Origin of the sequence: Ideonella margarita (assembly GCF_038066635.1) — a bacterium.
Classification (GTDB): Bacteria; Pseudomonadota; Gammaproteobacteria; order Burkholderiales; family Burkholderiaceae_C; genus Ideonella; species Ideonella margarita.
In genome coordinates this window covers 1-56799 of record NZ_JBBUTI010000005.1, presented here as the reverse complement: position 1 = coordinate 56799, position 56799 = coordinate 1, and the positions used below count along the sequence as shown (strand labels likewise).

Annotated in this window: 52 protein-coding genes (1 of these 52 only partly in view); 33 read left to right on the top strand and 19 right to left on the bottom strand. The window is 67.8% G+C overall.

Going from position 1 to position 56799, the window contains the following annotated elements:
* The 6 genes from AACH00_RS07775 to AACH00_RS07750 form a co-directional block, all read right to left on the bottom strand.
* Positions 1-54 carry the start of an efflux RND transporter permease subunit gene (locus tag AACH00_RS07775; protein ID WP_341398524.1) on the bottom strand. 3066 nt of this gene lie to the left of the window's left edge, so the window shows 54 of its 3120 coding nt (coding positions 1-54); the start codon lies at positions 52-54; its stop codon lies off the left edge, out of view.
* A 1-nt stretch (position 55) separates the two neighbouring features.
* Positions 56-1189 carry an efflux RND transporter periplasmic adaptor subunit gene (locus AACH00_RS07770; RefSeq protein WP_341398523.1) on the bottom strand — a complete coding sequence of 378 codons (1134 nt, stop codon included), beginning with the start codon at positions 1187-1189 and terminating at the stop codon, positions 56-58.
* Positions 1186-1797, bottom strand: coding sequence for a hypothetical protein (locus tag AACH00_RS07765; RefSeq protein WP_341398522.1), 612 nt, complete (start codon positions 1795-1797; stop codon positions 1186-1188). Before AACH00_RS07765 ends, AACH00_RS07770 begins: the two co-directional genes overlap by 4 nt.
* Positions 1798-1865: 68 nt before the next feature.
* Positions 1866-3161 carry a TolC family protein gene (locus AACH00_RS07760; protein WP_341398521.1) on the bottom strand — a complete coding sequence of 432 codons (1296 nt, stop codon included), beginning with the start codon at positions 3159-3161 and terminating at the stop codon, positions 1866-1868.
* A 197-nt stretch (positions 3162-3358) separates the two neighbouring features.
* Complete coding sequence (gene czcI, locus AACH00_RS07755) at positions 3359-3733, bottom strand: cation efflux protein, CzcI family (protein ID WP_341398520.1); 375 nt, start codon at positions 3731-3733, stop codon at positions 3359-3361.
* Positions 3734-3833: 100 nt separating this feature from the next.
* Positions 3834-4742 carry a LysR family transcriptional regulator gene (locus AACH00_RS07750; RefSeq protein WP_341398519.1) on the bottom strand — a complete coding sequence of 303 codons (909 nt, stop codon included), beginning with the start codon at positions 4740-4742 and terminating at the stop codon, positions 3834-3836.
* 165 nt (positions 4743-4907) lie between these two features.
* On the opposite strand from AACH00_RS07750, the gene AACH00_RS07745 reads away from it, so the two are divergent.
* From AACH00_RS07745 to AACH00_RS07710, 8 genes are all read left to right on the top strand, one after another.
* Positions 4908-5468 carry a flavodoxin family protein gene (locus AACH00_RS07745; RefSeq protein ID WP_341398518.1) on the top strand — a complete coding sequence of 187 codons (561 nt, stop codon included), beginning with the start codon at positions 4908-4910 and terminating at the stop codon, positions 5466-5468.
* A gap of 46 nt (positions 5469-5514) precedes the next feature.
* The gene (locus tag AACH00_RS07740) at positions 5515-5808 is read left to right on the top strand and encodes a superoxide dismutase (RefSeq protein ID WP_341398517.1); all 294 of its coding nucleotides are present in this window, start codon (positions 5515-5517) and stop codon (positions 5806-5808) included.
* A gap of 90 nt (positions 5809-5898) precedes the next feature.
* A complete protein-coding gene (locus tag AACH00_RS07735) occupies positions 5899-6849 on the top strand; it encodes an aldo/keto reductase (RefSeq protein WP_341398516.1) in 951 nt (316 codons plus the stop codon).
* Positions 6850-6869: 20 nt separating this feature from the next.
* Positions 6870-7892, top strand: a complete 1023-nt coding sequence (locus AACH00_RS07730; protein WP_341398515.1) for an XdhC family protein — start codon at positions 6870-6872, stop codon at positions 7890-7892.
* A complete protein-coding gene (locus tag AACH00_RS07725; RefSeq protein WP_341398514.1) occupies positions 7889-8359 on the top strand; it encodes a (2Fe-2S)-binding protein in 471 nt (156 codons plus the stop codon). The genes AACH00_RS07730 and AACH00_RS07725 overlap by 4 nt, the downstream gene beginning before the upstream one ends.
* Positions 8356-10647: a xanthine dehydrogenase family protein molybdopterin-binding subunit gene (locus tag AACH00_RS07720; protein WP_341398513.1), complete on the top strand. Its 2292-nt coding sequence runs from the start codon at positions 8356-8358 to the stop codon at positions 10645-10647. The genes AACH00_RS07725 and AACH00_RS07720 overlap by 4 nt, the downstream gene beginning before the upstream one ends.
* Entirely contained in the window at positions 10644-11894 is a 1251-nt protein-coding gene (locus AACH00_RS07715; RefSeq protein ID WP_341398512.1) for a low temperature requirement protein A, read from the top strand. Before AACH00_RS07720 ends, AACH00_RS07715 begins: the two co-directional genes overlap by 4 nt.
* Positions 11895-12071: 177 nt before the next feature.
* Positions 12072-13703: a family 43 glycosylhydrolase gene (locus tag AACH00_RS07710; RefSeq protein WP_341398511.1), complete on the top strand. Its 1632-nt coding sequence runs from the start codon at positions 12072-12074 to the stop codon at positions 13701-13703.
* Between the two features lie 72 nt (positions 13704-13775).
* Here AACH00_RS07710 and AACH00_RS07705 read toward each other — a convergent pair whose 3' ends face one another.
* From AACH00_RS07705 to AACH00_RS07695, 3 genes are all read right to left on the bottom strand, one after another.
* Positions 13776-16733: an ImpA family metalloprotease gene (locus tag AACH00_RS07705; RefSeq protein ID WP_341398510.1), complete on the bottom strand. Its 2958-nt coding sequence runs from the start codon at positions 16731-16733 to the stop codon at positions 13776-13778.
* A gap of 330 nt (positions 16734-17063) precedes the next feature.
* Complete coding sequence (locus AACH00_RS07700) at positions 17064-17657, bottom strand: DsbA family protein (RefSeq protein ID WP_341398509.1); 594 nt, start codon at positions 17655-17657, stop codon at positions 17064-17066.
* 217 nt (positions 17658-17874) lie between these two features.
* Complete coding sequence (locus AACH00_RS07695) at positions 17875-18855, bottom strand: LysR family transcriptional regulator (protein ID WP_341398508.1); 981 nt, start codon at positions 18853-18855, stop codon at positions 17875-17877.
* Positions 18856-19103: 248 nt separating this feature from the next.
* Between AACH00_RS07695 and AACH00_RS07690 the strand changes: the two genes are divergently transcribed.
* Both AACH00_RS07690 and AACH00_RS07685 read left to right on the top strand, forming a co-directional pair.
* Positions 19104-20672, top strand: coding sequence for a methyl-accepting chemotaxis protein (locus AACH00_RS07690; protein ID WP_341398507.1), 1569 nt, complete (start codon positions 19104-19106; stop codon positions 20670-20672).
* 32 nt (positions 20673-20704) lie between these two features.
* Positions 20705-21202 (top strand): type II secretion system protein, encoded by a 498-nt coding sequence (locus AACH00_RS07685; protein ID WP_341398506.1) that lies wholly within the window; start codon positions 20705-20707, stop codon positions 21200-21202.
* Between the two features lie 19 nt (positions 21203-21221).
* Here the strand turns inward: AACH00_RS07685 and AACH00_RS07680 are convergent, their stop codons facing one another.
* Positions 21222-21512, bottom strand: a complete 291-nt coding sequence (locus tag AACH00_RS07680; RefSeq protein ID WP_423221913.1) for a hypothetical protein — start codon at positions 21510-21512, stop codon at positions 21222-21224.
* Positions 21509-22219: a DsbA family protein gene (locus AACH00_RS07675; RefSeq protein WP_341398505.1), complete on the bottom strand. Its 711-nt coding sequence runs from the start codon at positions 22217-22219 to the stop codon at positions 21509-21511. The genes AACH00_RS07680 and AACH00_RS07675 overlap by 4 nt, the downstream gene beginning before the upstream one ends.
* A gap of 207 nt (positions 22220-22426) precedes the next feature.
* Between AACH00_RS07675 and AACH00_RS07670 the strand changes: the two genes are divergently transcribed.
* The 12 genes from AACH00_RS07670 (at position 22427) to AACH00_RS07615 (ending at position 35137) form a co-directional block, all read left to right on the top strand.
* Positions 22427-23398 (top strand): helix-turn-helix transcriptional regulator, encoded by a 972-nt coding sequence (locus tag AACH00_RS07670; RefSeq protein ID WP_341398504.1) that lies wholly within the window; start codon positions 22427-22429, stop codon positions 23396-23398.
* Between the two features lie 100 nt (positions 23399-23498).
* Positions 23499-25451, top strand: coding sequence for an amidohydrolase (locus AACH00_RS07665; protein WP_341398503.1), 1953 nt, complete (start codon positions 23499-23501; stop codon positions 25449-25451).
* A gap of 36 nt (positions 25452-25487) precedes the next feature.
* A complete protein-coding gene (locus tag AACH00_RS07660; RefSeq protein ID WP_341398502.1) occupies positions 25488-26249 on the top strand; it encodes an SDR family NAD(P)-dependent oxidoreductase in 762 nt (253 codons plus the stop codon).
* Between the two features lie 138 nt (positions 26250-26387).
* Positions 26388-27263, top strand: coding sequence for an MBL fold metallo-hydrolase (locus AACH00_RS07655; RefSeq protein ID WP_341398501.1), 876 nt, complete (start codon positions 26388-26390; stop codon positions 27261-27263).
* Between the two features lie 154 nt (positions 27264-27417).
* Positions 27418-29049 (top strand): DUF3500 domain-containing protein, encoded by a 1632-nt coding sequence (locus AACH00_RS07650; protein WP_341398500.1) that lies wholly within the window; start codon positions 27418-27420, stop codon positions 29047-29049.
* A gap of 28 nt (positions 29050-29077) precedes the next feature.
* Positions 29078-30250, top strand: coding sequence for a HupE/UreJ family protein (locus tag AACH00_RS07645; RefSeq protein ID WP_341398499.1), 1173 nt, complete (start codon positions 29078-29080; stop codon positions 30248-30250).
* A 158-nt stretch (positions 30251-30408) separates the two neighbouring features.
* Positions 30409-31791 (top strand): glycoside hydrolase family 5 protein, encoded by a 1383-nt coding sequence (locus AACH00_RS07640; RefSeq protein ID WP_341398498.1) that lies wholly within the window; start codon positions 30409-30411, stop codon positions 31789-31791.
* A 107-nt stretch (positions 31792-31898) separates the two neighbouring features.
* Positions 31899-33161, top strand: a complete 1263-nt coding sequence (locus AACH00_RS07635) for a glycoside hydrolase family 5 protein (protein ID WP_341398497.1) — start codon at positions 31899-31901, stop codon at positions 33159-33161.
* Positions 33162-33262: 101 nt separating this feature from the next.
* Positions 33263-33973 carry a YebC/PmpR family DNA-binding transcriptional regulator gene (locus tag AACH00_RS07630; protein ID WP_341398496.1) on the top strand — a complete coding sequence of 237 codons (711 nt, stop codon included), beginning with the start codon at positions 33263-33265 and terminating at the stop codon, positions 33971-33973.
* 27 nt (positions 33974-34000) lie between these two features.
* On the top strand, positions 34001-34291 hold the full coding sequence (locus AACH00_RS07625) for a DUF3297 family protein (RefSeq protein ID WP_341398495.1): 291 nt from the start codon (positions 34001-34003) through the stop codon (positions 34289-34291).
* Positions 34292-34329: 38 nt separating this feature from the next.
* The gene (locus tag AACH00_RS07620) at positions 34330-34689 is read left to right on the top strand and encodes a hypothetical protein (protein ID WP_341398494.1); all 360 of its coding nucleotides are present in this window, start codon (positions 34330-34332) and stop codon (positions 34687-34689) included.
* A gap of 52 nt (positions 34690-34741) precedes the next feature.
* Positions 34742-35137, top strand: coding sequence for a PDZ domain-containing protein (locus AACH00_RS07615; RefSeq protein ID WP_341398493.1), 396 nt, complete (start codon positions 34742-34744; stop codon positions 35135-35137).
* A gap of 19 nt (positions 35138-35156) precedes the next feature.
* Here AACH00_RS07615 and AACH00_RS07610 read toward each other — a convergent pair whose 3' ends face one another.
* The 3 genes from AACH00_RS07610 to AACH00_RS07600 form a co-directional block, all read right to left on the bottom strand.
* Complete coding sequence (locus AACH00_RS07610; protein ID WP_341398492.1) at positions 35157-37475, bottom strand: S53 family peptidase; 2319 nt, start codon at positions 37473-37475, stop codon at positions 35157-35159.
* A gap of 342 nt (positions 37476-37817) precedes the next feature.
* Complete coding sequence (locus AACH00_RS07605; protein WP_341398491.1) at positions 37818-39065, bottom strand: saccharopine dehydrogenase family protein; 1248 nt, start codon at positions 39063-39065, stop codon at positions 37818-37820.
* Between the two features lie 44 nt (positions 39066-39109).
* Positions 39110-39637 carry a thioesterase family protein gene (locus AACH00_RS07600; protein WP_341398490.1) on the bottom strand — a complete coding sequence of 176 codons (528 nt, stop codon included), beginning with the start codon at positions 39635-39637 and terminating at the stop codon, positions 39110-39112.
* A 67-nt stretch (positions 39638-39704) separates the two neighbouring features.
* Between AACH00_RS07600 and AACH00_RS07595 the strand changes: the two genes are divergently transcribed.
* From AACH00_RS07595 to AACH00_RS07575, 5 genes are all read left to right on the top strand, one after another.
* Positions 39705-40211: a MarR family winged helix-turn-helix transcriptional regulator gene (locus AACH00_RS07595; RefSeq protein ID WP_341398489.1), complete on the top strand. Its 507-nt coding sequence runs from the start codon at positions 39705-39707 to the stop codon at positions 40209-40211.
* Between the two features lie 89 nt (positions 40212-40300).
* Positions 40301-40744 carry a YeeE/YedE family protein gene (locus AACH00_RS07590; RefSeq protein ID WP_341398488.1) on the top strand — a complete coding sequence of 148 codons (444 nt, stop codon included), beginning with the start codon at positions 40301-40303 and terminating at the stop codon, positions 40742-40744.
* Between the two features lie 10 nt (positions 40745-40754).
* Positions 40755-41192: a DUF6691 family protein gene (locus AACH00_RS07585; protein WP_341398487.1), complete on the top strand. Its 438-nt coding sequence runs from the start codon at positions 40755-40757 to the stop codon at positions 41190-41192.
* Positions 41193-41197: 5 nt separating this feature from the next.
* Positions 41198-42283 (top strand): MBL fold metallo-hydrolase, encoded by a 1086-nt coding sequence (locus tag AACH00_RS07580; protein ID WP_341398831.1) that lies wholly within the window; start codon positions 41198-41200, stop codon positions 42281-42283.
* 79 nt (positions 42284-42362) lie between these two features.
* A complete protein-coding gene (locus AACH00_RS07575; RefSeq protein WP_341398486.1) occupies positions 42363-43310 on the top strand; it encodes a M14 family metallopeptidase in 948 nt (315 codons plus the stop codon).
* Between the two features lie 45 nt (positions 43311-43355).
* On the opposite strand, the gene AACH00_RS07570 is transcribed toward AACH00_RS07575, so the two are convergent.
* Genes AACH00_RS07570 through AACH00_RS07555 form a run of 4 tightly spaced genes read right to left on the bottom strand, consistent with a single transcriptional unit; the run spans position 43356 to position 45887 of the window.
* A complete protein-coding gene (locus AACH00_RS07570; RefSeq protein WP_341398485.1) occupies positions 43356-43811 on the bottom strand; it encodes a PACE efflux transporter in 456 nt (151 codons plus the stop codon).
* 10 nt (positions 43812-43821) lie between these two features.
* A complete protein-coding gene (locus AACH00_RS07565; RefSeq protein ID WP_341398484.1) occupies positions 43822-44250 on the bottom strand; it encodes a GFA family protein in 429 nt (142 codons plus the stop codon).
* 51 nt (positions 44251-44301) lie between these two features.
* Positions 44302-45078, bottom strand: a complete 777-nt coding sequence (locus AACH00_RS07560) for a hypothetical protein (protein ID WP_341398483.1) — start codon at positions 45076-45078, stop codon at positions 44302-44304.
* On the bottom strand, positions 45075-45887 hold the full coding sequence (locus tag AACH00_RS07555) for a hypothetical protein (RefSeq protein ID WP_341398482.1): 813 nt from the start codon (positions 45885-45887) through the stop codon (positions 45075-45077). Before AACH00_RS07555 ends, AACH00_RS07560 begins: the two co-directional genes overlap by 4 nt.
* A gap of 307 nt (positions 45888-46194) precedes the next feature.
* On the opposite strand from AACH00_RS07555, the gene AACH00_RS07550 reads away from it, so the two are divergent.
* The 6 genes from AACH00_RS07550 (at position 46195) to AACH00_RS07525 (ending at position 55588) form a co-directional block, all read left to right on the top strand.
* On the top strand, positions 46195-46983 hold the full coding sequence (locus tag AACH00_RS07550; protein ID WP_341398481.1) for a TetR/AcrR family transcriptional regulator: 789 nt from the start codon (positions 46195-46197) through the stop codon (positions 46981-46983).
* A 5-nt stretch (positions 46984-46988) separates the two neighbouring features.
* A complete protein-coding gene (locus AACH00_RS07545; protein WP_341398480.1) occupies positions 46989-48518 on the top strand; it encodes an efflux transporter outer membrane subunit in 1530 nt (509 codons plus the stop codon).
* A 42-nt stretch (positions 48519-48560) separates the two neighbouring features.
* On the top strand, positions 48561-49763 hold the full coding sequence (locus AACH00_RS07540; RefSeq protein ID WP_341398479.1) for an efflux RND transporter periplasmic adaptor subunit: 1203 nt from the start codon (positions 48561-48563) through the stop codon (positions 49761-49763).
* A gap of 30 nt (positions 49764-49793) precedes the next feature.
* On the top strand, positions 49794-52874 hold the full coding sequence (locus tag AACH00_RS07535; RefSeq protein WP_341398478.1) for an efflux RND transporter permease subunit: 3081 nt from the start codon (positions 49794-49796) through the stop codon (positions 52872-52874).
* A complete protein-coding gene (locus tag AACH00_RS07530; RefSeq protein WP_341398477.1) occupies positions 52871-53902 on the top strand; it encodes an alpha/beta hydrolase family protein in 1032 nt (343 codons plus the stop codon). The genes AACH00_RS07535 and AACH00_RS07530 overlap by 4 nt, the downstream gene beginning before the upstream one ends.
* Positions 53903-54052: 150 nt before the next feature.
* Complete coding sequence (locus AACH00_RS07525) at positions 54053-55588, top strand: AraC family transcriptional regulator (RefSeq protein ID WP_341398476.1); 1536 nt, start codon at positions 54053-54055, stop codon at positions 55586-55588.
* 21 nt (positions 55589-55609) lie between these two features.
* Here AACH00_RS07525 and AACH00_RS07520 read toward each other — a convergent pair whose 3' ends face one another.
* On the bottom strand, positions 55610-56668 hold the full coding sequence (locus AACH00_RS07520) for an integron integrase (RefSeq protein ID WP_341398830.1): 1059 nt from the start codon (positions 56666-56668) through the stop codon (positions 55610-55612).
* Positions 56669-56799 lie beyond the last annotated feature (131 nt).

Here is a 56799-nt window from a genome sequence, read left to right as displayed (position 1 = left end):
GATGATGACGAGCAGGCGGTTGGCCAGGCTGTTGTCCAGCAAGAGTTTGAACATGTCAGCGCACCTGGTTGATCAGCGCGGCACCGGTGGTGGCTACGCGGTCACCGGCGGTGAGGCCGGCCGTCACGGCCACGCTCACGCCGTCCAGCGCTTCCGTTGACACCACCCGCGGCTCGAAGCGCTCGGCGGCTGTCTTGACCCAGACAATGGTCTGGTTCGCCGGGTTCTTCATCAAGGCGGCGGCTGGCACGGCGATGCCCTTCACGCGTTGCTTCGTCTGCACGAACACGCGCACGGGTTGGCCCACGGCCAGGCCTTGCAGCGCGGTTTGCACACCGGTACCTTGAACTGAAAACCCCATCGGCAGCGCTTGCTCACGCAGGCTGCGCGCCGCGCCGGTGAAGACCAGCGGCAAGCGCTGCTCACCCACGGCCAGGCTGGCGCTGGCCACGTTGGCGGCCAGGGCGGGGTCGAAGCTCAGCGCCTCGATGCGCAGGCGCGCGGGGTCGATCACCTCGAACAGCAACTCGCGGGCGTCAACCACCTGGCCGGCAACCACATGGGCCGAGGCGATCACGCCGGAGACGGGGGCCGTCAACGCTTCGCGGGCGGCCAGGCCACCGCTGATGGCGGCGATGCGCCCGCCCAGGCTGGCGGCCTCGCTCTCAGCCGCTTCGATGTCTTTGGCGGGCACCGTGTCGGCCAGCTCCTTCAGGCGCGCCAGCCGCTTGTCGGCGAGTGATCTGGCTGCGCGCAGTTCTGCCAGTTGCGCCGCCTGGCTGGCCAGCTCCACCGGCGCGGTGGCGGGCGCCACATAGGCCAGCACCTCGCCCTTCTGCACGCGCTGGCCCAGGGCCGGCAGCCCGCGTGGCCCAGCGGTGATGCGGCCGGTATTCATCGGCTGCACCTTGCCCCCGGCGTTGGGGTCCATCACCACGGTGCCGTTCAAGGCGACGGAGCGGGGGAGCTCGGCCTGCACCGCCAGGAGTGTGCGCACGCCCAGCTGGCGCTGCGCGGGCTTGGGCAGGAAGACGCTCCCATCTGGCTGGCGCTGCGGGCCGCTGGTGGATTGCACAGGCGGTGCTTCGCCGTGGTCATGGCCTTCGTCGGCGCGGGTTACGCCAGCGGACATCAGCAAGGCGCAGGCGAGGCTGGTGGCGGCGAGCTTGAAATTGAATGCGCGCTTCATGCTGCTTCTCCGGTGCGTGCCTGGTGGCTGGGCTGTGGGCTGGCTCGTCGATGGAGCCACCAGCGTCGGCCCGCCAGAGCCAGCAGACCCAGCACCACGGCGGCGCCCGCGCCCCAGGCGAGTTTGTTGGGCGCGTGCGATTCCTCGTGGTCGTGGCCATCACCCTCCCCATGGGCCTCTTCAGCACCGTGCAAATCCAGATCGCCCTTGAGCTCACTGGTCAGCGCGCCCACCGTCACCTTGGCGGTCACTGGCCATTCGCCGGCATTGGGCGCTTGGGCCAGCGTCACCTCATAGGTGTCCTCACCGTGCTTCTGTGCTTCCAGCTTCTCGCCGGCGAGAGAGAGTTCGATGCGGGCATCGCGCACCGGTTGGTTGTCTGCGAACCCGTCGAGGTAGAGCGTCACGTCCTTGCCGTTGATCACGCCGACCAGCTCGAACTGATCGGACGTGGCGGTGAAGCGCGGCAGGGCAGGGCCGCTGGCGGCTGCGGGGGCGTCGCCGTGGTCATGGCCCTCGCCGGCGACAGCTGGCAGTTGGGTGGCCAGCAAGCTGCTGCCCAGGGCGGTCGCCAAGGCGAGCTTGGTCAGGGTGGGTGTGAATGTCATGAATGGGAATCCTGAAAGGGATGTGTTCGCTGAGCCTGGCTGGATCAGCCGTGAGGTCCTGATCAAGGTCATGGCAGCAGCCCCAGCGCCTGGCGCCACGCCGAGATGGCGGCGGCCAGGTCGATGCGGGCGCGTGCGGCCTGCCGCTCTGCGTCGGCGGCGTCGGCCTCGATGCGCAGGCGGGTCGGCAGGTCGGTTTCACCCAGACGGAACGACTTTTCGAAGAAGCCGCGGGTTTCAACAGCCAGCTGTGCGCGCCGCTGGGCGGCTGCCAGCTGTGCACGTGCGGCCTCGGTGCGTGCTTGTGCGGCGGCGCGTTCAGTGCTCAAGCGCTGGCGCTCCAGCGCCACCAGGGCCTGCTGCTCCAGCGCGTCGGCGCGGGCGTTCGCTTGCCGGGCCGATTGGGCCGCGCTGCCGCCAAACGGCCAGCGCACGCCCAGCGTCCAGGTTTGCTGAGTGGGCTCGCCTGCGGCGCTTCGCGTGCGGGTGGTGGCCAGCTTCAGCTCCGGGCTGGCGCCTTGCTGTGTTGCGGCCAGCAGGGCGGCGGCTTCAGACGCGGCGGCGCTGTCTTGCAGGGCCTGCAGCGCTGCGTGCCCGGGCTCGCTCGTGTCTGCTGGGGGCGGCTCACCACCGGCATCACCAATGGCTTGGTGGGCGTCTATCAAGCGGCTGGTGTTCAGTCCAGTCAATGCGGCCAGCTGCTGCAAGGCACCAGCCTGTGCTGCACTGGCTTGGGCGACCAGGCCTTCAGCCGCTGCCACCGCGCTGTCTGCCTGATGCTGGTCGGCGCGGGCCAGCTCGCCGGCCTTCACCCGCTTGCCCGCATCGGTGGCCGTGGTGCGCGCGGTGCGCAGTTGCGCCTGGGCGGCGTCAAGCTCTGCAGCGGCGCGCTGCCAGGCCCACCAGGCTTCGCGCACGGCGCCGGCCAGCTTCAGCCGGGCGGCGGCGGTGCGGCTGTCGAGGGCGCGTTGCTGTGCCGCGGCCAGCGTCTGGCTGCGGTTGCGCTCACCCGGCAGCCACAGCGGCACGCTGACGCCGAGCTCCAGCTCCTGCATGCCGACGTTGCGGTTCAGGCGGTCGGTCTGGTTCGACAGCTCCACCGCTGCTGGCCAGGGTGTCCAGGCGTTGGCGGCTTGCTGCTCCGCGCTGGCGGCGGCCTGGCGGGTGGCCAGTGCCACCGCCTCGGGCTGCATTGCCCAGGCGGCGTCGAACACCTGGCGCAAGGGGCTCGTCTGTGCTTGTGCTGAAGCCACACACAGGTGACTGGCCGCTGCCGTGATGCAAGCCAACTTGAGCCAGCTTGGGCGGCGCGGGTGGTGGGTGCGCAACTGCGCACCCACAAGTGGAAATGGGGTTCGGGTCATCCGATGCTCCTGGATTGAAAAGACAAGCCACGGGAGATCGGCGAGGTGCGTCCGCTTGGGCACCGTCAGCGCAAGGCAGCGGCGCTGAAGACGCAGGCGTCAGTCAGCGCGCACCACGGCGCAACGGGCTTCGTGGAAGCGGAGTCGGGGGAGGAAAAACTGGAGAGAAAACTGGAGAAAAAGCCCCGCCTCGCCGATCAGGCGAGGGCGCGCCACTGAGGGCGTTCAGGGGGGCTTTGGGCGCGGGTGCGCAGCGCGTCTTGCGACGAGGCTACCCAAGGCGCAGCGCCTGCAGCGGGCACCATCGGCTCGGGCGGAACGGCCACGCTGGCGCAGGTGCCGTGGCAATGGCCGCAGTCGAAATCAAAGCCTGCGGTGCTGCCTGAATCGGCGGTCTTGCTGCTGCCTGCGTTTGCGCTGTTTGCGGCGTCGTCGCCTGCATGCTGGTGCTCATGGTGGCCCAGATGCTGCGCCGGCTTGTTGCCTTCATGCCCGCAATACGCAGCCACCGCCGCCCAGCTGAACTGGAGCGGCAGCAGGCAAAGCAGGAGGATGGCAAACCAACGGCGCATAGCAAAAGTCTAGCAGGCGTGTGAATGCCAATGCGCGGATCAGGCCTGCTTCGGCCGGCCATTGCGAGCCTTCAAGCCCGGCTTTGCGATGCTCTTGCAATCACTCGGGCACCATGGCCGGCAGCTCCGCCACCAGCGTGTCCACGGCCAGTCGCAGGCGCAGCGGCATCTGCTGATGGGCCGCCCACACGGCGCTGGTTTCCAGCGGCACGGCACGCTGGTCGGTCAGCAGGGGCACCAGGGCGCCGGTGGCCACATGTTCACGCACCAGCCAGCTCGGCACCCAGGCGACACCCATGCCAGCCACGGCGGCTTCAACGATCAGTGCCAGGTCGTCCATCCGGATGCGTCCCCTGGGTGCGATCTCGACGAGCCGGCCCGATTCGGCTTCGTACTGGATCGGATGCACGAAGTCGGCGCGTCGGTAGAGCAGGTGCTCGTGGCTGTCCAGGTCTGCGATCTGGGTGGGCGTGCCTCGCTGCGCCAGATAGGCCGGGGCGGCGCACAGCACCTTGCGCTGAGCGAGCAGGCGGCGCGCGCGCAGCGTGCCATCAGGCTTGAGCACGCCGTTGCGGATGGCCAGGTCATAACCTTCGGCGATCAGGTCCACCGGCCGGTCGGTCATGCTCAGCTCCAGTTCCAGCCCCGGGTGCAGGGTGGCCCATTTCAGCAGCACCGGCGCCACGCACAGGCGCCCGAACAGCACCGGCAACGTCACGCGCAGGCGGCCGGTCACCTCCTTCCGGCCGGATTCCAGCAGTGATTCGGCGGCCGCCAGTTCATCCAGCGCGCGCTGGCAGCTCTCGTAGTAGATGCGCCCGTCTTCGGTGAGCCCCAGGGCTCTTGTCGAACGATGGAACAGGCGCACCCGCAGCCGCTCTTCAAGCCGCGTGATGGCCTTGCCCACGGCGGACCGGGTGACGGACAGCCGCTCGGCCGCGCGGGCAAAGCTGCCGGCCTGCACGGTTTCGACGAAGACAAAAACCCCGTCCAGTTGATCTGGTGTCATGGCTGGATTGGTTCCGGCTGGGAACCGGTTGTGCAACTAAATGGATACATTGTATACGCCGGGTAAACCATAACATCTCTTCCCATCGGCACCAAGCCCTGGTGCACCGGTTTGAACAACAGGCGATGCACCCCACCGTGGTCGTCGCCCCTGCAGGAGAGATGCATGCTGGTTTCCATCGTTTACGACAGCGGCTACGGCCACACCGCCCGGCAGGCTGCCGCCGTTGCTGAGGGCGCTCGCCGCGTGGCGGGCGCTGACGTTCGCCTGGTGGCTGTGGCCGACGGCGACATTCCCTGGGAGACGCTGGCGCTCAGCGACGCCATCGTCTTTGGATCGGCCACCTACAACGGCACCATCAGCGCCCGCTTCAAGAAGTTCATGGAGGACTCGACCCGTCCTGCATGGATGCCGCAGGCCTGGCGCAACAAGGTCGCTGCCGGCTTCACCAACTCGGGCGCCATGCACGGCGACAAGCTGAACTCGCTCATCACCATGGCGCTGTTCGCTGCGCAACAGGGCATGGTCTGGGTCGGCCTCGATCTCTTCCCGGGCAAGACTGCCGCCGAGAAAAATCGCGTCGGCGGCTGGCTGGGCGCCATGGCGCAGTCCGATGACGCCGCACCGGACGTCACCCCGCCGACGAGTGATCTCGAAACCGCGGCCCACCTCGGCCAGCGCGTGGCTGAGCTTGCCGCACAACTGCGCGCCGGCCGTGCCGGCTGATGTTTCGCCGGACGCAGCACCCTGCCAACCTCGATCCTGATCCATCATGAAACTGCTTTGCCTCGACATTCCCCAGCCCGGCGCCACGCTGGAGCAATACGGCCCGCACATGCTCGATGAGGTGCGTCACGCCTGGGATCTCTACAAGACCGGCTTCGTCCGCGACATCTACTTCCGCCAGGACCGTCCCGGTGTGGCCATCGTGGCCGAAGCGGATTCGGTGGAAGCTGCGCGCGAGCAGCTCATGACCTACCCGCTCGCGAAGGCCGGCCTCATCGGCTGGGAGGTGATTCCGCTCGGGCCGATGCTGAACTGGGAGCTGCTGTTCGCGAAATCGTGATCCGTGACCCTGCACAGGCAGATCAGATTCCCTTTGACGAGATCGAGCGCTTCATCAAGCGCGCGATCGCTTGATGAAAAGACACCCCACATGAACGCACTTCCCCGCATCGCCCTCGGCACCTGGTCGTGGGGCAGCGGCTTCGCCGGCGGTGACCAGGTGTTCGGCAATCACCTGGGTGCGGCTGACCTGCAGCCGGTGTTCGAGGCGGCCGTGGCTGCCGGCCTCACGCTGTGGGACACCGCGGCCGTGTATGGCATGGGCAGCTCCGAGTCGATGCTCGGCGGTTTCGTGAAGGCTCTGCCGCCCGGCACGGTGCAGTTGTCGACCAAGTTCACACCGCAGATTGCCGACGCCGCGGCACCGAATCCGGTGGAGGCCATGCTGGCGCAGAGCCTCGGGCGGCTGGGCGCCGAGCACATCGACATCTACTGGATTCACAACCCCACCGACGTGAACCGCTGGACCGAGCACCTGGTGCCCTTGCTGCAATTCGGGCTGGTGAAGCGGGTGGGCGTGTCGAACCACAACCTGGAGCAGATCAAGCTGGTGAACGCCACGCTGGCGACGTTCGGCCACGCCATTTCGGCGGTGCAGAACCACTACAGCCTGCTCTATCGCTCGTCCGAGCAGGCGGGCATCCTCGACTACTGCAAGGCCAACGGCATCACCTTCTTCGCCTATCTGGTGCTGGAGCAGGGTGCGCTCACGGGCCGCTACAGCGTGGCGCACCCTTTGCCAGAAGGCAGCGGGCGTGCGGCGACCTACAACACGGTCCTGCCGCAGTTGCAGCAGCTGACGGATGCGATGCGCGAGATCGGCCAGCGCAGCGGCGCCAACGTGGCGCAGGTCGCCATTGCCTGGGCGATTGCCAAGGGCACGCTGCCCATCATCGGCGTGACGAAGGTGGCCCAGGTGCAAGACGCCGCAGCCGCTGTGAAGCTGGTGCTGAGCGAGCCCGACATGCAGCGCATCGAAGCGCTGGCAGCCCAGGCCGGGGTGGATACCCGCGGGGCCTGGGAACGCTCGATGCACGCCTGAGCGTGCCGGCCGACCATCCGATGAACCAGCTCGTTGCTCCCGACTTGACGGTGCTGCGCACGGCGCAGGCGTGGCTGGCCGCGGGCGATGCCGTGTGGCTGGCGACCGTGATCGACACCTACGGCTCCGCACCCCGCCCGGTGGGTGCGATGGCGGCCGTGAACCAGCGCGGCGAGGTCGTGGGCAGCGTTTCCGGCGGTTGCATCGAGGACGACATCACCGACTGGCTGCGCCGTGATGCCCTGGCCTGCAAGCTGGGCACCACACTGGTCTACGGTGTGAATGCCGACGAGCGCGCCCGCCTGCGCCTGCCGTGCAATGGCCATCTGATGCTCTGGCTGGAGCCTGCCGATGCGATGCAGCTGGCACAACTCCTGGGCCACATCGACGCCGGCCACTGCGCTCGCCGCACCCTGCAGCTGACAGACGGCACGGCGGTGGTCTCGGCTGCCGACCCGGGTGAACGGTGCCGCTTGATCGGGCAGACGTTCGTGCAGGTGCTCGGCCCCACCCACCGCCTGGTGCTGATTGGCGCCAGCGACGTGTCTCGCTACCTCGCGCCCATGGCCCTCGGCCTGGGCTTTGCCGTTCAGGTGGTCGACCCGCGGACCGAGTACCTCTCGACCTGGCCACATGCAGGTTGCGAGTTGCTGGCCGACATGCCCGACGACCTGCTGCTGCGGGAGCCTGCCGACGTGAACACGGCGGTGGTGGCGCTCTCGCATGACCCCAAGCTCGACGACCTTGCGCTGATGGAAGCGCTGCAGCAGCCGGCCTTCTACGTGGGCGCGATGGGCTCGCCGCGCACCACGCAGGCACGCAAGGCCCGACTGGCCCAGTTTGACCTCGACGCCGATGCACTGGCCCGCCTGCGCGGTCCGGTGGGTCTCGACATCGGCGCCCGCACACCACCGGAAATCGCCATCTCGGTGGCGGCTGATCTGGTGCGGGTGATGCGGCAGGGTGAATCTCGCTCGCCCGTTGCCGCCAGCCTGCCTTCCCGGCTTTCCAGCTCAACCTCCTCTCAACTCGTCACACCATGACCACACTCAAGATCAACGATCAGACGCGCAACACCAGCGCGCCGGATGAAACCCCGCTGCTGTGGGTGCTGCGCGACGAGCTCGGCATGACCGGCACCAAGTTCGGTTGTGGCATGGCGCTGTGCGGCGCCTGCACCGTGCATGTCAACGGCCAGCCCACACGGGCCTGCCTGACGCCGGTCAGCGCGACCGAGGGCCAGGCGGTGCACACCATCGAGCACATGCAGAACGACAAGGTCGGGCGCGTGGTGCAGCAGGCCTGGGTGGAGCTGAACGTGGCCCAGTGCGGTTACTGCCAGGCCGGCCAGATCATGACCGCCGTGGCGCTGTTGAAGACCACCCCCAAGCCCACCGAGCGTCAGATCGACGACGCCATGACCGGCAATATCTGCCGCTGTGGCACCTATCCGCGCATCCGCGCAGCCATCCAGCTGGCCTCGCGCCGCCTGAACGGAGACAAGGCATGAACACCGTCCAAGCCCAGATGCCGCGCCGTCGCTTCCTGCAGACCGCGGCTGCGCCTTTCGCCCTGGTCATCGGCCTCGAGGCGTCGGCTGAAGAAGCCCTGCCCCAGAAGTTTGGTGCTGATTCCATGCCCGGCGCCACGGTCGACAACCCGCTCGTGTTCGTGTCCATCGCCGCCGACGGCACCGTCACCATCATGGCCCACCGTGCCGAGATGGGCACGGGCGTGCGCACCAGCCTGCCCATGGTGGTGGCCGACGAGATGGAGGCGCGCTGGGACCGCGTGAAGGTGCTGCAGGCGCCCGCAGACGAAGCGCGTTTCGGCAACCAGAACGTTGACGGCTCACGCAGTGTTCGCCACTTCTTCGCGCCGATGCGCCGCGTCGGCGCGGCCGTCCGCCAGATGCTGGAAGCCGCCGCAGCCGCGCGCTGGGCCGTGCCGGTGAGCGAGGTCAAGGCGGTGCAGCATGAGGTGCTGCACCTGGCCAGCGGTCGTCGCCTTGGGTATGGCGAGCTGGCCGCCGATGCCGCCCGCTTGCCCGTGCCCACCCGCGCGCAGCTGCCGTTGAAGCAGCCAGCCGAATGGCGCTACATCGGCAAGGGCAAGACCACCGGCGTTGACCAGGTGGCCATCACCCGCGGGCAGGCCAGCTACGGCATGGACGCCGTGCTGCTCGGCATGGTGTTTGCCGTGGTGGCGCGGCCGCCTGTGGTGGGCGGCCAGCTCAAGCGCGCCGACACGGCGGCGGCCTTGAAGGTGCCCGGCGTGTTGAAGGTGATCGAGATCCCCGGTTTTCAGGGGGCGCCGGTGTTCCAGCCGCTCGGGGGCATCGCCGTGGTGGCTCGCAACACCTGGGCTGCGATGCAGGGCCGCAATGCCCTGAACCCGCAGTGGGAGGACGGCCCGAACGCGGGCTACGATTCCGCAGCGTTCCGCCGTGAGCAGGAACGGGTCGTCAAGCAGCCGGGCACGGTGTATCGCAATGAAGGCGATGCGCCCGGCCTGCTGGCCCAGGCATCGGCTTCGAAGCGATTTGCCGCCGAGTATTTCGTGCCGCACCTGGCCCACGCCACGATGGAGCCACCGGTGGCCACGGCCGTGGTGAGTGAGGCGGGCTGCGAGATCTGGACATCGGTGCAGAACCCGCAGGCGGCGCTCGACGGCGTGGCCGGCGCGCTGGGGCTGAAGCCTGCGCAGGTGAAGGTCCATGTGCTGCTGCTGGGCGGCGGCTTCGGCCGCAAGTCCAAGCCTGATTACGTGACCGAGGCCGCCCTGGTGGCCAAGGCCATGCCCGGCACGCCGGTCAAGCTGGTGTGGACACGCGAGGACGACATCCACCACGGTTACTACCATGCGGTCTCGCTCGATCGTCTCGAGGCGGCCCTGCAGCCCGACGGTCTGCCCGAGGCCTGGCTGCATCGCACCGCCGCGCCCACCATCACCTCGCTGTTTGCGCCCGGCGCCAAGGCGGCCGCGCCTTTCGAGACCGGCATGTCTGCCACCAACATGCCGTTTGCCGTGCCCAATGTGCGTGTCGAGCGTGCGGAGGTGTCGGCGCACGCGCGCATGGGCTGGTTCCGCTCGGTGGCCAACATCCCGCATGTGTTCGCCACGCAGAGCTTCATCAGCGAGCTCGCCCACCGCGCCCGCAAGGATCCGCTCGCCTATGCGCTGGCCCTGCTCGGGCCAGACAGGAAGATCGATCCGCTGAAAATCTCCGATGTCTTCAACTACACGGAATCACCGACCGAGTACCCGATCGACACCGGCCGCATGCGGGCAGTGATCGAGGCCGCTGCCCGAGGCGCGCGCTGGGGCCGCAAGCTGCCGAAGGGCCACGGGCTGGGCCTGGCGTTCGCCTACAGCTTCGTGACCTACGCTGCCACCGTGGTCGAGGTGGCCGTGAACGGCAAGGGTGAGCTCACCATCGTGGCCGTCGACATGGCGCTGGACTGCGGGCCGCAGGTCAACCCGGAGCGCATCCGTGCGCAGATGGAAGGTGGCGCGATCATGGGGATCTCGCTGGCCTTGAGCGGCGAGATCACCTTCCAGAACGGCCGCGTGCAGCAGAGCAACTTCCATGACTACGAGGTGCTGCGACATGCGCAGTCGCCGCGCACCATCCGCACCCACCTCGTGGGCGGTGATCCGGCGTTGCCGCCAGGCGGTGTGGGCGAACCGCCGGTGCCGCCAGTGGCGCCCGCGCTGCTCAATGCCATCTTTGCGGCCACCGGCCGGCGCATCCGCTCGCTGCCGGTGCGTGATCAGCTGACCGCCAGGCGCACGTGACCGCCCCCGCCAGCCCACCAGACACGGCCCTGACCTTGCCCCCGGCGATGGCGCTGCGCAAGGCCATGGGCGGCCGCGATGCCCACGAGGCGCACCGCACCTCGACGCCCCTGGAGTTGCTGTTCGATCTCAGCGCAGTGGTGGCCGTGGCTGCGGCGGTGGGCCTGCTGCACCACGGCCTGGCCGCGGGTGAACCACTCGGGCCCGTGTTGTGGACGCTGGTGCAGGCCTTCTTCTACGTGTGGTGGCCCTGGATGAGCTACACCTGGTTTGCCAGCGCATACGACACCGATGACGTGGCTTTCCGCCTCGCCACGCTTCTGCAGATGAGTGGCGTGCTGCTGATTGCGGTCGGGCTGCAGCAGGGCCATCAGGGCGAGGTGGCCGCGGCGGTCGGCTTCGGCTTGATGCGCCTGACCTTGGTGGTGCAGTGGTGGCGCGCCTCGCGCGAAGACCTGGCTCGTCGAGCCACCTGCCTGCGCTACGCAGGAGCCATCGGCGTCATCCAGCTGTTGTGGCTGGCCCGCGCCTGGGCGGCGCCTGAAGCCTGGAGCCCACCGCTGTTCGTGCTGCTGATGCTGCTGGAGATGGCGGTGCCGGTGTGGGCCGCGCGCAGCGGTGACACGCCGTGGCATGCCCATCACATTGCCGAGCGCTACGGGCTGCTCACGCTCATCCTGCTCGGTGAATGCGTGATGGCCGCCGTCAACGCCATGGCCGGCGTCATCCAGGCGCGGGGCTGGAGTGTCTCGCTGGTGGGTGTGGCCCTGGGCATCGTCGGCCTGCTGATGACGCTGTGGTGGGCCTATTTCCTGGTGCCTTTTCCGCAGGTGCTGCACCAGCGGCGCGAGCGGGCGTTCGTCTGGGGCTACGGCCACGCCATCGTCTTCGCCGCCCTGGTGGCCCTGGGCGCTGGTCTCGAACTGGTGGCTGATGCGCTGGCAGCCGGTGGGCAGGGTGAACGCCACGTTGCCTCGGCGAGCCTGGCCATCGCCTGGACGGCGGTCAGCGTGGTGCTGTTCATGGGCAGCCTCTGGTGGCTCGGTGGCCACACCACGCGCCGTCTTGCACGCAGCCCGGTCTATCTGCTGCCCGTGCTGGTGGGCGCCGTGGCTGCGGTCGGGGTGGTGTGGCTGTGGCGAGCCTGGCCGGCAGGGCTGCTGTTGCTGGGCGCCGGGCCGGCGCTGATGATCGCGTGGATCACCCGTGATCGGCACCTGCAGCCCGAGCGGTTTGCCGTGCGCTGATTTGGCTAAATCAGTGCAAGTCCCGGGCGCCGTCGGCGCTGGCGCCTCGTACAGTCCGCGCAGCCCCACCCGCCCCGCGGGCAGCGCCTGCATGCTTGACCTTGCTGGCCTGAATGGGCGCTGATTTAGCGGTAATTCAATCTGATAGCAGGCCGCCGCCACGAACCGGAGAAGAGCATGTGGACACGTCGACGCCTGGCAATGACGCTGGGCAGTGGGCTCGCGTCAGTGATGACCGCCGAGGCCGGTGCAAAGGCCGTGAAGCCTGGCCCGCAGAACCCCCCGCAGCACGCTCCGCAAAAGCCGCCAGACTGGAGCCGTACCCCCGAGGGCAGCCGGCAGGCTGATCTGGGCAACGGCCACTACCTGAACCCGATCCTGGCCGGTGACCACCCTGACCCGACCGTGCTCAAGGACGGCTCCGACTATTACATGACGTTCTCGTCATTCCAGGCCTACCCCGGCGCGGTGATCTGGCACTCACGGGACCTGCTGAACTGGACGCCCATCGTCGCCGCATTGACGTGCCCCATCGGCACCGTCTGGGCGATGGACCTGATCAAGCATGAGGGTCGCTTCTTCATCTACATCCCGGTGCTGCAGGACAAGGGCACGGCCTTGTACGTGATCTGGGCGGACCACATCCAGGGCCCGTGGTCAGAGCCGGTGGATCTGCGCATTCCGGGTTGCATCGACCCTGGCCATGTGGTGGGCGAAGACGGCCGCCGCTACCTGTTCGTCAATGGCGGGCGCCGCGTGCGCCTCACGGCGGACGGCCTGGCCGCTGACGGCCCGCTGGAGAGCAACGCCTGGCAGCCCTGGCAATACCCGGCCGACTGGGAAGTGGAGATGTTCGCGCCGGAGGGCCCGAAGCTGTTGCGGCGCAACGGCTGGTTCTACCTCATCTCCGCCGTGGGGGGCACGGCCGGGCCGGCCACCAGCCACATGGTGACCGTGTCGCGCTCGCGGTCAGTGCACGGGCCGTGGGGGCACTGCCCGCACAACCCGGTGGTGCGCACCCGCGACATCTCTGAGCCGTGGTGGTCACGCGGACATGCCAGCGTGGTCGAGGGGCCGAAGGGCGATTGGTGGATGGTTTATCACGGCTACGAAAACGGCTTCCGCACGCTGGGACGCCAGGCCTTGCTGGAGCCGGTGGAGTGGACGGCCGATGGCTGGCTGCGTGCCCGCGGTGGCCGTCTGGATCGCCCGCTGCCGGCCCCTGGCGGCAAGGGCAATGCCGTCAACCCGCCCGGCCTGAGCGACGACTTCTCGCGCAGCCGCCATGGCCTGCAATGGGCCTTCCACGCGCCCGCTGCCGACGAGTCGTCGCGCCTGCGGCATGCCGATGGCGGGCTGGTCATCCGCGGCAAGGGCGTGAGCCCGATCGATTGCTCGCCGTACTGCTGCATCGCCGGTGACCGCAGCTACGAGATCACCGTGGATCTGGAACTGCGCGGCGACGTTGTCGGTGGCCTGCTGCTGTTCTATGACGAGCGTGGCCATACCGGCCTGGGCTTCACCCGGGGCGAGATGCGCACCTTCGGTTACGGCCAGGAGCACACCTGGATGCGGGAGGCGATGACGGTGTCGCGGGTGCGCATTCACCTGCGCAACCGCGACAACGTGCTGCGCTGGCGCTATTCGCTGGACGGCGGGGCGACCTGGCGTGATCACGGCTGGCAGATGGAAGTCTCGGGCCTGCACCACAACGTGTTTGGCGGCTTCCTCAGCCTGCGGCCGGCGATTTTCAGCGCCGGCAACGGCGAGCTCGTGGCGCGTGACTTCCAGTACCGGGGGCTGCGCTGACGCTGGGCGACAGCGCGACCAAGATCACAACTGCTGCGCCACCAGCCGGTCTTTGAGAGGCGACACCAGGCCTCAGAACCCCGCCGGGTAGGTGGCCGTGGTCGTCATGGTGATGGGCGTGCCCACACCGGCACCGTACTGCTGCACGTTGATCATCGGGAACAGCAGTTTCTCGGCGGCGGTGTAGCCGTAGGCGGCCACCTGGGCGCTGGCGCTGGCGGTGTAGGTGATGCCCCACAGGTCGAACACCGGGCGCATGTCGCGGCCGATGATGCGCGAGGTGGCGATCACCATGAAATCGTTGCCGTCCATGCTGCTGGGGTAGGCCGCGTAGGTGCCGAAGCCGAGACCGGCCGCGCTGGTGGCCCAGCTCGATTGCGCGGCGCCCATGTTGCGGTCCAGCAGGTAGAGCAGGGTGTACAGCTCCCAGCCGTCATTGAAGGTGCCGCTGCGATGGATGCGGGCGTATTCCACCAGCTGGCGATAGAACATCAGGCGAACGGCACCGTTGGCACCGTAGCTGCTGTCGGTCCACATCGCGGCCTTCATCGACGCGATCGGGTCGGACGTGGCCAGGGCCGTCTTCATCAGGTCGAACGGCGCCTTGGCGCTGCCGCTGCGCGACAGCGGCGAGGCCGGCAGCGTGTTCTTGTTGAACATCATCTGCTTGTGGATCGGGAAGATGTTGTTCGACACCTCCGTCGACAGGCCGCCGTAGATGTTCAGGCGCGAACGCTGCAGGTTGTGGCCGATCTCGTGGCTCTCGCCCCAGCCCAGCGGCTCCAGCGCCCAGCTCTGGTCGTACGGGTTGCCCGAGCAGCCGGCGCCACAGGCCGCGTAGTTGTCAGAGATGAGGTGCTGCATCACGTCGCGGCGATGCTGCGTGCCGGTGCAGTCCCAGCCCTGCGCGGTGCAGAACGCGCTGACCGTGGGGGCGAGCGTGAAGGTGCCTGCAGTGGCCGAGTTGAAGCCGGCCAGCTCGTAGGTGTCCTTGATGGTGTACGTCCACATGTTGCTCACCAGCTTGGCCATGTCGTCGTTGTACGTGGCCAGGGTCTTGCGGAAGTTGGTGAGGTTGGAATGCACCGTCAGGAAGTCGGTCGTCAGGCCCACCCAGTTGGTGGGCGTGCTGGCGATCTCGGCCTTGAACGCGGCCACTTCAGCCGCGTTGTCGGGGTTGCGCAGCACCGGGTGGGTGATCCCGCCGTCGATCTGCACGGTGACGGCCGGCGCGCCCGTGGCTGCGCTGAGGAACAGATAGACCGGGCCGCCGAACGGGCTGGTCAGCGTCACGGTCTTGCCGGCCACCAGCGGCACTCGCGGGCTGGCCAGCTGGGTCGGGCGGTCGTAGGTGTCGTAGACGTGCGTGGTGTCACGCAGCATGTTCAGGCCCACGGTCACGCCCTGCGTGCCGCTGTCGGTGCGCTGCAGCGTGACGGTGCGGCCGGGCATCACGTACAGCCCGGTCATGTATTCGCGCGAACCGGTCTCGGGCGAGTTCGCGCTCACCAGTTTCGAGATGGTGGGCGTGGTGGCAGGGAACAGGCCCGAGAAGTTGCCCAGGTTGCGGGCAACAGCGTTGGCCGGGCGGTTGATGTAGGCCGTGAAGTCGGAGAAGTAGGCCTGGAAAAACGCCTGGCGATCCGCCGTGCGCGTCATCGGGTAGCTCACGGATTCGCGGTACTTGTCGCCCAGCAGCACCATGCGCTTTTCCAGCGCATACCCCGGTTGCGAGAACAGCGCCACGCCCTGGGCGTCGAGTGCGCGCAGCTGGCTGCGCAGGGCCTTGCCAGGCGCCGTGAATTCATTGATCAAGGCGGCGTTGCCCGAGGTGGTGCCGTTGGCTTCACACAGCGTGCGGCCCAGGTCGTTGAAGCAACCGGTCCAGTCGGTGGTGAAGTTGTTGGCTTCCAGGCGTTGCACCAGGGCCAGCCAATCCGCGGGCGTGGCCGGTGTGTTGGGCTGCGTGGCCGGATCAAACGTTTTCAGGCCTTCCTTCGACCAGTAGTTGTTCGACACGCTCAGGCCGAAGTATTCCAGCAGGCGGGCGGCCAGGGTGTTGGCGTCGCGGTAGTGGTGCAGGTAGAGCACCGGAATGCCGCGGGCCTGCGCCGCCGTCACGGCGCTCATCACGGTGTCGGCGTTGTAGCCGGCAGGGAATACATCGTCACCGCTCACGTTCGGGCCTTGCTGGCGGCCGATGATGAGCAGGTTGGCACCTTGCAGGCAGGCGTTCAGCTTGTCGCCGTCGCAGCTGTCATCGGTGGCGGCCGTGGCTGCCACGCCGTTGATGGTGACGCCCGGGAACTGCGTGTTCAGCCAGGTGCGCACCTTGCCTTCATGCGGCCACCAGTAGGTCTTGTCGCCGGGCAGGTGGGCAGTCACCACCTTGAAGTTGTCGAAGCTGGTGCGGCCGGTCAGCCAGCCGATGGTGTTGCGCACGGCGCTGTCCATCGCGGCATTGCCGGGCACGCCCATCGGGTTGCCGCCGAACGCGGCATACCGCGCGCCGGTGGTGGGGGCGGTGCCAGCCACGGCCAGCGCCTTGGCGGTGCCCGCGGCGTTGTCGGTGTAGCGCCAGTTGCTCGGCATGAAGACGTGGTTGCGACCCTGGTCGAGCACGTTCAGCGTGGTCGAGTCGTGCGTGGGGTTCCAGTCGATCGCGCCCAGGCTGTTGGCGTTGGCGCTGCCGTCTGCGTTCAGGCCGTACACCGACTGGCGCACTGCGCCGTAGGCGGCGATCACCGACTTGAGTTCAGTCTGCACCGAGGCAGACACCGTGGCCAGCGTCACATCCTTCGCATTGCCGCTGCTCAGGGCCGCAGACAGGGCCGTGACTTGCGGATCCACCACCACCGGGGGCGTGGTGTCGCCGCCGCCAGCGGTGTTGCCGCCGCCCGTCTCACCACCGCCGCCCCCGCCACCGCAGGCGGCCAGGGCCAGCCCCAAGGCCATGGCAGGCCACAGTGGCAGCTTGGGCCGGCGCTGCGCGTCGAGGTTGATCGAGCGATGTACGGGCGTGTTTTTCATTCTTCAAACTTCATGGGTAAGCGGTGCGGCCGGCGATTCTGCCCGGGCCTCCGGGGCCCATCTGTAACGAAGTGCTGTGCGCAGGCCACGTCGTGCGGGCAGCCCGATATCGGCATGAACCCGGCAGATGTGAGCTCGACGGGCGCCTGCTCACCAGCTACCGGGGCCAGCGGTGCACACACGCGTTGCACGAGGGCGGCGGCCTGGTTTTGAAGTGCTCGCCACCACCTCGGCGCATGGCGATGAAGTTGTGAGCATTTGAAATAGTGGCGCGATGCCCGTGCGCCCAACACCGGCCACCGGGGTGGTGCGGCGAGGCCCCGTCTTGCCTCAGTGGCTTGCGGCCACCCGTGCTGGCGCACCCTGCCCAGGCCTGATAGAGGCGGTGCTCGTCAACGTCTTCAGGCGCTCGGCAAACTCGGTCGGGCGGCCCAGGTAGGCGCCCGTGGTCAAGCGCTTGAATTGGCCGCCGGCTTCCACCACGAAGCTCGGGTAGCCCGGTGCACCGAGCTTTTCCATCAAGCCCCGGCTGGCCTGCATGTGTCGCTGCACCATCGGCCCGCTCAACTGCCGGAGTGTCTTGCGAAAGCGCTCGCCCGGCAGGCCCAGCTGGCCGGCCAGGCTCACCAGCACGGTTTCGCTGGCGATGTGCAGGCCGTCCACGTAGTGGGCCTTCTGCAGTTGCAGCAGCATGTCCAGGCCGCGCCCACCCAGCTCGTCGGCGGCCAGCATGGCGGTGATCGGTGGCGCTGAATCGAGGATGGCGGAGCGGTCATTCAACAGCCCCTGCGTGTAAGCGCTGCCGAACGGCTGCCCGGTGATTTGCGCGATGCGCGCGTCGTGCTGCATCGACATGGCTTGCCAGGCATCGCTGACGGGCTGGGCCATCGGGCCGATGCGCAGCCCGCCGGCATGCCATTGCACGTGTATTACCGGTCTGGCGGCTTCGACCAGGGGGGCGGCGCCGTGGCACCAGGCGCAGAGGGGGTCGACAAAGCAGTGCAGAACGGCATCACGGGACATCGGGAACACCTGAAAAAGCCAGCATCAGCCCCTGAAGCACGGGGTGTGCGTCTGACTCTAGGTGCGGCCAATCGCGCGATAAACCTCGATTCGGTAGACAGTTTGTTGCACTGATCGATCAGGTTGTCTTGTGGGCCTTGGTGATCTTGGTCAACTTGCGCGCCGTGACGGGCTTGGCAGTCGTTGTGGCAGCGATGGCCTGGTCCCACGGCGCCACGTCACCGCCGAATCGCTGTGCCAGGAAGTCCAGCATCAGGCGAAGCAACTGCGGCTGATGCTGCCGTGAGAGGTACACGGCCTGGATGGCCAGCACCTCGGGCTCCCAGTCGGTCAGCAAGGGGATGAGGCGTCCGTCCCGGATGGCTTCGCTGGCGTAGTAGGTGGGCAGCAGAGCGATGCCGCCACCGGCCAGCGTGGCATTGAGCGTCACGCCGGCTTCGTTGCTGCTGAGCTGGCCGCGCACCGGCACCTTCACCGTGTGGCCATCGCGGCGCATCACGAATTCATGCCGGCCCACATAGGAGTGGGTGATGCAGCGGTGCTGTTTCAGATCGTCCGGCACGGCAGGTGTGCCATGCGCCTTCAGATAGGCCGGGGCCGCACACACCACTGAGCGGCACTCGGCCAGCTTGCGCGCCACCAGCGTGTCGTCGATGCGGTTGCTGATGCGCACGGCCAGGTCGATGCGCTCTTCAACCAGGTTCACGGCCCGCTCCAGCACGATCAGCTCGATGCGGGCCTGCGGATGCAGGTTCAGGAAATCAGCCACCGCGGCGGCCATGTGCGCTTCGGCGAAGGAGGTGGCGGTGGTGATGCGCAAGGAGCCGCTGGGGGCGCTGCGGCGGTCGCCGGCCACGCTCTGCACGTCATCGGCCAGTTCCAGCATCTGGCGGCAACGCTCCAGTGCCTCCGAGCCTGCGTCGGTCAGGCTGACCCGGCGGGTGGTGCGGTGCAGCACCCGCACGCCCAGCCAATGCTCCAGGCTTTCCAGATAGCGCGACACCATGGCCCGCGACATGTTCAGCACGGTGGCGGTGTCGGTCAGGCTGCCGCGCTCGGCGACTTCCACGAACACCTGCATGGCCTTGAGGCGGTCCATGATTGATCCGATCTGGTTGACGAATTGGCGCCGAGTTTACGGTTCTGCGGTGTTTCCTGAATCAATGTCGGGTGGCCGTCCTTCGAAACATCCCGGCAAAGCCTGAATTGCACCGGATTGCGCCAGCTTCAAACCACGCTGCGCCAGCGCCTGTCCGTGCACAGTCGTGTCAGCGTTGTCTTGTGCCCAGACATCGTGCCGGAGGCATGGGCGCAACGCGCGCCAGACACCATGATCCGGAGACATCGATGAGCCAACTCACCATTGCCCAGCGTTTGACCATCGGCTTCGGCCTGGTGCTCGGCCTGCTGGCCGCCATCACCGTGACGGCCCTGCTGCACCTGAACAGCTCGGCCACGCACATGCAGTCGATGATGGAGGTGCCACTGACGAAGGAGCGCCTGGTCAGTGACTGGTATGCCAACGTCAATGCCGGCGTGCGACGCACCGGGGCGATCGCTCGCAGTGCCGACCCCTCACTGGTTGAGTTCTTCGCGGATGACGTGAAGGCGGCGAGCAAGACCTCGGGCACGCTGCAGAAGCAGATCGAGGAGCTGCTGGCCAGCGACCGCGAGCGCGAGGTGTTCAAGGGCCTGAGCGAAGCGCGCAAGACCTTCATCCGGGTGCGCGACGACATCGCCGAGCTGAAAAAAGCAGGGCAGTCGGATGCTGCCCTGGCCAAGCTCGACAAGGAATTCAGGCCCGCCGCCGAGGCTTACCTGGCGGGCATGCTGAGTTTGCAGGCCCTGCAGCGCGAATCGATTGACCAGCTCGCAGCCGAGCTGCGCGCCGAGAACGAGGCCGGCACCCGCTTGCTGGCCGCCTTGGGCATGTTGGCCGGCCTGGTCGGCGCAGCGGCGGCCTGGGCGATTGCCCGCAGCATCACGGTGCCGCTGGCGCGCGCCGTGACCGCCGCCAAGCTGGTGGCCGAAGGCGACCTGACCCAGCGCCTGACGGCACGTGGCCGCGACGAAGTGGCGCAGTTGCTGTCTGCACTGGGCCACATGCGTGACCGCCTCGCGGCCGTGGTGGGCCATGTGCGCAGCGGCGCCGAGGGCGTGGCGCATGCGTCGCGTGAGATCGCCCAGGGCAACCAGGATTTGAGCCAGCGCACCGAGCAGCAGGCCGCGCACCTTCAACAGACAGCATCGACGATGGAGCAGCTGGGCAGCACCACGCGCTCCACCGCCGACCACGCCTCGCAAGCCAGCGACCTGGCGCGCAACGCCTGCGACGTGGCGGCGCGCGGTGGTGCCGTGGTTGACCGGGTGGTGCAGACCATGCAGTCCATCCATGGCAGCTCGCAGCAGATCGGCGAGATCACCGGCGTGATCGACGGCCTGTCCTTCCAGACCAATATCCTCGCGCTGAACGCGGCGGTGGAAGCTGCGCGTGCCGGTGAGCACGGCCGCGGCTTTGCCGTGGTGGCTGGCGAGGTGCGAAGCCTGGCACAGCGCAGCGCGCAGGCGGCCCGCGAGATCCGGCAGCTGATCACGGCCAGTGTCAGCACGGTGGCCGAAGGTGCCGCGCTGGTCAACGAAGCCGGCACGACGATGCGCGAAGTGGTGTCGTCGATCCAGTCGGTCAGCCAGATCGTCGGCGAGATCAGCGTGGCCAGCCGCGAGCAAAGCGGTGGCGTGGGCCAGATCGGGCACACCATCACCGAGATGGACCACGTGACCCAGCAGAACGCCGCGCTGGTGGAGGAGGCCGCTGCGGCCGCATCCAGCCTGGAGACCCAGTCGCGTGATCTGGTGGCCGCCGTGGCGGTGTTCCGGCTGGAAGGCAGCAGCGCCCAGCCGGCCCTGGCGGGCTGAGACAACTGCGCAAGCCGCAGGGCAACGCGCAGATGCAGGCGATAGGCGCCGGGCGCGAACGCGGGCCAGCGAGCGCCAGCGGCTTCACGCTGATCGAGCTGGTGATGGTGGTGGTCATCCTCGCCGTGCTGGCGTCTGTCGCCCTGCCGCGGTTTCTGGACATCGGCACCTCTGCGCGCGTGGCCGTGGTGAACGCGCTGGCCGGCACGCTCAGAAGCAGCGCAGAGACCTTGCGCATGGCGTGTGCCGTACGCAGCACCCAGTGCGACGTCAATGCCCGCATGGGGTCGATCACCATGGACGGCAAGACTTACGGGCTGAACTACGGCTGGGTCGGCGCGGGCACCGGCATCAACACCGGCCTCATCGATGAGGCGGTCATCCATTCGGGCTTCAGCGTGTCGATCGCCAACCCGTACACCACCTTCATGCTTGACGGTGCGCCCACCCCGGCGACCTGCAGCGTGCGCTACGGCAACGCCTGGGCCACCGGAGCCATCAGCATCACCATCAACACGGCAGGTTGCTGAGCGCTGGCAAGGGCCCCTGTCAGGCCTGATGCAGCAGCGCCTGCTCGAAGCGCACGAGCTCTTCCGCCAGCGTGCCGCGGCTGCGGAAGTGCTTGCCAGCCTGCTCGTACCAGTACTGCGCGTCCTCCAGGTCGCCCTCCTGGATGTGCACGATGCCGTGCAACCAGTTCGCCATCGGTGAGGCTTCGCGCTGCACCAGATCGTGCGCCTGCGTCCAGGCGTTGGCGCGCAGGTGCTGCACCACCTGCATCAGGTGATCGCGGTGGGCCGGGGTGACGGCGGGCTCAGGATCCGCAGGGGGCGGGTTCATGGTGTGCATCCGTCGATGCCGCAGAACGGCGGGTTGATGTCGGTGGTGGCCTGCTCGCGGGGGCCGGTGCCGGGTACCTGGGCCAGACGGGCCTGCCAGGCTTCAGGTTGGCCCAGATAGGCGCCCATCTCCAGTACCGTGAGTTTGCCAGCCTGCTCCAGCACAAAGGTCGGAAAACCACCGCCGCCCACGCGTGAGAGCAGCGACAGGCTTTCAGCGATGTGGGCCTGCGTGGCTGCGCCTTCCAGCTCGTCGAACCTGGCGTTGAAGGCGTCGGTATCGAGCCCGATGGCTGCGGCCAGCTCGCTCAGCGTGGCCCGGTCAGCGATGCGCCGGCCCTCCACGTAATGCGCCTGCTGGATGCGCGACAGCATGTCCAGGCCAGCATCGGCACCGGCCAGGGCCTGTGCGGCCAGCACTGCGGTGATGGGCGGGCCGGAGTCCAGCATCACCGTGGTGTCGTTCAGCAAGCCGTCGGTATAGGCCTCACCAAAGGGCTGGCCGCTGACCTGCGCGATGCGCCGGTCATGGGGCAGCACAAACTGGCGCCATGACGGGCTGATCTGGCGGCGGGCCGAGCCGGTCATCATGCCGCCCGCATGGGGCTGCACCGTCATCATCGAACGGGCCACACGCACCAGCGGCGCAGCACCGTAGCACCAGCCGCACAGCGGGTCGTGGATGTAGTGCAGGGTGGGGGCGGTCATGGCGGTGTCCTTCAAGGGTGGCGGTGTTGAGGACTGAACTTTATGGATTCGGCTTGGTTTGATAAACAGCGCAGATGACAAAAGATTGATGCATGGATCGAGCGGCTGGTCGCTGCTCAAGCGCCTGCTGATCCGGGCTCGCCCAGCGAGGTGGAGTAACGTCAGGCCCGCTGCCGATGCTGGCAGCGCCTTGTTGTTGCGCCCGCCATGCATCCCGATACCGCCACGCTGCGTTCGTTCAGTCAAAGCCTGCTGACCTTGGCCGAAGTGGCCCGGCGGGCGCCCCCTGACAGGCTGATGAACGATGCCCTGATGGTGCTGCGCCAGCTGCTGCCGTTCCGCTCGGCCTGGTGGGGGGAGTGTTCAGACTCGGGCACGCCCCTGCCGCGCAAGAACTGGCTGCATGGCCGCATCAACCTGAGCGCGTCGTTTGCCCGCGAGTGGAATGAGCTGGCTGATGACGACGTGTTCGCGAGCGACTCGATGCGTGAGCTGGGCACGGTCATCCGCGCCAGCGGCCATGACGACCTGCCGCCAGACGTGGAGGCCTTCTCGCGGCGGCATGCGCTGGACCATGCCATGGCCATCACGCTGGAAATGCCGGACAGCGGGATGATGTTTTTCGTCTCGCTCTACCGCAGCGAGGCCGAGCCCGGCTTCGACGATGACGAGGCCGAGCGCTTTGCGCAGTTCACCATGCACCTGCTGCAGCACTGGCGCTTCCGGGTTCAAGACCTGCTGCTGGACGCGTCGTCTGGCGCCTCTGATGGTTTTGCCCTGGCGGATACGCGGGGTGGTTTGCTCTACCTGGGCGCAAGGCTGGGCCAGGTGCTGCACAGCCGATACCCGGACTGGGTTGATTCACCGTTGCCGCTGGAGGTGAGCGCGACGCTGGCCAAGGCGCCGTGCGCGCTGGCACTGGGGCCGGAGCGCCTGACCCTGCAGCCCTGCGGCGAGCTGGTGGTGATTGCCCTGGACCGTGGTGGCCGCTCGTCCATGCTGCCGCCGCGTGAGCGCAGCGCGGCCATGCTCTATGCCCAGGGCCACTCCTACAAGGAAATCGCCCGCCTGCTGCAGCTCAGCCCCGCCACCGTGCGCACCTACCTGCGCAGCGTCTACCTGCACCTGGGCGTGCGCAACAAGGTCGAATTGCTGGGCGCCCTCGGCCACGGTAGCTGAGTCGCCCGGGAATTGCCCGGCCCCCTTCGCATTTGCAGGGGGCTGCAGGCCCCCCCCGCCAGATATCGTGGTTTGACCCACAACAATCTGGAGTGCCCACATGAACTGGAAACATGCTTCGGCTGCGTCTGCCGCAGCCCTGGCGGCCGTCGTTGCCTTCATCACCGGCTGCGGCGGACAGGACGACCGCACCGCCGACACCGTGCTGCGCAATGGCGTGGTGGCCACCATGGACGCCAACGACAGCCTGCAGCAGGCCGTGGCGCTGCGCGACGGCAAGATCGTCTACGTTGGCACCAACACGGGTGTCGCGCCCTACATCACCAGCTCGACCAAGGTCATCGATCTCGGTGGCCGCATGCTGATGCCCGGCTTCATCGACGCCCACCTGCATTCGCTGGCCGGCGGCCGTGCGCTGCTGGTGTGCGATCTGGCCTATGCGCCGCTGAGCCATGTCCAGCTGGTGGGCAAGCTGCAGGCCTGCCTTGACGCCAGCCCGGGCGGTGAACCTGATGCCTGGCTGGAGGCCGTCAACTGGGACCGCCAGGCCACCTCGGGCCTGGACGGTGACCCGACCAAGGTGCTGCTTGATGGCTTGAAGACCAGCCGCCCGATCGCCATCACCTCCAGCGATTTCCATGCCGTGCTCGGCAACTCCCGCGCGCTGGCGCTGGGCGGCATCACCAAAGCCACGCCAGACCCGGCAGGCGGCTCCTTCCTGCGTGACGCCACCGGTGCGCCCAACGGCATGTGCATTGATGCGGCCGGCTTCGAGCTCAAGGCGGCCATTCCGCCGGACTCCGACGCCGACCTGCTCAAGCAGGGTCGTGCTGCGCTGGCCGCACTGCGCGAACAGGGCATCACCTCGTTCATGGACGCGGCGGCCGGCGAGTCGCACGGCAAGACCTTCCTGGCTTTGCAGAAGGCGGGTGAGCTGACCGCGCGGGTCAACCTCGCCATCAACATGTCGCCGGACGCGGCTGCCGCCGACCCGGTGAAGGCCGTGGCCGATGCCAAGACGCTGGGCAATACGTTCGACCAGGGCACGCCGGGCGTGTCGCCGGGTGTGCGGGCACGGGTGCTCAAGCTGTTCATCGACGGCGTGGTCAATGCGCCGGCCGACAACGGTGCGCTGCTCTCTCCGTACTTCACCAACGCCGGCACCGAGGCCGCGCCGAACTGGGTGCCGGGCACGAACTCGGGTGTCGTGTATTACCCGCCCGAAGTGCTGAAGCCATTGCTGCTGGCCGCGGCCGATGCCGGCCTGGACGTGCATGCCCACGCCACCGGTGATCGCGCCGTGCGCCAGACGCTGGACGCCGTGGCGCATGTACGCACTCAGCGCCCCGCCAGCAATTTCCGCCCCGCCATCGCCCATGCGGAAACCGTGGCCGTGGCCGACTACCCGCGCTTTGCGGCGCTCGACGTGATGGCCACGATGTCGCACCAGTGGGCGCAGCGCGCGTCCTACTCGATCGGCGACACCGAGAACCACCTCGGGCCAGAGCGCTTCGCCCGCATGGAGCCTTCGGGCAGCTTGCGTCTGGCTGGTGCGCGCGTCGTGCACGGCAGCGACTGGCCGATCGACCCGTTCGATACCTTCCTGGCACTGAAGGTCGGCGTCACCCGGTCGGGCGACCCGACCAACCCGCACAGCGCCGCCAGCCTGTCGCCGGTGTTTGAAGGGCGCATCAACGCCGACCCGGGCCTGAGCCGCGCGGACGTGCTGCACGGCATCACCCGCAACGCGGCGCGTCAGCTGCGTCTGGATGATGTGGTGGGCTCGATCGAGGTGGGCAAGTTCGCCGATCTGATCGTGCTGGAACGCAACTTCCTGCAGGTGCCCGAAGAAGAGCTGGGCCGCAACAAGGTGCTGCTGACGATGGTGGGCGGCAAGGCGGTGATGGCCAAGGACGCCTTCGCTGGCCTGGTGGCCACGGCACAGGCGGCCACGAACCGACGGGCTCAGGTATTGAGCCTCAACGGCTCAACGGGCCACAGCATTCCCGCTGCGGTCAAGGGCGCGCCGCACGGCGACGGGCATCGGCACTGAGCACATACTGGCGTCCCACACCACACCGAGGCTGTCATGCGTTCATTCACGGGCAAAACCTGCATCGTCACCGGTGCGACTTCCGGCATCGGCCTGGCCATTGCCGAAGAGCTGGCCCGGCTTGACGCGAGGCTGGTGCTGGTGGGGCGCAATCAAGAGGCTGGTCAGGCGATACAGGCGCGCCTGCAGGCGGCAGGCGCGGCTGCGGTGTTCGTGCGCGCCGATGTGACCGAGGCGCAGGCGCCTCAGCGGGTGCTCGACACCGCGCTGCAGCAGTTCGGCAGTGTGGATGTGCTCGTCAACAACGCCGGGATGCTGATCAATGGCTCTGCGCTGTCGTGCACCGACGAGCAATGGAGCCGCATCCTGGATGTGAACCTGACCGCCGCCTTCCGCTTCACCCGGGCGGTGCTGCCGGGGATGATCGGGCAGGGCCGCGGAGCCATCGTCAATGTGGCGTCCGACTGGGCCTTGATGGGCGCGCGGGATGCGCTGGCCTATTGCGTCTCGAAGGCGGCGCTGGCGCAGCTAACCCGCTGCGTGGCGCTGGACCACGCCACCGCCGGCGTGCGGGTGAACGCGGTGTGCCCCGGGGACACCGACACCCCGATGCTGGACCAGGCCTTCCACAACCCCGATCGCCAGTGGAAGGTGCAGAAGCTGGCGGACGGCATACCGATGGGGCGCGTGGCGCGGCCCGAGGAAGTGGCCAAGGCCGTGGCCTTCCTGGCGTCGGATGACGCCAGCTTCATGACGGGGGTGCTGCTGCCGGTGGATGGGGGGACTTCGGCGCAGTAACAGCGCCCGGCAGGGCTGATTGCATCGATCTGGTTGACAAACATTAGCGCGGGTCGCTGTTTATCTTCAAGGAGGGCATCAATAAAGTCTCGTTCATCGACAGGCAGCCCGCCGGTCGAAGCCCTGACGGAGACCACCATGAACAGCCCCCTGAACAAGACCCTCACCACCCTGGCCGTTGCCGCCGCTGCCACTCTGGGCCAAGCCCACGCCGCCCCGCTGAAGCTGGAGGTGTACAACGCCGACGCCAACAGCTTCAGCGTCACCTCCACGCTGGTGACGGGCGAGAAGGAAGCCATGGTGATCGACGCTGGCTTCACCCGTGCCGATGCCCTGCGCATCGCTGCCAAGGTGCTCGACAGCGGCAAGCAACTCACCACCATCTACGTCAGCCAGGCGGACCCCGACTACTACTTCGGTGTGGAAACCCTGAAGCAGGTGTTCCCCGATGCCAAGGTGCTGACCACGCCGGCCGTGCTGGCCAAGATCAATGCCAAGCTGGCCGCCAAGATGGCGTTCTGGCCGCAGCGCATGGGCGCCAATGCACCGCGCAAGCCTGTGCTGCCGGAGGCCTTCACCGGCAACACCCTGACGGTGGACGGAGAGCGCGTCGAGCTGCGCGGCCTGCAAGGCGTGCTGGCACATCGTCCGTATGCCTGGATCCCTTCGGCGCAGGCCATCGTGGGCAATGTGGGCGTGTTTGGCCAGGTGCACGTGTGGACGGCCGATACCCAGAGCGCCGCCGAGCGCCAGGCCTGGGTGCAGCAGCTCGACGAGATGGCCGCGCTGCAGCCCAAGGTGGTGGTGCCCGGCCACATGGTGGCTGGCACGCCGATGGACGCCAGTGCCATCGCCTACACCCGCAGCTACCTGACCGACTGGGAAAAGGCCGTGCCGGCCGCGCGTGACAGCGCCGAGCTGATCGCCCGCACCAAGGCGGTTTACCCGAAGGCCGTGGGCGAGCTGAACCTGGGCATCGGCGCCAAGGTGGCGAAGGGCGAAATGGCCTGGTAACGGGCTGAACCCGGCCCGCCAGCGCGCATGCTGGCGGGCCTGCGTGACGGACTACCGCGCATCAGCATGTGCAACCAACGGGCAACAAAGCAGCAACGGAGCGGCTTCAAAGTGCAGCTTGCACATTTGATGCTTATCAAGAGGAGCCCCGTTCATGTTTGCCCGCACCCTTGCCTGGTTGTGCAGTGTCCTGATGTTGAGCCTGGTCGCCGCCTGCGGCGGCAGCAGCAGCAGCTCAACTGACGACACCTCAACCACCACCACCTCCGGCACCGCGCCGTCCATCACCACCCAACCTGCCTCCCTGACGGTGGTGGCCGGTGGCAGCGCCACCTTCAGCGTGGTGGCCAGCGGCAGCGGCACGCTCAGTTACCAGTGGCGCAAGGGCGGCGCAGCCATCAGTGGTGCCACCGTGGCGAGCTACACCATCGCGGTCACCTCGGCGGACGATGCTGCCAGCTACGACGTCGTGGTCACCAACAGTGCCGGCAGCGTCACCAGCTCGGCCGCCACGCTGACCGTCACCACCACAGACGGCAGCACCGTGCCCACCATCAGCAGCCAGCCGGCTTCCCTGTCGGTGGCGGCTGGTGCGTCGGCCAGCTTCAGTGTCACGGCCACGGGCAGCGGCACCCTGGCCTACCAGTGGTTCAAGGACGGCACCGCCATCAGTGGCGCCACCGCCGCCTCGTACAGCGTATCGAGCACCACCTCGTCGGACGCCGGCAGCTACACGGTGACCGTGAGCAACAGCGCAGGCTCGGTCACCAGCTCGGCCGCGGTGCTGACGGTGACCGTCACCACGTCGTCGTCGAGCGCACTGGCCGCCGACGCCACGACGGCGGCGCAGGCCTTCATCGCCACGCTGAGCAGCAGCCAGCAGTCCAGCGTTCAACTCAGCTGGAACCTGACCACGGCGCGGCAATGGTCGAACCTGCCTGCGTCGATGGTCAGCCGCAACGGCTTGGCCTGGAAGAGCCTGAGCACCGCGCAGCAGACGGCCGCCCGCGCCCTGATCGCCACCGCGCTGAGCAGCACGGGCAATATGCTGCACCAGGGCATGCAGGCCGCGGATGATGCGCTGGTCAGCCTGTACGGCGCCAGCAGCAGCACCTACGGCAGCGGCAACTACTACATCGCATTCGTGGGCACGCCCTCGGCCACGGGCTACTGGCTGCTGCAGCTGACGGGCCACCACCTCACATACAACATCGCCTTCAATGGCACGGTGAAGTCGCCCACGCCGCTGTTCCTGGGTGTGGAGCCCAAGGGCTCGTTCACCCTGAACGGCACCACCTGGGATCCGATGCTGGCGCAACGCACGGCGGTGTCCGAGCTGGGTGCCGTGCTCACCTCCTACAGCGGCGCCTTGCTGAGCGGCACCTACAGCGACCTGCTGTTCGGCGCCAACGGCAGCGGCGGCATCGACGGCACCTACCCGAAGAGCTACCCGACCACCAACCGTGGCCTGGCCTACAGCAGCCTGTCGGCGGCGGACCAGGCCAAGGTGCAGGCGGTGATCACGGCCTACGTCAATACGCAGGCCACCGAGTACGCCGATGACCTGCTGGGCGCCTACCTCAGCAGCACCGCGCTGGCGCAGACCTACGTGGCCTACAGCGGCACGGGCACGGTCACCAGCAACGGCAACTATTTCCGCATCGACGGGCCGCGGGTCTGGATCGAGTTCTCGGTGCAGCGTGGCGTGATCGTCAGCAGCGACATCCACTTCCACACGATCTGGCGCGACAAGACCGGGGACTACGGTGGCAAGTGCTGCTCCTGATCGTGCGCCGGGCCAGCGGGCTCAAACGATGAGCCAGCGTTTCGCAAACCGCCTGCGCTGGCTGGCTGAGGGCCTGCTGTTCGTGCTCCTGGTGCTGGTGGGGGCGCATGCGATGGCGCACCCGATGCCCGAGAGCCGGGTGTGGGTTGACACGACCGAGGCCGGCGTGAACCTCACGCTGCAGCTGCCGCTGAACCGGCTGGAGCTGGCCTACGGCCGGTCACTGTCGGATGCCCCGCAGGCGGTGCTGGCCAGCCATGCGGACGACCTGGCGCTGTACCTGCTGCAGCACGTGGGTGCGCGCAGCGGACTGCAGGGCGAAGGCGCCGGCTGGACGGTGTTGAGGCCCAGGCTGCATGTCGAGGGCGAAGACGGCAGCGCGGAGCTGGTGGCGGAGATGGCGCTCGTGGCACCTGAGGGGGCTGACCGCCGCCGCCTCATGCTGCTGCTGGATGTCATCACCCATGAGGTGAAAACCCACCGGGTGCAGGTCTTCCTGCGCCATGACTGGGAAGGCGGCCTGGCGGGTGGGGCGCCGCTGCCGCTGGGTGAGTTGAACAGCGAGGTCACCCAGCTGCCCGTGCCGCTGCAGGCCATTGCCAGAGGGGCCAGCCAGTGGCGACTGCTGCAGGACGGCGCCCGGCACATTCTTGAAGGCACCGACCACCTGATGTTCCTGTTCCTGCTGCTGGTGGTGGCGCCGCTCACCGCGTCGGCGGGCCGCTGGGGCGAGGCGCGGCCGGTGGCGGCTGCCTTGCGCCGCGCCGCGCTGGTGGTGAGTGCCTTCACCGTGGGGCACTCCATCACCTTGCTGCTGGGCAGCACCGGCGTGCTGCGCGTGCCCGCACAGCCGGTGGAGGTGGCCGTGGCCCTGACCGTGCTGCTGGCCGCCGTGCAGGCCTGGCGGCCGCTGCTGGCGCGCGGGGAGGTGTGGATGGCGGCGGGCTTCGGGCTGATCCATGGCCTGGCGTTTTCCGCCAGCCTCAGCGGCGCGGGCCTGACGGCCTGGCAGCATGCGCAGGCCTTGCTGGCGTTCAACGTCGGGATCGAGTTGATGCAGCTGGCGCTGGTGGCCCCGGTGCTGCCCGCCTTGCTGCTGGTGGCCGCCAAGGCGCCTGGCAAGTACTGCTGGTTGCAGCGCCTGAGCGCGCTGGCCGGCAGCTTCGCCGCCGGTTTCTGGCTGGTGGAAAGACTGGCCTGAACGTCTCCGGCTGATTTACTCGAAAGTTCGCCAAATCAGTGTTTGTCCCGCATTAGTAAGTTCATTGAACAAACTAAATTGCGGCACCGGTCGTGACACGAACCGGTCAGGGCGCCGGCCACGCATGTCGGGCGTCTGCCGCAACAAACGGAGACAACATGAAACTGGCTTTTTCGAGCATGACGCTGCTGGCTGCGGCCATCGGCTGGTCCATCACCCCGCAGGCCCGGGCGCAAACCTGCACCGCCACCACCATCACGCCGTACGTGAAGGTGGGCACCGGCGCCTGGACCGCCACGGCGGCTGCGTCCACCACCGCCGGCACCGCCGTGTCCTTCGGCCCGCAGCCCAACACCGGAGGCTCGTGGAAGTGGTCGGGCTGCGGTGCCACAAGCACCGCGCGTCAGCTCAACCTGACCGCCAAGGCCAGCTGCACCGCCGTGGCCACCTACACCAATGCCTGCGGCGCGAAGTCGACCAAGAACTTCACCGTCACCGTGGCCGGCATGCGTGATCTGACCTCGGTGCAACTCTCGCGCCTGATGGGCGCCGGCTGGAACCTGGGCAACTCGCTCGAAGCCATCGGCGGGGAAACCGCCTGGGGCAACCCGGCCACCACGCAGGCCACGATCAACGCCGTCAAGGCCGCTGGCTTCAAGAGCATCCGCATTCCGGTGTCTTGGAAGCAGTACGCCGATGCCAACGACAACATCAGCGCGAGCTGGATGGCGCGTGTGACCCAGGTGGTGAACTACGCCCGCACGGCCGGTCTCTACACCGTCATCAATGTGCACTGGGACGGCGGCTGGATGCAGCCCACCTACGCGCAGCAGGCCACGGTGAACACCCGCCTCACCAAGTTCTGGACGCAGATCGCCAACAACTTCAAGGGCTACGACGACACATTGCTGTTCGCCGGCACCAACGAGGTGATGAAGGACGGCGACTACGGCACGCCGTCGGTCGAGTACTACTCGGTGCAGAACAGCTTCAACCAGACCTTCGTGAACGCGGTGCGCGCCACGGGTGGCAACAACCTGGCCCGCCATCTGGTGGTGCAGGGCTTCAACACCAACATCGACCACACGGTCAGCTTCGCCACCGTGCCGAGCGATTCGGTGGCCAGCCGGCTGTCGATGGAAGTGCATTTCTACGACCCCTACAACTTCACGCTCAACGCCGACAGCAGCATCTGGCAATGGGGCGCCGGCGCCACCAGCGCGGCCAACACCGAAACCTGGGCCAACGAGGCCTTCGTGGACGCCCAGTTCCAGCGCATGAAGTCGCGCTTCGTGGACAACGGCGTGGCCGTCATCCTCGGTGAGTTCGGCGCCATCCGCCGCACCGAGTACAGCGGTGCCGAGGCCTACCGCACCGCCTGGAACCAGTACGTGGCCCGCTCCGCCTGGCTGCACGGCATGGTGCCGATGTACTGGGACGCCGGCGCCACCGACAACCACGGCACCGGCCTGTTCGTGCGCTCTTCCGGCGCGAACGCCTTCCCGGCGATCACCAGCGCCATCGTGAACGCAGCGAAGTGAGTGCGGCCCGGGCGGCTGCCTCGTGCGCCGCCCGGGTCATTGCGCCGACCCTTTCCGCTGCTGACCCTTTCCCCTCCGCTTCCTGATCTTTCACTGCCCCGATGTTGATGTCTTCACTCTGGCGCCATGCCCGCCTCCTGCCCTTGCTCCTCGCCGCGGTGCTGACCAGCTGCGGCTCCGGTGGCGCCGATTCCGCCACAGCCGCCGGGGGCAGCTCAGGGGGCAGTTCAGGCGCTGGCTCAAGTGGTGGTGGATCCATCACCAGCCGCTACCCCGACTACAACACCCGCCCGCTGGCCGCAGACGCCACCGGCATGGCCGACACCGCCGTGCAGATCGCACCGAAGATCCGCATCGGCCTGAACATCGGCAACACGCTGGAGGCGGTGGGCGGCAAGTCGGAAACCTCCTGGGGCAATCCGAAGATCACCCGCGAGTTCGTGCTGGCCACCAAGGCCGCCGGCTTCACCGCCATCCGTCTGCCCGTTTCGTGGGACCAGTACGCCGATGCCACCACCGCGAAGATCGACGCTGCCTGGCTCGACCGTGTGAAGGAGGTGGTGGGCTGGTGCATCGACGCTGACCTGCGCGTCATCGTCAACATCCACTGGGACGGTGGCTGGCTGGAAGAGAACGTCACGCCTGAGCGCCAGGCCGCCAACGTCGACAAGCAGCGCGCCTTCTGGCAGCAGATCGCCACCCACCTGCGGGACGTGGATGGCCGCCTGATGTTCGCCGGCGCCAATGAGCCGAACGTGAAGACGGCGGAACAGATGGCCGTGCTGATGCGCTATCACCAGACCTTCATCGATGCGGTGCGCGCCACTGGCGGCCGCAACGCCTGGCGCACGCTCATCGTGCAGGGGCCGAGCACCGATGTGCAGCTCACCAGCACCCTGATGACCGGCTGGCCCACCGACACCGTGGCCGGCCGCCTGATGGCCGAGGTGCACTACTACACGCCCTGGGGCTTTGCCGGCCAGCTCAAGGACGAAAGCTGGGGCAACGCCTTCTACTACTGGGGCGCCGGCAACCATTCAGCCACCGACACGGCCCACAACCCGACCTGGGGCGAGGAAGCCACCGTTGACGAGATGTTCGGCCTGATGAAGCAGCGCTTCGTCGACAAGGGCATCCCGGTGATCGTGGGCGAGTTCGGCGCCGTCAGCCGCACCGAGCTGACTGGCGAGGCGCTGCAGTTGCATCTGGCCAGCCGCGCTGCTTACTTCAAGGTGGTGACCCAGCGCGCGCTGGCCCATGGCCTGGTGCCGTTCTACTGGGACACCGGAAGCCTGATCGACCGCACGCTGAACACCGTGAAAGACCAGCAGGCGCTGGACGCCCTGATGGCCGGCGCGGCCGTGCCCTGACCACTGTGCGCCTGGCGGGCCGCCTTGCCGCATAAAATCCGCCACCCCTGACCCGGCACGTCGCCAAGGGCCGGGGGCACGTACACAAGGAAGCGGCAGCCATGGGCGCGCAGTGGAAAGCAAAGCACAAGGACCTGGCCGCCAACGCCAAGGGTCGTCTGTTCGGCAAACTCGCCAAGGACATCATGATCGCCGCCCGTCACGGCGCTGACCCGGCTGCCAATTCGCGTCTGCGTCTGGTGGTGGAACAGGCCCGCAAGGTGTCGATGCCCAAGGACACGCTGGAGCGCGCCATCAAGAAGGGCGCCGGCCTGACCGGCGAGGCGGTGCATTTCGAGCACGCCATCTACGAGGGCTTTGCGCCGCACCGCGTGCCGGTGATGGTGGAGTGTCTGACCGACAACGTGAACCGTGCAGCCTCCGAGATGCGCGTGCTGTTCCGCAAGGGGCAGCTGGGCACCTCGGGTTCGGTGTCGTGGGACTTTGACCATGTCGGCCTGATCGAAGCCGAGCCCACCGCCCCGGGCGCTGACCCGGAAGTGGCCGCGATCGAAGCCGGCGCCCAGGATTTCGAGCCCGCCGACGACGGCGCCACGCTTTTCCTGACCGACCCGACCGACCTGGACCTGGTGAGCCGCGCGCTGCAGGGCCAGGGCTTCACCGTGCTGTCGGCCAAGCTGGGCTATCGCCCGAAGAACCCGGTGGATGCTTCCACCCTGAATGCCGAGCAGCTGGAGGAGGTGGAAACCTTCCTGGCTGCACTGGATGCCAACGAAGACGTGCAGAACGTGTTCGCCGGCCTGCAAGGCTGATTGGCCCAACCCCTCTTGAATTCGATCATGACCGACACCAACAACGCACCCGACACCACCAACGCTGCAGCCGCGCCGGTAGCCGCCCGCCCCGAGCTGCCCGATCACCTGTCGGTGGACCCGCGCAGCCCCTTCCATGTGGCCGCCATCTTCGAGCACGACATCGGCATCCGCTTCAACGACAAGCAGCGCTTTGACGTCGAGGAATATTGCATCAGCGAAGGCTGGATCAAGGTGCCGGTGGGCAAGTCGGTCGACCGCAGGGGCCGTCCGCTGACCGTCAAGATCAAGGGCAATGTCGAGGCCTTCTACCTGTGAGTCGGTGGGCTGGGCGCATCGCAGCTGTTGCGGCCCTGATGGTGCTGCCGCTGGCTGCGCTGGCCAGCCCCGCTGGTGAGCCCGCCACCGGGTTGGCCTTGCCGAAAGACGTGCGCAGCTACCTGGAGCGCCGCGAAGCCTGCGAGCACTGGCGCGGCGAGGAAGGCTACGACGCTGCCCGGCGCCGCGAGATCGTGGCGGCCGTCTGCGAGACCTGCCCGAACCTGCTCTCCACCTGGGTGCGCCTGATGCGCACCTACGAGGCCCGGCCCGAAGTGCGCGAGGCCTTGTTCGACCAGCGCGACGATCGGGAGATCATCACCGCTGCGCGCGAAGCCGAGCTCTGCCGCAAGCCCGCCAGGACACGCGGCAAACCGGCCACCGGCCAGCACGGTTAAGCTGCGGGCTCCTCCACCCCGACAGCGGGCCTTTGCCGGCCACGCGAACCGCATGAAATCAAACCACCGTCGGCCAGCCGCCCATGTTGTCCTGGCTGCTCTGATCGCGCTCGGCGCGGGTGTTGCCCGGGCAGAGTCTCAGGACGCTGCCAAGGCGCCGGCCAAGCCCGGCATCGGCATGGCGCTGAAGGTCGAGACGGAGGGCATGCTGGGCCTCACCGTGGCCAAGGTCGTGGTGAGCGAGGTGAAGCCGGGCTCGCAGGCTGAAGCTGCCGGCGTGCTGGCGGGCGATCAGATTGTTCGCGTTGAAGGACAGCAGGTGCCGGGCGGCAACGCGCTGTCACTGCGTCCGCACATGAACTTCGTGCCGGGCGAGCCCAAGAAGATCGTTTTCCGGCACCCGTCGGGCACCGAGTTCGAGGTCACGCTCGTCAAGCCCAAGACCTGACGGGCGTGCCTCGTGCCGGTCACTTCACCGTGATCGAGATGACGCCGGAGCCGCTCAGGCCGCGGGCATCCTTGCCCGCTACCGTCACCTTGTAGCTGCCCTTCACGGTCTTGGCCCATTTCACTTCACCGGCGGTGCTGATCGTCATGCCCGAGGGCATGCCGGTGGCGCTGTAGGTGATGGCGTCGCCGTCCGGGTCGGCCCCGACCACGCGCAGCGTCCACGACACACCGATCGGCACGGTCACGCTGGCCGTCGGCATCACCGGGGCGCGGTTGGGCGTGGTGACCGTGATGGTCACGGTGCCTTCAGTCACACCGCCGTTGGTGTCGCTCACCCGCACCAGCGCGGTGTAGGTGCCGGCTACCGGCTTGGGCCAGCTGATCAGGCCGGTGGCGCTCATCGTCATGCCGCTGGGGGCGTTGGCGCCCAGCGCATAGCTCAATGCCAGGCCAGCCGCGCTGGTGCCCTTGAGTTGCAATGTGAAGGCCACGCCGGTGCTGGCATTGGCATTGACGCTGACAAACACCGGCGCTGCGGTCACCTTGTTGATGACCAGGCTGACCGTGCCATTCACCTGCTGGCCGCTGCTGGATGTGACCGTGACCTTGAAGCTGTAAGTGCCCGCCACCGGGGTGGCCCAGCTCAGCACGCCGCTGCTGGTGGCGGTGAGGCCAGCGGGTGCACCGGTGATGGTGTACGTCAGCGGGTTGCCCAGGCTGTCTGTGGCGGCCCAGGTGGCCGTCCAGGCGGTGGCGGCACGGCCGGTGGGCAGGTTGGCGGCCGGCAGCGGCGGCGTGGGCACGGCGGCGCCACTCAACTGGGCCAGCAGCGCGGCGGCTTGTGGCGTGCCCAGGCCGGTCGGTGCATCAAAGCCGGTGCGTGCCGAGCAGGCTGCGCAACCGCCGTTGTTGCCGGTGTTCACGTCATAGAAGGCGCTGGCGTAGGTGCTGGCATTGGCAGCGATGCCGGTGTAGAGCGCGGTGTTCACCTGGCCCAGGGTGCCCTTGCCGGCGGCGGCGCGCTTGGCATTGGCCACGGCCAGCAGGCCCGCCCATTGCGGTGCGGACACGCTGGTTCCGCCGTAAGAGTAGAAGGTGGCGCTGGTGGCCGTGGACGACATGATGGCCGTGTACTGGCCGGTGTTCGGGTCGGCATTGAAGCTGACGTCGGCCACGCCGCGCATCTTGGTGGCGGTTTGCCCCGGGATGGTCACGCCAGACTGGTAGGACGGCATCGTCACATAGGCGCTCAGGCCACCACCAGCGCCTGACCAGGCGGCTTCGCTGCGGGCTGCGCTGCCGTCATAACTCAGCGAGGTGCCCCCCACCGCCAGCACCTTGCTGGAGACCGCAGGCCAGTTCACTTCGTAGCCCGAATCACCGGTGGAGGCGACGTAGCTCATGCCGCTGCCACCAAAGGCCGAGTCCCAGGTGCTCGTGTAGCTCGATTCGGCGCCGCCGAAGCTCATCGACACCACGCCCGGGCCCATCGCGTTGGCCAGTTGCACGGCGCCCAGCAGGTCGTTGTTGTTGGCGCTGGCCGCCTCGATCAGCACGATGCGCGCCTTCGGTGCGATGGCATGCGCCCATTGCACGTCGAGCGCAATTTCGCCCGCCCAGCCGGCGTTGTAGGCCGGGGCGGTGGCGGTCATCTTGCCGGCGGCGGTGGCGTAGACCTTCGAGAAGGTGCAGCCCGTGGTGGGCGCGGCTGCCAGCGGCAGCGTGGCATTGGCGGCAATCGCCACCTTGGTGCAGACCGGCAGGCCGAACTTGGTGTTGAAGGCAGCGAGCTCGGCCTCGATCTTGGGGTCATCGTAGGCATCGACGATGTAGATCGTCTGGCCTGCGCCCAGCTCGGCGGGGGCGGCCGTCAGGGCCGGCAGGCCGTAAGCCGCGCGGATCTGCGCCGGGGTGTAGACCGTGTTGACCTTCGGCGTGGTGGCCAGCGCCGATGCGCCGAGTGCGCGTGAGCGGCCGAGCGCGTCGGTCAGCTCGTCAGGCGTCAGGCGCAGCGTGCTGACGCGTGCGGCTTCAGGGCTGAGCACTTGTTGCTGCGGTGCGCGCAGGGCGCTGCTCTCGGTGCCATCGGCGTCGATGTCATCAGGCTGCACGGGCACCAGCGGCGCCATGTGGAAAGTCGGGTTGACGCTCTGGGTGCGCGCGGCCTCGGCTGCGGCCCGGTCGGCGGACGTCTCGGCCGCCATCACCGTATTGCCTGCGGCCTGTACGGTGCTGTCCTGGCTCCCGCCGCCACAGGCGGCCAACAACAAGGTGGCTGAGCCCAGGGCCAGCAGGGTGGCGGGGCGGAGGTGGCGGGTCAACAGGGCGGGGCGCATGGGTGCAGGCTTTCTGGGCAGGCCTGACGCACGGCATGGCACACCCCACCTGCGGAAGACGCAGCCTGGGCCTGGCACGCCAGCACGCCGGACTCAGCCGTGTGTGGACAACCGGCATCCTCGTCCTGGTGGGGCGAGGTGCCGGCCGGCGCTGTTGGGCCGGTGAGGGCCAGAGCAGCGAGTGCATGCGGCGCCTTGCAGCGCCGCCGGAAATGCGGTGATCAAACACCTCATTTCATGACATCGATTGTCCTGCTGAAGTGCTTCCAACACACCGGCCTGCGCCGTGCAAGCCACAGCGCCAGGCGCACTAGTTAACGGTTTGCGCCCGCTTGGACACCGTCAATCCACCATCGAGAACGTCAGCCCGGCGTGGGTTTCCAGGCGCTTGACCAGTGTCAGGCCCATGGCAGCGCCCGCGGTCCACACGCCGCCGGGTGTCATGCGCTGGTCCACGTCCTGCAGCAGGCACAAGGCGCTTTCGCTGATCATCTTGCAGGTGGAACCGTAGCCCGGATCGCGGTCGCCGGTCACCTTCGTGGTGAGCTTGCGCCCGTCGGCCGTGCGGCCCATGAACAGCACCTCGTAGCGACCGGTTTCGCGCTGATGCTGGTTGGGGCCCTGGCCCGGCTTGGGCAGCAGGAAGCGCTGCATCAGGCCACGCACCGGGCCGATGCCCAGCAGGCGGGTCTGCAGCTTCGATTGCCGCGCCAGGCTGCGGGCGCGGCTTTCATCGCGGGTGAGCATGCGCTCGTCGTAGACGAACTGCGTGCCCCAGGGGTGGCCGCGCAGGGCGTTGGTGCGGTGCACGTTCTTGGTGTTGATCGGTGCCATCACGAACGGGCCGGTCCAGGCGCCGGCCAGCTCGTCGTAGGCGGCGTCATCACCCGCGGGTTGCGGTGGGCCGGTGAAGCCGTGCGTCAGCGCGAACGGGTTGGCCATGGTGCGGGCCAGTGCCGGGTCTTTGCCCATGGCTTCGATGGTGGCCAGCGCACTGGCCAGCGTGCCGCCCGACATGCCGCCCTTCATCACCTTCACGCGGCCGTGCACCTGGGCCAGCGGCGCGCCGGTCAGCTGGGTGGCGGCGTGCTGCAGGTACAGCACGCCCAGGTCGAACGGGACCGAATCGAAGCCGCAGGAAAACACGATGCGCGCACCGCTGTCGGCGGCCGGGCCCTGCAGCAGCGGAATCATCTTCGCCATCCAGGCAGGTTCGCCGCACAGGTCGACGTAATCGGTACCGGCGCGCGCGCAGGCCATCACCAGGGCTTCACCGTGGCGCTGGTAGGGCCCGACCGTGGTGATGACCACGCGGGCTTGCGCCACGAGTTGGGTCATCGCGCCGGCGTCACCTGCATCGGCTTCGATCAGGGGCAGCGTGTGCGAGGCGCCGAGTTCGCTGCGCAGCGCTTCCAGCTTCGGCAGGCTGCGGCCGGCCATGGCCCAGCGCAGGGTCTGGCCTTGATCGCCGAAGCGGGCCAGCAGGTATTCAGCCACCAGCCGGCCGGTGAAGCCGGTGGCGCCGAACAGGATGATGTCGAAAGGACGATCGGTGGATCGATCAGACGGGCGGGTGGGGGCGGTGCTCATGGGCGCGGATGATCACATGCACCGGGGCCGGCGCCCCTGCGGGTTCACCAGGGGGTGTTCATCAGGCTGCGTTCACCGTCCAGCCAGTGCTGAACGGCGGCGGGCATGGCGGCGGCCAGCGGCGGCATGCCGAGCGCGGCGTAAGACTCCTCGTTCGATACCAGGCCGCCCTTGCCCACTGCCGCGCCCTTGGTGTAGCCGGCAGCGCACAGGCGGTCGCCATCAACGAACTCGAAGCGCATGTAGTTCCAGCTCCGGTCGCTGGCCTCCAGACGGAAGCGCAGGGTGTAGCGCTGAAAGGGCTGCAGGCCGCGGCGATAGGTGATGAACGAGCCGCCCGCCATGGGCCGCCAGCCGCGTTTGAACATCACGCGGGCGAAGCCGGTGCGCACGAAGTACTCGATCAGCATCAGGTCGATCAGCGTGAGGTAGCGGCCATTGTTCATGTGGCCGTTGGCGTCGAGGTCGTTCGGCAACACGCGGAATTCGCGCTCAAGGGTCTGGCCGACCACCAGGGGTGGCAGGCGGCGGGCCCGCAGCAGGGTCCAGAGCAGGCGCAGGTAGAGATTCATTCTGGCGTTACAGTTGGTTCAATTCAGAACAGTCTAGTTCAATATTGAACTTCATGTGGAGCGCCCGATGCCCAAGCCGATGGCCCAGACAGACACCTTGCCCGCCGGCGCCCGTGCCCGCAGCCGCAAAGCCGCCAGCGTGAGCGCCCCGGCCATGCAGGCCTGGCTGAGCGTGGTGCGCACCTACCACCTGTGTGATGCGGTGATGACCCAGCGCCTGGCCGGGCTGGGCCTGCGCCTGCCCGAGCACGAGGTGCTGGTTAACCTGCTGACCACGCCGGGCATGAGCCAGCAGCAGTTAGCGCAGCGCTGTTTCGTGGCGAAGAGCGGCGTCAGCATGCTGGTGAGCCGGCTGGTGGCCCAGGGCTGGCTGCAGCGAGAGGCCGATGCGCTGGACGCCCGCGTCTGGCGCCTGAGCCTGACGCCCGAAGGCGAAGCGTTGGCCACGCAGGCCCGCCAGATACAGGCCGAGGTGGTGTCTGCCATGACCAGCGCTAGCTCAGCCGCCGAGCTGCAGGCCTTGTCTGCCGCCATGGGCCAGGCCGGGCAGGCGCTGGAGGCGATGCTGGCGTGAGCGGCATGCCACCTTCGTCTCCTTCACCCGCCTCTGACCGACCTTTTCCCGCATCATGCGGGCAACGTTGAACATCGCCACGCTGCGCCATGACCATCGACTGGATCCACTTCACCCCCTGGGCGTCCCTGCTGGGCGGCCTGCTGCTGGCGCTGGCCGCCGGCCTGTACCTGTTCGGCCATGGCCGCATCGCCGGCATTGCGGGCATCGTGGCCGGGCCGATCAACGCGCTGCTGGCGCGCACCGGCCTGCGGGCCGAGGCGCACCGCCTGGCCTTTGTGGGCGGCTTGCTGCTGGCGCCTTGGCTGTGGCAAGTGGTGCAGCCTTTGCCGCCGGTGACGGTGGATGTGGGCGCACCCGCGCTGGTGCTGGCGGGCCTGCTGGTGGGTGTGGGCGCGCGCATGGGCAACGGCTGCACCAGTGGCCACGGCGTGTGCGGCCTGAGCCGCTTTTCGTTGCGCTCGTTGGTGAACGTGGCGGCCTTCATGGGGGCGGGCTTCGTCACCGTGTTCGCGCTGCGGCACGTGGTTTGAGGAGCGCACCATGGGCTCCTTGATCGGATTTTTCAGCGGCCTGTTGTTTGGTCTGGGCTTGATCCTGGCTGGCATGACCAACCCGGCGAAAGTGAAAGCCTTCCTCGATCTGACCGGCGCCTGGGACCCCAGCCTGGCCTTGGTGATGGGCGGCGCGGTTGTTCTGGGCATCGTGCTGTTCGCCCGCGCTGCCCGGCGCCGCCTGGCCTGGAGCGGCGCACCGATGGAAATACCCACCGACCGCACCATCGACCGCCGCCTGGTGCTGGGCGGTGTGCTGTTCGGCATCGGCTGGGGCATTGGCGGCTTCTGCCCGGGTCCGGCCCTGGTGGCGCTGGGTGCCGAGCTGGGAGCCGCGCATAACAGCGGCCTGGGCTCGGCGGCCATCTTCGTGGCGGCCATGCTCGCGGGCATGGTGCTGCATGACAAGTTTCTCGTGAAAGGCTGAGCATGCTGGTCTTCCGACAACTCTTTGACGCGACCTCGTCCACCTACACCTACCTGCTGGGCGATCTGCCCTCGGGCGAGGCGGTGCTGATCGACCCCGTGTATGACAACGAGCGGCGCGACCTGGCCCTGGTGCGCGAATGTGGCTTGCGCCTGGTAGCCACGCTCGACACCCATGTGCATGCCGACCACGTCACCGCAGCCTGGTTGCTGAAGCAGCGCTGCGGCAGCGAGATCCTGCTGTCCCGTGCTGCGGGCGCAGCCAACGTCGACCGCGCCTTGCAGCATGGCGACCGCGTGAGCTTCGGCAACCGACACCTGGAGGTGCGTGCCACGCCCGGCCACACCAACGGCTGCCTGAGCTATGTGCTCGACGACCACAGCATGGCCTTCACCGGCGACAGTCTCTTGATCCGGGGTTGCGGTCGCACGGATTTCCAGCAGGGCTCTGCCGCCACGCTGTACCGCTCGGTCCGTGAGCAGATCCTGTCGCTGCCGCCCGGCTGCTTGCTCTATCCCGGCCATGACTACCGCGGCGTCACCGTCACCAGCGTGGCCGAAGAGCTGCGCTTCAACCCGCGGCTGGGCGGTGATGCGAGCGAGGCTGATTTCACCGGCTACATGCAGCACCTCGGCTTGCCGCATCCGAAGCAGATGGCGGTGGCCGTGCCGGCGAACCTGCAGTGCGGCCGGCCCGAGGGCACGGGCGCCTTGCCTGTTCAGCCTGACTGGGCGCCGCTGACCTTCACCTTTGGTGGCCTGTGGGAAATTCGGCCAGCGGCACTGGAAGAGTTGCTGGCCGCACGAACCCTGCCAGCGCTGCAACTGATCGACGTGCGAGAGCCGCAGGAATTCAACGACAGCCTCGGCCACATTCCAGGCGCGCTGTCTGTGCCCCTGCCTGAGCTGATGGCCCGGGTGGGTGAACTCGATCCTGCTCGTCCGTTGATTGCGGTGTGCCGATCGGGCGCGCGCTCGGCCCAGGCGGTGGTGCTGTTGCAGAAGGCAGGCTTCACGCAGGTGGCCAATATGGGCGGTGGCATGCTGCGCTGGATGGCGGAGCTGCTGCCGGTTGAGGTGTCATCTGCGTGATGGGCCAACCAGCCCATGCGCTGTATCGTGGGGCCGGCTGTCATTCAACACTTCTGCGCCGCCTGCGCCTTGCCTCACCATGACCACTTCTCACGCTGCTCCCGCCCCGTACCCCGTCGGCACCCCCGGCCAGCCTTGGGCTGCACCTGAGCGGGCCGCCTGGCTGGCTCGCCAGCCGCTGCGCCGCAGCTACCAGGACGAGGTGCTGGCGCCGCTGCTGGCGGGCGTGCCGGGTGAGGCTGAGTTGTTCTCGTACGGTGAGCTGGACTACACCCGCCTGGGCCTGGGCACCTACCCGCTGATGGCCGTGCGCAGCCGCGACTGGCGTGACGACTTGCCCACCGTGCTGGTGACCGGCGGCGTGCATGGGTACGAGACCAGCGGCGTGCAGGGCGCGCTGCAGTGGATCCGTCAGGAGTTCGCCCGGCATGTGGGCCTGGTCAACCTGCTGGTGCTGCCGTGCATCAGCCCGTGGGGCTACGAAACCATCAACCGCTGGAACCCCGATGCGCTGGACCCGAATCGCCAGTTCCGCGCCGACAGCCCGGCGGGTGAGGCGGCGCTGGCCATGGCCTGCGTGGCCGCCCATGCGCCCCGGGTGGACTTGCATGTGGACCTGCACGAAACCACCGACACCGACAACAGCGAATTCGGCCCGGCCAAAGCTGCGCGCGACGGCAACACCTTTGTGCCGCATCCCATCCCCGATGGCTTCTACCTGGTGGGCGATACCCCGCGCCCGGAGCCCGAATTCCAGGGCGCGCTGATCAAGGCGGTGCGCGAGGTCACGCACATCGCCGAGCCCGATGCCGATGGTTGCCTGATTGGCTCACCCATGAAGCAGCCCGGTGTCATCCACTACAACAAGCGCCCGTTGGGCTTGTGCGGTGGCCTGACCGATGCCCGCTTCGTCACGACGACCGAGGTCTACCCCGACAGCCCGCGCGCCACACCCGCCCAGTGCAATGAAGCGCAGATGGTGACGGTGTCTGCGGCGATGGCGTGGCTGCTGGCTCAAGGCGCTTGAAGCACTGCGCGCGCTGATCGGGTCAGAGGAGAAGCGGAAGGAGGGTCATGGCCCTCCGGTTTCAGCCTCAAGGGCCTCGTGCGCCAGCGCTGACGCCGGCAGCCCAAAGACCCTGTCAAACACCCAGGTGAAACCGATGGCGTAGAAGAAGAAAAACGCCAGCAGGCCGAGGTTGGCCACGAAGGCCTGCAGCGGGGTGATTTGCAGCCAGACCGACATCACCGGGATCAGCATCACCACCAGCCCGCCCTCGAAGCCGATGCCATGCGCCAGCCGCCGCGCCAATGAGCGGCCCTTGATGGTCTGGCGGGTTTCCCAGCGCTCGAAAAGGGCGTTGAAGACGTAGTTCCAGGCCAGCGCCACGGTGGACATCACCACAGCCAGGCCGAGGGTGGAGCTGGCGGGTTCATCGAAGGCCAGGCTCAGCAGCGGCCCCACCACGGCGATCGCCACGGCTTCGTACAGCACGGCTTGAAGAATGCGTCGGGTGATGGGTTTCATCGAGGGTGCTTCATCGGAGTGTGGCCTGGCCAGGTGGCGGAGGCTGTTTGTCGCTGCGCGCCAATGCGGTGTCGAGACAGGCCCACGCCGGTGCACTCGCGGCCCAGATGTTGGCCGTGGGCTGAATGGCCGAGGGGTCGTCCAGTGTGCCGAGGCGTACCACCGTCATGCCCGGTCGGCCGGAGGAATCCGCGAACAGGTGGCTGCCGCAGGTCGGGCAGAAGCGCCGCCGCAACTCATTGCCGCTGTCAGCCGTGCTGGTGAACGCGCTGGTGGAGCCGGTGATGTGCAAGGCCTCGGTCGGGAAGATGGCGTTGGCCGTGCCGTTGGCGGCCAGCTTCTGGCAATCGCGGCACCAGCACACCCGCGATGCCACCGGCTCGGCGTTGAGGCTGAATCGCACCTGGCCGCACAAACAGCCGCCTTGATAGCTCGCCATGTTGTCTCCTTGTTCTGAAGGCGTTGATTCTGCTTGAGGCCCCGCGGGCGATCAGCGGAACGCTCGCCAGCGGGTTTGCAGCGTATCGAGGTCCACCGTCACGAAGCCGGGCTCGGTGTATTGCTTCGGCTCCGACTTGTTCGGAATGAACAGGCCGCTGCCACCGCCGCCGTAGGGGTGCCGCTTGCCGTCGCCGCCGTCTTCAATGCTGTAGATAAAAGTGGTGGTGCTGGTACCGGCAATGCCGCAGATCAGCACGGAGGCGTTGAGGGTATTGGCCAGGTGGTGCAGTGACTCGGTCCAGTAGGGCTCGGTCAGCATCGCGCCGAAGGAGCTGACGATGATGGGCACGCCCGGCCCGGCCCCGGCGGCGCGCGCCCGCCTTACCAGCGAGGCCATGAAATCGGCCTCGGGGCCAGTGTCAGCGTCGGCACAGATCAGGGGCAGGCAGCGGTGTGCGCCCCACGCGAACAGCTTGACGATCTGGCCGGGGCAGAACTGCTCGTTCTGGAACACCACCTGCTTGTCATAGGTGTCCACGACATGGCCGCCATGCACCAGGTAGCTGCGATTGCGCAGGATGCGCGTGCTGTCATGGCCCTCATCGGCCACATAGCCGCCGGCAATGAAGCTGCGCTCGGGGTGTTGCTGCGCAGCTGCCTCCAGGCGCGCGATGGCGGTGCGGTGGTTGATGCCGGCGCTCCGCCAGAAGGGGTAGCTTTCCGGGAAGACCACCAGGTCGGCGGGCGGCGCTTGGGCCAGCCAGTCCGCGAGCTCTTCATGCCGCCAGTCAGTGCCGGCGTCCAGTTGTACGAGGCTAACTTTCATTCAGCGTGTTCCGTAGCAAGGAGAGAGGGTGTCGCACTGGCTTCGGCGCCTGCCAGCCACAGCGGCCACCAGCAGGAGAGCAGGGGCTCGGTGATGCTGCCCAGCTGGCGCGGCTTGGGCAGGTGCTGCAGGCGCCTCCGCAGCAGTGGCAGGTTGGTGAGCCGCACTGCCAGGGCCCGGCAGGTCCAGGTTTGAAGGATGTGGTCGGCGAGTTTGCCCAGGGGCAGCAGCCCGCAGTGGTTGACAGGCGCGTCAGGAGCCAGGCCCATCTCGGCCGCGCAGGCCCGGCGCCAAGCCAGAGGCCAGCCTTCGAACTCCGCGCTTTGAAAGGTGCCGGCGGCGTGGGTCACCGTGACGCGGGTGGCTGGCAGCAGGCCGGCTGGCAGCGCCGGGTCTTCAGGGGCCGGTGTCGCGTCGCGGCGCCATGTCACAGCGCCGTCCCGGGCAGTGCCGAAGTGCACTTGGAGGCGATCGTCGCAGGCCTGCAGCAGACCGGTGTGCCCGTCCTGTTCGATGTGGCTGAGATGCAGGGCAGCCCCACCGCCAAGCGGCTGCATGGGGATTGCCGACACGGCCTCAACGCTCCCCATGGCCGCGAGGGTGTTGCGCCAATCGGCCAGGCGAAGTCGCCAGCTTTCAAGGTCCATCACGCTCCAGCACAGGTGCTGTCTTGTCTGGTTGTTCGGCCGAATGCCCAGGCGGCCCATGCGCGCGGGGGACCACACCACGACCACACCCTCGGCGCACTCCACGGCCAAGGCGCCACAGTGGCCGGCTGACGCCGCTTCAGTACCCGGTGTGGTGTCCATCAGCCGCAGCTGACGCACGCTACCGAGCGCCCGCAAAGCGCCGTCTTGCCTGAGTCTGTGATCGTGCATCGTCGTCGAACTGGTTGTTGGAATGCCTCCACGGTAAGTGGGCGTTTCGCCGTCGGCAAGTAAGAAATAACTTTGGCACCCAGCACGATGGGATGTGCACTTTTCGCTGCGCACCGACCCATCAAAGCCGAACTGGCGGACCGGATGGCGATCTTTTGAAACCGAAAGGGCTAAACAATAACCATTCGGTATAGTAAGTTAATCAAGCGATTGATTAACTTCGGTATGCTGCCGCACCATGCCCACCCGCCCGTCCATCGATTCCTCGTCGCCCGCCCCGGCCACACTCCCTCGCGCCGACGGCGAAGCCAGCCGCGCGCGCTTGATGGAAGCCGGCTTGCGGCTCTTCGCCGAGCAGGGCTATGCCCGCACCTCCACCCGTGATCTGGCCCAGGCTGCCGAGGTGAACGTGGCGGCCATCCGCTACTACTTCGGGGACAAGGCGGGGCTGTACAAGGCGGTGTTTTTCGAGCCGCTGACCACGCCTGAGGAAGACATGGCTCGCTTCGGTGGTGGCGATCTGTCGCTCGACGAGGTGCTGGCCGGCTTCTACGAGTGCTTTCTGATGCCCTTGATGGACGGCGACACCGGCCGCTGGTGCATCAAGCTGCGCATGCGCGAAATGCTGGAGCCCACGGGCTTGTGGGCCCAGGAGGTGCAGCACGGCATCCAGCCTATGCACAACCTGCTGGCGCAGGCCATGTGCCGTCATCTGGGCGTGGCTGAAGTAGACGATGACATTCACCGCCTGGTCATTGCCCTGTCGGCGTTGGGCGTGCACTTGCATGTGGGCCACGACGTGATTGCAGCCGTGGCGCCGCAGCTCAACCAGGGCGACGGGCATGTGGCGCGCTGGGGGGAGACGCTGGTGCGCTTCGCCAAGGCGTTGGTGGCGCATGAGGCTGAGCGGCGTGCCGGGCAGCCGGCGCTCCGTGCTGCAGCGCCTGTACCAACGAGACGCAGCAAGCCGGTATCTCTGCCCGCATCCAGCCTCGCGTCCACCGCAACGACCAACTCCCGGGAGTGACCGCCTTGTCCGTCCTTCGCCCATTCTTTCCAGGCCCGGCGCCGCTGCGCGTGGTTTGTGCCCTGACTGCGGTGGCGCTGGCTGCCAGCGTGGTAACCACCAGCGCGCGAGCGGCCAGCGCCGAGGCAGCAACGCCCACGGCGCCGGCAGCCAACTGGCAAGCGCCGCTGCCGCACGGCGGCACACTCGCGTCGCTCACCCAGTGGTGGCAGCAGTTTGATGACCCGCTGCTGGCCAGCCTGGTGGCGGCCGCACAGCAGGCCAGCCCCGACATCGCCAGCGCTGGCAGCCGCCTCGCGCAGGCGCGTGCCAATGGCGTGGCGGCCGGGGCTGCGCTGCTGCCCTCGGTAGACGCTTCCGCCCAGGTGCTGCGCACGCGGGCCGATCTGGCCAGCCCCATCGTCAGCACCGGCAGCGCGGGCTTGTCCGCCAGCTGGGAGATCGATCTGTTCGGCGCCGGCCGTGCCGCGCGCAACGCCGCGCAGGCACGCGCCGACGGTGCCCATGCCGATTGGCACGACGCCCGCGTGGCGGTGGCGGCTGAAACCGCCAACAGCTACCTCGACCTGCGGGCCTGCGAAGCCCAGGCCGCGAGCGAGCAGCAAGATGCGCAGTCGCGTGCCGCCACGGCGCGCCTGTCCGCGTTGCTCACCAGCGCCGGGTTTGAATCCGCCAGTGCGCAGTCGCTGATGGAGGCGGCAGCGGCCAGCGCATCAGCTCAGGCAGATGCGCGACAGACGCAGTGCGCCCAGTCGATCAAGGCGCTGGCGGTACTCACCGCGCTCGACGAGGCTGAGTTGCGGCAACGCCTGCAGGCGCGCACCGGGGTGTTGCCAAAGCCGGCGCAGTGGCAGGTCAACACCGTGCCGGCTGCCTTGCTGCAGCAACGGCCTGACCTCTACAGCAGCGCCCGCGCGCTGGAAGCTGCTGCGGCCGATGTGCAGGGCAGTGAGGCCCAGCGCTGGCCGCGCATCAGCCTGGCCGGCTCACTCAGCCGTGCACAAACCCGTTTTGAAGGTGCCAGCCTCACTGGCAATCTGTGGACGGTCGGGCCGCTGCAGGTGTCGGTGCCGTTGTTTGATGCCGGCCGACGCAGCGCCAACATCGATGCTGCACGCGCCGCTTACGAGGCCGCCACGCTGACCTACCAGCATCAACTGCGCAAGGCCGTGCGCGAGGTGGAAGATGCCTTGTTGCGCCTGGACAGCGGCACGCGCCGCCAGGCCGACCTGCAACGTGCGGCCACCGGCTTCGAGCGCGTCATGCAGGCCACCCGCAGCCGCCAGATGGCCGGTCTGGCCAGTGCGCTGGACGCCGAAGACGCCCGCCGCAACTGGCTGCAGGCCCAGCGTGCCCATCTGGACGCGCAACGTGAACAGGCCGCGGCCTGGATCGCCCTGTACCGCGCGCTGGGCGGCGGCTGGTCTGCCGAGACCTCGCTGAACGCCAGCCCGAACGTCAGCCCGAACGTCAGCCCGAACGTCAGCGCGCCCCCTGCGCAACTGAACACCGCGTCAACAGGCGCCGCCCTGTGACCGCCCCCCGAACACCGTGCGACCGCACATCGAGCCACGACCATGAAGCCACGCCTGTCCACCTTCACCACCACCTCGCTGCGCGCCCTGGAGCAGCACCGGGGCCTGTCGCCCCGCTTGTTGTCGCTCACCCTGGGCGCGGCCGGTGTGCTGGCGTTGATGCTGCTGGCGGAAGCCAGTGATGCCCAGACGCCGGCCCCCGCCAACGGCGCCTCGACACCTGCCAAGGCCGCGCTGACGGTGAGCGTGGTGCAGCCCGCGTCCACGCAGGTGCCGGCCGTGCTTTCGGCGAACGGCAACATCACGGCCTGGCAAGAAGCGCTGATTGGCGCCGAGGTGAACGGCCTGCGGCTGGCCGAGCTGAAGGCCGATGTGGGTGACCGGGTGCGCCGCGGCCAGGTGCTCGCCACCTTCCAGGCCGAGACGGTGCGGGCCGAGTTGCAGCAGTCACAGGCCGCGCTGGCTGAAGCCGAGGCCACGGCCGCCGAGGCCATCGCCAACGCGGACCGCGCCCGCACCTTGAAAGACAGTGGCGCCCTGAGCGCCCAGCAGATCCAGCAATACCTGACGGCCGAGCTCACCGCCCGCGCCCGTGCAGCGTCGGCCAAGGCCAACGCGCAGGCGGCCCAGCTGCGCCTGAACCAGACACAAGTGCTGGCGCCGGACGACGGCATCATCTGCGCCCGCCCGGCCACGGTAGGCATGGTGGCCGGTGCTGGGGTCGAGCTGTTCAAGATGATCCGCGGTGGCCGGCTGGAGTGGCGCGCCGAAGTGCCTGCGGCCGATCTGGTGCGCATCAAGCCTGGCCAGAAGGCCACGCTGGTCACGCCGTCGGGCCGCACCGTGGCCGGCACGGTGCGCAAGGTGGCACCCACGGTGGACGCCGCCACCCGCAGCGGCCTGGTCTACGTCGATTTGCAAGCGGCAGCTGACAGCGACGCGCGCCCCGGCATGTTCGCGCGCGGCGAATTCACCTTCGACACCCGCCAGGCCCTGACGCTGCCCGCTTCCGCCGTGCTGCTGCGCGACGGTTATGCGGTGGTGATGCGCGTGGGCAGCAACCAGCGCGTCAGCCAGGTCAAGGTGCAGGTGATTTCGCGCGATGCCGACCGCGTGGCAGTGAGCGGTGTGCCAGCCGATGCCCGCATCGTGCAGCGCGGTGCCGCCTTCCTCAGCGACGGTGACACGGTGCGCGTGGTGAATGACCCGGCGCCCTCGGCCTCTGCGCCGGCTGCGGCCAAGTGATGCCCTCGACCCGTTTGTGAAAGTCTTGCCATGAACGTTTCCGCCTGGTCGATACGCAATCCCATCCCGGCCGTCATGCTCTTCGTGCTGCTCACGCTGGCCGGGCTGATGAGCTACAACAGCATGAAGGTGCAGCAGTTCCCGGACCTGGAACTGCCCACGGTCTCCGTCACCGCTTCGCTGCCTGGCTCGTCGCCGTCGCAGATGGAAACCGAGGTGGCGCGCAAGCTTGAAAACTCGCTCGCCACGCTGCAGGGCGTCAAGCACATCACCACCAAGGTGCAGGACGGCAGCGTCACCATCACGGTGGAGTTCCGCCTGGAAAAGCCGACCCAGGAAGCGGTGGACGACGTGCGCGATGCGGTGAACCGCGTGCGCTCTGACCTGCCGGCAGACCTGCGTGATCCGCAGATCAGCAAGCTCAACCTGTCGGGCGCCCCCATCCTCACCTACACCGTGGCTTCGCCGCGCATGGACGACGAGGCGCTGAGCTGGTTCGTCGACAACGACATCACCAAGGCGCTGCTCAACATCAACGGTGTGGGCTCGGTGGCGCGTGTGGGCGGCGTCACGCGGGAGGTGCGGGTAGAGCTGGACCCGGCCCGGCTGCTGGCTCTGGGCGCCACGGCGTCGGATGTCTCGCGGCAATTGCGAGCGGTGCAGCAGGAAGCCGGTGGTGGCCGCACTGATTTTGGTGGTGCGGAGCAAACCGTGCGCACCATCGCCACGGTGCAATCGGCCGAGCAACTGGCGCAGCTGGATGTGCCCTTGAGTGACGGCCGGCGCATTCGGCTGTCGCAGGTGGCCACCGTCAGCGACACGGTGGCTGAGCGCCGCAGCGCAGCGCTGCTGAACGGCAAGCCAGTGGTGGGTTTCGAGATCACCCGCAGCCGTGGCGCTGGTGAGCTGGACGTGAACGCCGGTGTGCTGCGGGTGCTTGACCAGCTGCGCGCGGCCCATCCGGATGTGGAGTTCAGCCAGGCCTTCAACACGGTTGATCAGGTGGCGGATGACTACGAAGGCTCGCTGACGCTGCTGTACGAAGGCGCCATCCTGGCCGTGATCGTGGTGTTCTTCTTCCTGCGCGACTGGCGGGCCACGCTGGTGGCAGCCACGGCGCTGCCGCTGTCGGTGGTGCCGGCCTTCATCGGCATGGCGTGGCTGGGGTTCTCGGTGAACACCGTGACGCTGCTGAGCTTGTCGCTGGTGGTGGGCATTCTGGTGGACGACGCCATCGTCGAGATCGAGAACATCGTGCGCCACCTGCGCATGGGCAAGACGCCGTACCAGGCCGCGATGGAGGCTGCGGACGAAATCGGCCTGGCCGTGATCGCCACCACCTTCACGCTGATCGCCGTGTTCCTGCCCACCGCCTTCATGAGCGGCATTCCGGGCAAGTTCTTCAAGCAGTTCGGCTGGACAGCGGCACTGGCCGTGTTCGCCTCGCTTGTGGTGGCCCGGGTGCTGACACCCATGATGGCGGCCTACCTGCTCAAGCCCATCAGCGGTGGTGAGCCGCCGGATGGCTGGGTGATGACGCGCTACATGCGTGCCGTGCGCTGGTGCGCCAGCCACCGCCGCACCACGGTGCTGGCGGCGGCGGTGTTCTTCGCCGGCTCGATTGCGCTGGTGCCGCTGCTGCCCACGGGCTTCCTGCCGGCCGATGACTACGGCCAGAGCCAGGTCAGCATCGAGCTGCCGCCGGGCAGCACCTTCCGCGACACGCTGCAGACCGCTGAGCAGGCGCGCGCCCTGGTGCAGCAGAACCCGCATGTGAAGCAGGTGTACACGGCCGTAGGTGGCGGTGCTTCGGGCAGTGACCCGTTCGCCGGTGGTGGCGCATCGGAAGTGCGCAAGGCCACCTTGACGCTGACGCTGACCCCGCGCGCCGAGCGCCCCGGCCTGCGCAAGCAAGCCATCGAGGCGGACCTGCGCACCCGCATGCAGCAGCTGCCCGGCGCCCGCGTGAAGGTGGGTCTGGGTGGCTCAGGCGAGGCGTATGTGCTGGTGCTGTCAGGCGATGACGGCGTGGCGCTGGCCGAGGCCGCCAAGGCCGTGGAGCGTGACCTGCGCACCATTCCGGGCCTGGGCAACATTGCCTCTACCGCCAGCCTGGTTCGGCCAGAGCTGGTGGTGCGGCCGGATGCCGCCCGCGCCGCCGATGCCGGCGCGACGACCGCCGCGATGGCCGACACGCTGCGCATTGCCACGTCTGGCGACTACGACAGCAGCCTGCCCAAGCTGAACCTGGCGCAGCGCCAGGTGCCCATCGTGGTGAAGTTGAACGAGGCCGCGCGCCAAGACCCGGCGCTCATCGGCCAGCTCACCGTGCCCGGCAAGCAGGGGCCAGTGGCGTTGTCAACGGTGGCCAAGCTGGGCCTGGAAAGCGGCCCCGCGCAGATCGACCGTTATGACCGCCAGCGCAACATCAACTTCGATATCGAGCTGAACAACCAGCCGCTGGGCGATGTGGCTGCGGCCGTGCAGAAACTGCCGAGCCTGCAACAGCTCCCCGCCGGTGTGCGCCAGGCCACGCTGGGCGATGCAGAAGTGATGGAAGAGCTGTTCGCCAGCTTCGGGCTGGCCATGCTCACCGGCGTGCTGTGCATCTACATCGTGCTGGTGCTGCTTTTCAAGGGCTTCATGCAGCCGGCCACGATTCTGGCGGCGCTGCCGCTCTCTCTCGGCGGTGCTTTCGTGGCATTGCTGCTGACCAAGAGCGCGTTTTCGATGCCCTCGCTCATTGGCCTGATCATGCTGATGGGCATTGCCACCAAGAACTCCATCCTGCTGGTGGACTACGCCATCATTGCCCGCGCCGGTGGCATGAGCCGCTGGGACGCAGTGATGGACGCTTGCCACAAGCGCGCCCGCCCGATCGTGATGACCACCATCGCCATGGGCGCCGGCATGATGCCGATTGCGCTGGGGCTGGGCAGCGACCCGAGCTTCCGTCAGCCGATGGCGGTGGCGGTGATCGGCGGGCTCATCACCTCCACCTTCCTCAGCCTGCTGGTCATCCCGGTGATCTTCACCTACGTCGATGATCTGGTGCAGTTCAGCGCACGCCAATGGCGCCGCTGGGTGCCGACTTCCCGGAGCACTTCATGAAACCTGATCGAGCCTTGATGGCCCCACGCCTGACGCGTCGCCGACTGCTGGCACTCACCGGGGGCGTGGCGCTGGGCAGCCTGGCGCTGGGCCGGGTGTGTGCGCAGGATGCTGCCGGCGGTGTGGTGGCCGGTGTTGAAGCGCCACCCACCTTCCGCACCATCGACATGGACTGGGCCGACGCGACCCGCGACCGCGCTGTGCCTGTTCGGCTGTATCTGCCTGAGGCGAGCCAGCCTGTGCCACTGGTGGTGTTTTCGCACGGCATCGGCGGGTCCAGGCTGGGCTACAGCTACCTCGGCAAGCACCTCGCGGCCAATGGCATCGCCTGCCTGCACCTGCAGCATGTGGGCAGTGACCGCAATCTGTGGTTCGGCAACCCGTTCACGCTGGTGGGGCGCCTGCAGAAAGCGGCCGATGAAGTGGAAGCCCGTGCCCGTGCCGCCGACCTGCACTTTGCATTGACCACCTTGCTGGCGCAGCCCGAACTGGCCCCGCGCATCGATGCGTCTCGCATTGCCGCGGGCGGCCACTCTTACGGCGCCAACACCACCATGCTGGCGGCCGGTGCGCGTGTGCAGCGCGGCGGTGAGGTGCTGCAGCTGGCTGAGCCCTTGCTGAAGGGCGCGCTGCTGTTGTCGTCACCGCCGTTTTATGGCGAGCGTGATCTGAGCCGCATCCTCGGCCCCATCACCGTGCCCACGCTGCACATCACCACCACCGAAGACGTGATCAACGTGCCCGGCTATCACAGCCCGGTTGAAGACCGCCTGGCGGTGTACCAGGCGATGGGCAGCCGGCAGAAGGCGCTGGCGGTGTTTGAAGGCGGCTCGCACAGCATCTTCACCGACCGCACCGGCCCGGGTGGCCCGGAGCTGAACGCCCGGGTCAAACAGGCCACGCAAGACTTCGCGCTGGCCTTCCTGCAGTCGCTCTTCAATGGCTCAGCGCAAGCGCCTGGCGTGAACTTCATGGCAGTGCGGGACAAGCACGCCAGCCTCATCCATCGCTTCGATAGCGTGGCCTGACGCCTGCGTGAAGTTGTGCGCGCTCCCGCCTGGGGCGTCTGACAGTGGTTTCAAAAGACGCGGCATTGGCAGGCGCTGGCAAGCCTGTCGCTTGACGCTGCAAGGTGGCCGCCGAGACAGTGCATCCGTTCCCTACAACGGATTGATCGCGTGTCCTCTGCCCACATCCACTTGCTGGATCGAATCCATTCGCTGCCTGAAGCGATCGAGCTGACCTCATCGACCGTGCAGGCGCTTTACAGCGCGCTGCAGGTTCACCCCGACCTGGACGCGCCCAGTCGCCTGCAGGCTGAGTGGCTGCTGGCGCGGCGCCTGTCAGACACCGGCCATGTCAGTGCCGTGATGCAGATGTGGCACGGCGTGCAGCGCACGGCGCGGCTGGCGGATGCGGCCGATGTGTGGCGCGTGGCGGGGTGTCAGCTGGCGCGCTGCGAATCTCTGGCGGGCAACCATGTCACGGCGGTCAGCCATTTCATTGCTGCCTTGTCCGTGGTGCCAAAGGCATCGCAGTTGCCGATGAGCGACCCGCGGGTGCTGTGCGACCTGGCTTTCCTGTTTGACGGGCTGGGCGAGCACGAGGCGGCTCACCGCATCTTTGATGCGGCCATGGGCCAGTCCGTCGGGCTGGTGGAGGTTGGCTGGATCTGGTGGCCGTTCAGCCTGGTGCGGCGCATTCAGGCGCTGGGGCACCTGCTGCCGTTTGATCTGCCGATGAGCCCGTTGCTGGAGAGCAGCGCGTCGCAGCACAAGGCGCTTTGCAGCACCTTGCAGGCGGTGCTGAAGGTGCTGGCCCCGGTGCAGCCTGTGCCCGGGGGCGTGGCCGACGAGCGTCTGACACGTGGCCTGCGGCTGGTGGAGCGTGTGGTGGCCACGGGTGCCCTGTCACCTCTGCTGGCGCTGCGGCTGGACAACGCGGTGTGGGCCCGCGCCAGCGACCACTGGGCGCCGCAGATGCTCAACAGCGCCACCGTCACCGCACACATGCTGGCCGGCCACCATGACCAGGCCCTGGCAGTGGCGCGCCACACCATGGACTGGGTGGCCAGCCGTGGGCACGCATCCGGTTATCCGGAATGGCTGCTTGACCTGGTGCGCGCGCACTGGGGCCAGGGTGACCACCAGACGGCGCAGGCGGTGTTCAAGCGGCAGCGCGGCGTTGAGCAAGCCCGCGCCCGCGAGCGCATCGAGGCCGTGCGCCTGCTGCGCGAGTTTCTGCAAGGGGTGACGGGCATGGCTCACTGGCTGAGCCCGCCGCCTCCTCAGAGTGGGCATATCGCCTCTGAGCCTGCGCCCGGCTCAGTACGGCCGACGTCGGTGCTGCATGCCCGGGCCATCGAGCGCGCGGTGGTGCTGATGTCGCAGCACCTGGAGCATCCCTTGTCATTGGAGGAGCTGTGCCGGCGTGCGGGGGCGTCAGAGCGCTCGCTGCAGCATGCCTTCCAGCGGGTCTACAACCAGGCCCCCACGGCCTATTACCGGCGCCTGCGAATCGACGGCTTTCGGCGAGCCTTGATGGCACAAGGCGGGCACGTACCAATTCATCAGCTGGCGGCGCAGTTCGGCTTCAACCATGCCGCCACCCTGGTGCGCGTCTACCGGCAGGAGTTCGGCGAGCTGCCCTCTGACACCTTGCGTGAGGCCATGCTGCGCCCTGGGGCAACTGGTGGACGCAAAGACGCGGAGTGAGGGCAGACGGATACGGCCGCGTCAGCCCTCTTGAGCAAGCGCGTCGAGGGGGCTACGCACCGCACCGCCGCCCATCTTCAACACATGGGTGTAGATCATCGTCGTGGCGACATCTGAATGCCCGAGCAACTCTTGCACGGTGCGGATGTCGGTGCCGCTCTGCAGCAGGTGGGTTGCGAAGCAATGCCTCAGGGTGTGTGGCGTGGCCGGCTTGGCGAGGCCTGTGGCTTGAACGGCGCGCTTGAACGCCCGCTGGAAGGTCTGGTCGTAGAGGTGATGCCGGCGGATCACGCCGCTGACCGGATCTGTTGAATGGTGGTCTTGAGGGAACACCCAGAACCACGGCCAGCTTGACCCCATGCGCGGGTACTTGCGCTCCAGCGCATGTGGCATCTCAACCCCGGCGGTACCGGCCTCCACGTCTGCAGCCCACAGGGAACGCGCCAGGCCCAGCTGAGCACGCAGTGCCGGCACCAATGTCTGCGGCAGCATCACCACGCGGTCTTTCGCTCCCTTTCCTTCTCGCACGATCAACGCGCGCTGGCCGAAGTCCACATCCTTGACGCGCAACCGCAGCGCTTCGGTGATCCGCAGACCGCAGCCGTACAGCAGCTGTGCGAGGAGCTGATGCTCGCCAACCATGGCGCGCAGCACGTGGCGCACTTCCTCCACGGTCAGCACCACTGGCAGCCGGCGTTGCCGCCTCGGATGCCCGATTTCCTTCAGCCAGGGCAGTTGCTGGCCCAGCACCTTGCCGTAGAAGAAGAGCAGGGCGGACAGCGCCTGGCTGTGGGTGGAGGGCGCCACTGATCGTTCATCTGCCAGGTGCGTGAGAAACGCCTCCACGTCGGACCCGCCCAGCTCGGCGGGATGCCGCAAGCCGTGAAAGCGGATGAAGGCCTTGACCCAATAAACGTATGCCTCCTCGGTTCGGAGGCTGTAATGCATGAAGCGCAACCGTTCACGAAGCTGCGCCAACAGGCGCGGTGACTTTAGCGGTGGCAGTGGTTGACCGAGCCGTTCGGGGCGCAGAGTTTTGCGTGGCGGCAGTGCGGGTACAGCGGGAAAGGTGACTGGCATCATGGCCCCCCGGTGAAGCGCCCCGGGTTTTCAGGAGGCTCCAACTCTTGAGAAGATGGAGCCATGAACAAGTCGAACAAGTTCTCACCTGAGGTCCGCGAGCGCGCTGTGCGCTTGGTGCAGGAGCATCG

Bases quoted from the DNA above. Each gene is read 5' to 3' on its own strand.
- czcI (WP_341398520.1), bottom strand. From the start codon at position 3,733: ATGCGCCGTTGGTTTGCCATCCTCCTGCTTTGCCTGCTGCCGCTCCAG.
- AACH00_RS07630 (WP_341398496.1), top strand. From the start codon at position 33,263: ATGGGCGCGCAGTGGAAAGCAAAGCACAAGGACCTGGCCGCCAACGCC.
- AACH00_RS07640 (WP_341398498.1), top strand. From the start codon at position 30,409: ATGAAACTGGCTTTTTCGAGCATGACGCTGCTGGCTGCGGCCATCGGC.
- AACH00_RS07745 (WP_341398518.1), top strand. From the start codon at position 4,908: ATGCTGGTTTCCATCGTTTACGACAGCGGCTACGGCCACACCGCCCGG.
- AACH00_RS07710 (WP_341398511.1), top strand. From the start codon at position 12,072: ATGTGGACACGTCGACGCCTGGCAATGACGCTGGGCAGTGGGCTCGCG.
- AACH00_RS07645 (WP_341398499.1), top strand. From the start codon at position 29,078: ATGAGCCAGCGTTTCGCAAACCGCCTGCGCTGGCTGGCTGAGGGCCTG.
- AACH00_RS07620 (WP_341398494.1), top strand. From the start codon at position 34,330: ATGGTGCTGCCGCTGGCTGCGCTGGCCAGCCCCGCTGGTGAGCCCGCC.
- AACH00_RS07565 (WP_341398484.1), bottom strand. From the start codon at position 44,250: ATGGCGAGCTATCAAGGCGGCTGTTTGTGCGGCCAGGTGCGATTCAGC.
- AACH00_RS07595 (WP_341398489.1), top strand. From the start codon at position 39,705: ATGCCCAAGCCGATGGCCCAGACAGACACCTTGCCCGCCGGCGCCCGT.
- AACH00_RS07560 (WP_341398483.1), bottom strand. From the start codon at position 45,078: ATGAAAGTTAGCCTCGTACAACTGGACGCCGGCACTGACTGGCGGCAT.
- AACH00_RS07705 (WP_341398510.1), bottom strand. From the start codon at position 16,733: ATGAAAAACACGCCCGTACATCGCTCGATCAACCTCGACGCGCAGCGC.
- AACH00_RS07570 (WP_341398485.1), bottom strand. From the start codon at position 43,811: ATGAAACCCATCACCCGACGCATTCTTCAAGCCGTGCTGTACGAAGCC.
- AACH00_RS07720 (WP_341398513.1), top strand. From the start codon at position 8,356: ATGAACACCGTCCAAGCCCAGATGCCGCGCCGTCGCTTCCTGCAGACC.
- AACH00_RS07590 (WP_341398488.1), top strand. From the start codon at position 40,301: ATGACCATCGACTGGATCCACTTCACCCCCTGGGCGTCCCTGCTGGGC.
- AACH00_RS07760 (WP_341398521.1), bottom strand. From the start codon at position 3,161: ATGACCCGAACCCCATTTCCACTTGTGGGTGCGCAGTTGCGCACCCAC.
- AACH00_RS07685 (WP_341398506.1), top strand. From the start codon at position 20,705: ATGCAGGCGATAGGCGCCGGGCGCGAACGCGGGCCAGCGAGCGCCAGC.
- AACH00_RS07735 (WP_341398516.1), top strand. From the start codon at position 5,899: ATGAACGCACTTCCCCGCATCGCCCTCGGCACCTGGTCGTGGGGCAGC.
- AACH00_RS07585 (WP_341398487.1), top strand. From the start codon at position 40,755: ATGGGCTCCTTGATCGGATTTTTCAGCGGCCTGTTGTTTGGTCTGGGC.
- AACH00_RS07625 (WP_341398495.1), top strand. From the start codon at position 34,001: ATGACCGACACCAACAACGCACCCGACACCACCAACGCTGCAGCCGCG.
- AACH00_RS07665 (WP_341398503.1), top strand. From the start codon at position 23,499: ATGAACTGGAAACATGCTTCGGCTGCGTCTGCCGCAGCCCTGGCGGCC.
- AACH00_RS07610 (WP_341398492.1), bottom strand. From the start codon at position 37,475: ATGCGCCCCGCCCTGTTGACCCGCCACCTCCGCCCCGCCACCCTGCTG.
- AACH00_RS07675 (WP_341398505.1), bottom strand. From the start codon at position 22,219: ATGACCGCCCCCACCCTGCACTACATCCACGACCCGCTGTGCGGCTGG.
- AACH00_RS07750 (WP_341398519.1), bottom strand. From the start codon at position 4,742: ATGACACCAGATCAACTGGACGGGGTTTTTGTCTTCGTCGAAACCGTG.
- AACH00_RS07520 (WP_341398830.1), bottom strand. From the start codon at position 56,668: ATGCCAGTCACCTTTCCCGCTGTACCCGCACTGCCGCCACGCAAAACT.
- AACH00_RS07655 (WP_341398501.1), top strand. From the start codon at position 26,388: ATGAACAGCCCCCTGAACAAGACCCTCACCACCCTGGCCGTTGCCGCC.
- AACH00_RS07740 (WP_341398517.1), top strand. From the start codon at position 5,515: ATGAAACTGCTTTGCCTCGACATTCCCCAGCCCGGCGCCACGCTGGAG.
- AACH00_RS07695 (WP_341398508.1), bottom strand. From the start codon at position 18,855: ATGGACCGCCTCAAGGCCATGCAGGTGTTCGTGGAAGTCGCCGAGCGC.
- AACH00_RS07725 (WP_341398514.1), top strand. From the start codon at position 7,889: ATGACCACACTCAAGATCAACGATCAGACGCGCAACACCAGCGCGCCG.
- AACH00_RS07730 (WP_341398515.1), top strand. From the start codon at position 6,870: ATGAACCAGCTCGTTGCTCCCGACTTGACGGTGCTGCGCACGGCGCAG.
- AACH00_RS07770 (WP_341398523.1), bottom strand. From the start codon at position 1,189: ATGAAGCGCGCATTCAATTTCAAGCTCGCCGCCACCAGCCTCGCCTGC.
- AACH00_RS07550 (WP_341398481.1), top strand. From the start codon at position 46,195: ATGCCCACCCGCCCGTCCATCGATTCCTCGTCGCCCGCCCCGGCCACA.
- AACH00_RS07765 (WP_341398522.1), bottom strand. From the start codon at position 1,797: ATGACATTCACACCCACCCTGACCAAGCTCGCCTTGGCGACCGCCCTG.
- AACH00_RS07555 (WP_341398482.1), bottom strand. From the start codon at position 45,887: ATGGACACCACACCGGGTACTGAAGCGGCGTCAGCCGGCCACTGTGGC.
- AACH00_RS07670 (WP_341398504.1), top strand. From the start codon at position 22,427: ATGCATCCCGATACCGCCACGCTGCGTTCGTTCAGTCAAAGCCTGCTG.
- AACH00_RS07690 (WP_341398507.1), top strand. From the start codon at position 19,104: ATGAGCCAACTCACCATTGCCCAGCGTTTGACCATCGGCTTCGGCCTG.
- AACH00_RS07680 (WP_423221913.1), bottom strand. From the start codon at position 21,512: ATGAACCCGCCCCCTGCGGATCCTGAGCCCGCCGTCACCCCGGCCCAC.
- AACH00_RS07530 (WP_341398477.1), top strand. From the start codon at position 52,871: ATGAAACCTGATCGAGCCTTGATGGCCCCACGCCTGACGCGTCGCCGA.
- AACH00_RS07600 (WP_341398490.1), bottom strand. From the start codon at position 39,637: ATGAATCTCTACCTGCGCCTGCTCTGGACCCTGCTGCGGGCCCGCCGC.
- AACH00_RS07605 (WP_341398491.1), bottom strand. From the start codon at position 39,065: ATGAGCACCGCCCCCACCCGCCCGTCTGATCGATCCACCGATCGTCCT.
- AACH00_RS07575 (WP_341398486.1), top strand. From the start codon at position 42,363: ATGACCACTTCTCACGCTGCTCCCGCCCCGTACCCCGTCGGCACCCCC.
- AACH00_RS07540 (WP_341398479.1), top strand. From the start codon at position 48,561: ATGAAGCCACGCCTGTCCACCTTCACCACCACCTCGCTGCGCGCCCTG.
- AACH00_RS07615 (WP_341398493.1), top strand. From the start codon at position 34,742: ATGAAATCAAACCACCGTCGGCCAGCCGCCCATGTTGTCCTGGCTGCT.
- AACH00_RS07650 (WP_341398500.1), top strand. From the start codon at position 27,418: ATGTTTGCCCGCACCCTTGCCTGGTTGTGCAGTGTCCTGATGTTGAGC.
- AACH00_RS07660 (WP_341398502.1), top strand. From the start codon at position 25,488: ATGCGTTCATTCACGGGCAAAACCTGCATCGTCACCGGTGCGACTTCC.
- AACH00_RS07635 (WP_341398497.1), top strand. From the start codon at position 31,899: ATGTCTTCACTCTGGCGCCATGCCCGCCTCCTGCCCTTGCTCCTCGCC.
- AACH00_RS07535 (WP_341398478.1), top strand. From the start codon at position 49,794: ATGAACGTTTCCGCCTGGTCGATACGCAATCCCATCCCGGCCGTCATG.